Consider the following 51,800-nt stretch of genomic DNA (forward strand, 5'->3'; position numbering starts at 1 on the left):
TGGGAAGGGTGCGAAGCGCCCGGGCCTCGCCCGGATGGTTTGCAGTTGTAAGTACCGTTTCGACGAAGTCAGGCGCTTCGCGTGGAGCCGTTATCCGGAAGCCTTCGGATCGCGGATTTTTAACCCGCTCCGATGGAGGCCCCCGACGGGCGGGGTGTTGGCGCGCCCCGGACCGCTTGGGCGATTTCAGCCCAGGCCTGCTGGCTCGATCCGCCTATCCCGGCGCCGGAGTTTCGTCGCGACCAAGGCGAACCTGCTCCGAACCGACCTGGGACGTCTCCGCGGAGACATGACGGACAAGCCTTCCCGCTCGTCCACCCCCGAAGGCCGCATCGGTCGCCGTACGTGCGCCCTCCCCGTGCCTTCAGGTGCAAGCAGTATGCGGCCGGTCTGAACGCGGCGGCGCTCGTGACGCTACTTATTTTGTAGAATTTTGAAGTTGTTGCGGTTTGTCCCGCGGTCCACGGGGATAGACGCATGCCCATCCCCGCGGCCGGTGTCATTCCCCGCCGTCGGCCCAGACGGAGATCCGCCCCTCTTGACTTGATGGGAGCGTGAGCGGAAACGCTCGACCATGCTCCAGCGCTACATAAACTTCCGGCTGGTGGCGATCCTCGCCGTGGCGCTGCTGGTCAGTTGGATCGCTCAAGGGCTGACATACGCCGTCCTGCGCGAGATCTCACCGCCGGTCGGCGCTTGGGATTTGATCGACCGCGAAATAGCGGTCAGCCGCCATGACCGGATCATCGTGCATCTGGCCCAGGGCCAAAACCTGTTCCTGCTGGCCGTGCAAACCGCGCATGTCGTCATCGGCCTAGCGTTCGTCGTCGTGTTCCTCGCCGCCATATGGACCTACGAGGAGCCAAAATCGCGCGCCGAGAGAACCATCAGGCCGCTCAGCCTTGACTCCCCCGCCGGACCCGAGGAAACCCCGCGTCCATGATCACCCGCTATTCCCGCCCCGAAGCCGCCGCCATCTGGTCCAGCCAGACCAAGTACAAGATCTGGTTCGAGATCGAGGCCCACGCCGCCGACGCCATGGCCGAGCTGGGGGTGATCCCCAAGCTGGCGGCGCAGACGATCTGGGAGAAGGGCCGCGACGCGGTCTGGGACAGCGACCGGATCGACGAGATCGAACGCGTCACCAAGCACGACGTCATCGCCTTCCTGACCCACGTGTCGGAGATCGTCGGCCCCGAGGCCCGCTTCCTGCACCAGGGCATGACCAGCTCGGACGTGCTGGACACCTGCTTCGCCGTGCAGCTCAGCAAGGCCACGGACCTGCTGCTGGAGGACGTCGACCTGATCCTGGCCGCCCTGAAGCGCCGGGCCCTGGAACATAAGATGACGGTGTGCGTCGGCCGCAGCCACGGCATCCACGCCGAGCCGATCACCTTCGGCCTGAAGCTGGCCGGCTATTACGCCGAGTTCCAGCGCGCCAAGGAGCGCCTGGCGATGGCCAGGTTCGAGATCGCCACCTGCGCGATCTCGGGCGCGGTGGGCACCTTCGCCAACGTCGACCCGCGGGTCGAACAGCACGTGGCCGACAAGATGGGCTTGGCGGTCGAGCCGGTCTCGACCCAGGTGATCCCGCGCGACCGCCACGCGGCCTATTTCGCCGCCCTGGGCGTGGTCGCCTCATCGGTCGAGCGCCTGGCCACGGAAATCCGCCACCTGCAGCGCACCGAGGTGCTGGAGGCCGAGGAGCCGTTCGATCCGGGCCAAAAGGGCAGCTCGGCCATGCCCCACAAGCGCAACCCGATCCTGACCGAAAACCTGACCGGCCTGGCCCGCCTGGTCCGCTCGGCCGTGACCCCGGCCATGGAGAACGTCGCCCTCTGGCACGAGCGCGACATCAGCCACTCGTCGGTCGAGCGCGGCATCGGTCCGGACGCCACGATCCACCTCGACTTCGCCCTGCGCCGCCTGGCCGGGGTGATCGAACGCTTCAACATCTATCCCGACAACATGGCCAGGAACCTGGACAAGCTGGGCGGCCTGGTGTTCTCGCAGCGGGTGATGCTGGCCCTGACCCACAAGGACGTCAGCCGCGAGGACGCCTATGCGGCCGTGCAGGGCAACGCCATGAAGGTCTGGCGCGGCGAGGGCCGGTTCATCGACTTCCTGAAGGCCGACCCGGTCGTGTCGAAGGCCCTGACCGACGCCGAGCTGGAGGAGCTGTTCGACTACGGCTACCACACCAAGAACGTCGATGTGATCTTCAAGCGGGTGTTCGGCGAGCAGGGCTGAGGACTCATTCGTTTCCTACCCCTGTCACCCCGGACGCAGCCCGACGAACGTCGGGCGAAGATCCGGGGCCGCCGGAAACTCGGCGCTCAGGCGTCGGTCCCGGTTCGGCGCGCCGCGCGCTTGTCCGGGATGACACGCCGAGGAAGCGGTTCGTCATGATGCTGGAGCGCCCGGCATGACCCGAAAATCCGGCTTCCCGCCCGTCGTCGACGCGACCACCCGCGTGCTGGTCCTGGGCAGCCTGCCGGGCGGGGCCTCGCTGGCCGCGGGGCAGTACTACGGCAATCCCCGCAACGCCTTCTGGCGGCTGATGGAAGGCGTGCTCGACACGCCGCTGGTCACGCTGGCCTATGACGACCGGCTGGCCGCCCTGCTTGCGCGGGGCGTGGGCCTGTGGGACGTGATCGCGCAGGCCGAGCGGCCCGGCAGCCTGGACGCCGCCATCCGCGATCCCGCCGCCAACGACCTGCTCGCCCTGGTCGAGACCTTGCCCGACTTGCGCGCCGTGGCCTTCAACGGCGGCACGGCGGCCAAGCTCGGCGGCCGGCTGGTCGGCGGCCGCGTCGCCACCCTGGCCCTCCCCTCCTCCAGCCCCGCCCACGCGGCGCGGTCGTTCGCGCAGAAGGCCGACCTCTGGAACGGCCTGCGGGCTTTCCTGCCTACCAGAGTCAGCTGACGCCGTAGCCGTCGAAGACCGCCTTTTTCGAGACCAGCGAGGTGTTCTCGACGATCGCCTGGGCGATCGGCACGCGATCGAAAGGATCCTTGTGCGGAAGCGTCGACGAACCGGCGACGCGGGCGTGGGTCAGCCTAATCGGCAAGGACTGAAAGCCCAGCGCCTCGATCTCGCCCTCGAACCTCGCAGCCGGCACGGCGGCCTCGGAAAGCTTGCCGATGCAGTGCGGGCGAAAAGCAGATCGAGGATGGGTCGCCACATTACAGCATTTTCATCTGCGTCCGCCCCGCAACTAGGGCAGCATCCTGCGTTCCGAGGAGAGACCTTATCCTATGCGCATCTTCCTGCTGGCCGCCGTTTCGGCGGTCGCCCTGTCCACGACCGCCCTGGCGGCCGATCCGCCGGCCAAGGCGATGTACGGCGACTGGGGCGTCGACCTGACCGCCGGCGACCGGTCGATCTCGCCGGGGACCGACTTCGACAAATACGCCAACGGCGCCTGGGCGGCGCGCACCAAGATTCCCGACGACCAGGCCTCGGCCGGCGTCGGTTACGACGTCTACAACCGCGCGCAGGACCAGCTGCGCACCCTGATCGAGACGGCCGACGCCTCGACCCAGATCGGCGCGCTCTACAAGAGCTTCATCGACGAGGCCAAGGTCGAGGCGGTCGACGACAAGCCGCTGAAGGCGGACCTGGCCAGGATCGCCGCGATCAAGTCCAAGGCCGACTTCGCCGTCGCCATGGGCCAGGCCCAGGGCGGCTTCGGCGGCGGCGTCTTCTCGCTGGACATCTATCCGGACGCCAAGAACCCGGAGATCAACACCCTCTATATCGGCCAGGCCGGCCTGGGCCTGCCCGACCGCGACTACTACCTGACCGACGGTTTCAAGCCGCAGCTGGCCGCCTACACCGCCTTCATCGAGCGGGCCCTGAAGATGGCCGGCTATCCCGACCCGGCCAAGAGCGCCGCCGACGTCGTGGCCTTCGAGACCAAGATCGCCAAGGTCAGCTGGCCGGTCGCCGACCGCCGCGACATCGACAAGACCTACAACCCGACCACCGCCGCCGAACTGGCGACCTATGCGCCGTTCCCCTGGACGCCCTACCTGGCCGCGGCCGGCATGCCGGGCCTGACCAAGGTGGTGCTAGGCGAGAAGACCGCCGTGCGCGACATCGCCAAGGTCTATGACGAGACGCCGCTGGAGACGCTGAAGGCCTGGCAGACCTTCAACGTCGTGGCCGAGACCTCGCCGTACCTGTCCAAGCGCTTCGTCGACAGCCGCTTCGAGTACGTCAAGGTTCTGAGCGGCCAGTCGACCCTGCGGCCCCGCTGGAAGCGCGGCGTGCAGCTGGTCGACGGCAGCCTGGGCGAGGTGGTCGGCCAGGCCTATGTCGCCAAGTACTTCCCGCCCAGCTCCAAGGCCCAGATGATCGAGCTGATCGCCAACCTGAAGACGGCCATGGCCGCGCGGATCCAGAAGGCGCCGTGGATGAGCCCGGCGACCAAGGCCGAGGCCCTGACCAAGCTTAGCAAGATGCAGGTGATGGTCGGCTATCCCGACAAGTGGCGCGACTATTCGGGCCTGAAGCTGGACGCGAACGACCTCTACGGCAACGTCGCGGCCAGCCGGCGCTTCGAGTGGGCCTATACGCTGAGCGACCTGGGCAAGCCCGTCGACCACGGCAAGTGGGGCATGACCCCGCAGACCGTGAACGCCTACAACGGCGGGCTGGAGAACAAGATCGTCTTCCCGGCCGGCATCCTGCAGGCGCCCTATTTCGATCCGGCCGCCGATCCGGCGGTGAACTACGGCGCGATCGGCGCGGTGATCGGCCACGAGATCAGCCACGGCTTCGACGACCAGGGCCGCAAGATCGACGCCACCGGCAAGCTGCGCGACTGGTGGACCGCCGAGGACGCCAAGCGCTTCGACGCCCAGGCCGACGTGCTGGGCAAGCAATACGACGCCTACGAGCCCGTGCCCGGCGCCCACATCAACGGCAAGCTGACCATGGGCGAGAACATCGCCGACCTGGCCGGCCTGCAGGTGGCCCTGGACGCCTACCACGCCTCGCTGGGCGGCAAGCCGGCCCCGGTGATCGGCGGCCTGACCGGCGACCAGCGGCTGTTCCTGGCCTTCGCCCAGGCCTGGCAGGACAAGTCGCGCCCCGACTCGCTGAAGCAGCAGATGGCGTCCGACCCGCATTCGCCGTCGTCGTTCCGCGTGGTGGGCCCCACCCGCAATGTCGACGCCTGGTATGCGGCCTTCGGGGTCAAGCCGGGCGACACCTACTACCTGCCGCCCGAAGCCCGCTCGCGGGTCTGGTGATGTGAAAAGGCCCGCGCCGCATCGCGCGGCGCGGGCCTCCGATTCGAACCGTCCGGATCAGGCGATGTGCTTGACCGGCACGTGCTCGACATGGGTGTTCAGGTAGTTGAAGCCGCCCGAGCCGTTCCAGGCCTGGTCGACCGACAGCGCGGCCGTGAACTTGGCCAGGAACGAGCCGATGGCGGGCGGCGGCACGCTGTAGACGAATTCGCCGCTCAGCGAGACCAACTGGTGGTTGGGGCCGAAACCGGTCTGATAGATCTGGCCGGTGACCGGGAAGCGATGATTGCCGCCCAGCACCGCCTGGTTGACCTCGGCGATGCCGCTGACATGGCCCGAGGCCGCCTGGACGGTGAGGGCCAGGTTGACGATCGGGGCGCCGGGCGTGCCGACATTGCCGACCACCGCCTTGACGAAATAGAGCCCGATCTTGTCGCCGGCCTGCTGGGTGTGAAGCGTACCGATATCATCGGCCATGGTGCGTCCTCCTTGCGTTGGCGACCGTCCAGGTCGCCTTACGCGAGCGTGATACATCCGCGCGTTGAGGACACCCAACAAAACCTTTGGGCGTTTTCTTGTTTTCTATCAACCAAAGCGAGAAGACGATCCGTGCACGGCGCAGGGCGATCGCACGCCCGCCGCAAACGACAAGGCCCGGCGGCGACGGGCGTCGCGGCCGGGCCTCGCGGGCGGTGTTAGATTATTTCGCCGAAACGGCTCGGCCTATTCGCCGGCGGCGATCTGGCCGCGGGCCAGGGCCAGCAGTTCGTCCATCTTGCGACGAACCTCGCCCTCGCCGACATTGACGCCCGAGCCCTTCAGGTCGCCGGCGACCTTGCGCAGCACGTCCTCGTCGCCGGGCTGCTCGAAATCGGATTTCACCACGGCGCGGGCGTACTCCTCGACCGTCGCCAGGCCCATCAGCTCGGCCGCCCATTCGCCCAGCAGGCGGTTGCGGCGGGCGGTCGCCTTGAATTCCTGTTCCTGCTCCAGCGCGAACTTGCGTTCGAAACCCTGTTCGCGTTCGTCGAAGGTGGTCATGAAAGCCCCAATAGTCTCTGAGCCGGCTGCATATCCTCTGGCGAGCCGCCGGGCAATCGGAAGCAACGCCGCAGCATCACCGATCCGCTCACAATCGCGCCGTTCCGGCTAGGGTCGTTTGCGCCAGGGGCCGCGTTCGGCTAGTTTCGGGACGACATTTTTCGTGAGCGGCCTTGAGTCGGACGCCGCGCGCAGCTATCCGCCGCGCGCGCTTTTCGTTTCTCCGGAGATTTCCGGCCGGTTTTTCCGGGAGGGGCGCGCCCGCAACCAGAAGGGCCTCGACGAGAGCCATGACCACCCGCCGCAAGAAGATCTACGAAGGCAAGGCCAAGATCCTGTACGAGGGTCCCGAGCCCGGCACCCTCATCCAGTACTTCAAGGACGACGCCACGGCCTTCAACGCCCAGAAGAAGGCTGTCCTCGAAGGCAAGGGCGTGATCAACAACCGCATCAGCGAGTACATCATGACTCGCCTGAACGGCATCGGCGTGCAGAACCACTTCATCCGCCGTCTCAGCCTGCGCGAGCAGCTGATCAAGGAAGTCGAGATCATCCCCCTCGAGGTGGTGGTGCGCAACATCGCCGCCGGCTCGATCGCCACGCGCCTGGGCCTGACCGAAGGCACCCCGCTGCCGCGCTCGATCATCGAGTTCTACTACAAGGACGACAAGCTGGGCGACCCGATGGTCTCCGAGGAGCACATCACCGCGTTCAACTGGGCCGCCACCCAGGAGATCGACGACATGATGGCCATGGCCCTGCGGGTGAACGACTATCTGTCGGGCCTGTTCAGCGGCGTCGGCATCACCCTGGTCGACTTCAAGATCGAGTTCGGCCGCGTCTATGAAGGCGACTTCAGCCGCGTGATCCTGGCCGACGAGATCAGCCCCGACAGCTGCCGGCTGTGGGATTCGGCCACCAACGAGAAGATGGACAAGGACCGGTTCCGCCGCGACCTGGGCAATGTCATCGAAAGCTACACCGAGGTGGCCCGCCGCCTCGGCATCATGAAGGAAATGCCCACCGTCATCCAAGGCGGCGTGCACTAGTTGGGATCTCCTCCCTCGTGCAACGGGGGAGGTGGCGCGATGCGCGGCATCGTGACGGAGGGGGCGCACCGCCCGATCGCCGTGGACGGGACGCCCCCTCCACCGCTTCGCGATCCCCCTCCCCCGTTTGGCTTCGCCGCCCTGGCGGGTCACGGATGAGGAGAAGAAGTTGAAAGCCAAGGTTCAAGTGTTCCTCAAGCCCGGCGTGCTGGACGTCCAGGGCAAGGCCGTCGAAGCCGCCCTGCACGGCCTGGGCTGGGCCGACGTCTCGGGCGTGCGGGTGGGCCGCACCATCGAGTTCGACCTGACGGAGACCGACGCCGCCAAGGCCGAGGCCGAGGTCAAGGCCATGTGCGACAAGCTGCTGGCCAACACGGTCATCGAAAGCTACCGCGTCGAGATCGCCTGACACAGACTTGGGGACATGCGCCTGCGCATGTCCCCGCGGCATCCGAAGCGCCCTCCCCCGGGAGCGGCGCTTTTTCTTTGCGCCACGCCTTCCGCTCCCGCCTCGACGCCCCATGTTCGGGAAACACGGAGGGGACCCCATGAGCGCGAAGTACGAACTGGCCCAGGTCAATATCGGTCGCCTGCGCGCGCCGATCGATCACCCGATGATCAAGGACTTCTTCGACAACCTGGGTCCGATCAACGCCCTGGCCGAGGCCTCGCCCGGCTTCGTCTGGCGCCTGACCGGCGAAGGCGACAACGCCACCGACCTGCAGCCGTTCGACGACCCGATGATCGCGATCAACATGTCGGTCTGGACCGACATCCCGTCGCTGGGGGCCTATGTCTACCGCAGCGGCCACGTGCAGTTCATGCGCCGCCGCCGCGAGTGGTTCGAACACATGGACCTGTACATGGCCCTGTGGTGGGTCCCGGTCGGCCACCGCCCGACCATCGAGGAGGCCAAGCAAAAGCTGGCCCTGCTCGAGGCCCACGGGCCAACGCCGGAAGCCTTCACCTTCAAGATCCCCTTCCCCGCGCCGGACAAGGCGACGGTGGAGCCGGTGCTGGACGAGTGTGCTTAGCCAACTAAGACTGTCATCCCGGTAAGACTGTCATCCCGGACGAGCGCGCAGCGCGGAGATCCGGGACCGACGCGTGAACTCGGCGTTTCCGGCGGTCCCGGATCTTCGCCCGGCTTTCGTCGGGCTACGTCCGGGATGACAAATCTATTGGCGCGATCAGACCTCCCGCCCGCTGACAACCCCCGCGAACGGTGCTACAGGCCCGCGCCATGAAAGCCGCTGTCGTCGTCTTCCCCGGTTCCAATTGCGATCGTGACTGCAAGGTCGCCATCGAGCGCTCCGCAGGAGCCCGCGTCGAGATGGTCTGGCACCAGGAGACGGCCCTGCCGGACGACCTGGACCTGATCGTCCTGCCCGGCGGCTTCTCCTATGGCGACTATCTGCGCTGCGGGGCCATGGCCGCGCAGAGCCCGGTGATGCGCGAAGTCGTCAAGGCCGCCAACGACGGGGTCGCGGTGGTCGGAATCTGCAACGGCTTCCAAGTGCTGTGCGAGGCGGGCCTGCTGCCCGGCGCCCTGCTGCGCAACGAAAAGCTGAAATACATCTGCAAGCCGGTGGCCCTGGACGTGGTCAACAGCCAGACCCGCTTCACCGCCAGCTTCGGCGAGCAGCGCTCGGCCGTGATGACCGTCGGCAACGGCGAGGGCAACTTCTTCGCCGACGAAGCGACGCTGGACCGCATCGAGGGCGAGGGCCAGGTGGTGTTCCGCTACCAGGACAATCCCAACGGCTCGGCCCGCGACATCGCCGGCATCATGAACGCCAAGGGCAACGTGCTGGGCCTGATGCCCCACCCCGACCGCTCGTTCGACCCCGACCTGGGGTCGGAGGACGGGGCGATCCTGTTCCGCAGCATCTTCGCCAGCGCCTGACGAGGCCAAAGGGGGCTCCGATGCGTCGTTTCTCGATCACCGTGGCCCTCCTTCTCGCCGGACCGTCGATAGCGGTCGCCGGCCAGGTCCCCGATCGCTGCGGCTATGGCGATTTCGCCTATTTCGCCCAGGACGGCGTGGCCGCCTACAACGTCTCGCCCCCGACCGGCGGACGGACCTACTTCCACGACGATGACGACGGCGATGGCCTGGGCTGTCCCGGCGCGCCGAGCTGCCGGCGGAAAAGCTATCTGGTCGTCCAGGACGAGGTGCTGGTCAGCAAGGTCGAGAACGGCTGGGCCTGCGCCTGGTACGGACGCGGCGACCGCCACACCGTGGGCTGGCTGAAGATGGCGGACCTGATCAAGTCGGCCGTTGCCCCCTCCGGCGAGGGCGACTGGCTGGGTGCCTGGCGCTTCGGCGACAACCAGATCACGATCACCCGCGACAAGAAGGGCTTCCACGCCGAGGGCGAAGCCACTTGGAAAGGGCCGGCCTCGGTGCACGAGGGTTCCTTCAAGGGCCGCCTGGAGGTCAAGGGCGTCACGGCGAGCTACGCCGACCCCGCGGGCACGGAGCCCTTCTGCAGCGTCGATATGCGCCGTGTGAGCCGCTACATGGTCGTCGCCGACAGCGGAAGCTGCGGTGGCGCGTCGGTGAGCTTCGACGGCGTCTACACGCGCTAGCGGCCCCGAAACGCTGTTATATTATAGCGCCCCGCGAAAACCGCTCCTAAGGTGCCCGCATCCTATGGGAGCTTTTCGATGAGTCTCGCGTCGACCCTCCGCGCCGGCCTGCTGGCCGCCGCCGCCCTCACCACCTTCACCGGCGCGGTCCATGCCCAAACGCCGGCCCTGACGCCGGACGTCGACGGCAAGTACGTCGCGCCCAAGGCCGGCTACGACTACGACAAGCGCGTGGTCATGATCCCGATGCGCGACGGGACCAAGCTTTACACCGTGATCGTCGTGCCCAAGGGCGCGAAGAACGCCCCGATCCTGCTGACCCGCACGCCCTACAACGCCGCCAAGCGCACGGCGCGCAACGACAGCCCGTCCATGCTGGCCACACTGGCCCAAGGCGACGAGGTGTTCGTCAAGGACGGCTACATCCGCGTCATCCAGGACATCCGCGGCAAATACGGCTCGGAAGGCGACTACGTGATGACCCGCCCGCTGAAGGGGCCGCTGAACAACAGCGAGGTCGACCACGCCACCGACGCCTACGACACCATCGAGTGGCTGACCAAGAACGTGCCCGAGAGCAACGGCAAGGTCGGCATGCTGGGCTCGTCCTACGAGGGCTTCACCGTGGTGATGGCCCTGGTCAATCCGCACCCGGCCCTGAAGGTGGCCGCGCCGATGAGCCCGATGGTCGACGGCTGGATGGGCGACGACTGGTTCCATTTCGGGGCCTTCCGGCAGGTGAACTTCGACTATTTCGCTGGCCAGACCACCAAGCGCGGGGCCGGCGACAGCGTCGTGCGCCAGAGCGCCGACGACTACGAGAACTTCCGCCGCGCCGGTTCGGCCGGCGACTACGCCAAGGCCAATGGGCTGGACGTCCTGCCCTGGTGGAGGAAGCTGACCGAGAACGCCGCCTACACGCCGTTCTGGAGCCAGCAGGCGCTGGACAAGACCATGGCCGAGCAGCCGCTGAAGGTGCCGACCATGTGGATCCAGGGCCTGTGGGACCAGGAGGACATGTGGGGCGCGGTGCACGCCTACGCCGCCACCGAGCCCAAGGACACGGCCAACGACAAGAGCTACCTAGTGCTGGGCCCCTGGCGGCATAGCCAGGTGAACTATGACGGCGCCAGCCTGGGCCCCTTCAAGTGGGACGGCGACACCGCCCTGCAGTTCCGTCGCGACGTGCTGCTGCCGTTCTTCAACCAGTACCTGAAGGACGGCGCGCCCAAGGCCGACACTCCGCCGGTGTTGATCTACGACCCCGGCCAGAACCGCTGGGACCGCTACAAGAGCTGGCCCCAGGGCGGGAACAAGCCGCTGTACCTGACCGAGAAAGGCGGCCTGTCGTTCAGCGCCCCCGCCCCGGCCAAGGGCGCGGCGGCCTATGACGAATACGTCTCCGACCCGGCCAAGCCCGTGCCCTACGTCCCTCGCCCGCTGAAGTTCGGCGACGGCGACCGCTGGAAGCCCTGGCTGCTGACCGATCAGCGGGCCGTGGCCGACCGCACCGACGTGCTGAGCTACGTGTCCGAGCCCCTGACCGCGCCGCTGAAGATCGCCGGCGTGCCGAAGGTCAACCTGACGGCCTCGACCAGCGGGACCGACAGCGACTGGGTGGTCAAGCTGATCGACGTCTTCCCCGACGAGGTCCCCAGCCAGCCCGAACTGGGCGGCTACCAGTTGGCCGTGGGCATGGACATCTTCCGCGGCCGCTATCGTGAGAGCTTCAGCGAGCCCAAGGCGCTCAAGCCCAACACGCCGCTGAAGTACCAGTTCATCCTGCCGACCGCGAACTACACCTTCCAGCCGGGCCACCGGATCATGGTGCAGGTGCAGTCCAGCTGGTTCCCGCTCTACGACCGCAACCCGCAGACCTTCGTGTCCAACATCTTCTTCACCAAGCCGGGCGACTACGTGAAGGCGACGCAGCGGGTCTATCACGCGGGCGACACGGCCAGCTTCATCGAGCTGCCGGTAGTGGGGCCGTAAGCCCCACAATGAAAAAGGACCGAAGGCTTGCGCCTTCGGCCCCTCCTTCACAGTCACGGAGCGGAGTTCGTCAGCGGTCGCGGCGCTGCTGGTCCGCCGGCTTGGCCGGGCCGCCGGGAGTGCGGCCCTGCTCGTTCTGGCGGTCGCGTTCGCCTTGCTGATGCTGCTGGCCCGGGGACTGTCGCTGCGGTTCGTTCTGCTGCTGTTGCGGGCCTCGGGTCTTGTTGTCGCCCATGAGCTTTCTCCTTGCACAACGCGCCGATCGCGCACGGACAAGAAAACGGCTCGGGAGTCGCCCCGTTCCCAGCGCCAAGCTGCCTTAATTACGGCTTAGCTTTTGAATCCGCACCGGATTTTCGATGATCTGCCCCTTCATATAGGGATCGTCGGCCTTGGCGACGGTGGGGGCGTCGTGGATCCTGCGGACCACGTCCATGCCCTCGACCACCTTGCCGAAGGCCGCGAAGCCCTGGCCGTCCTTGTTGCGGGCCCCGCCGAAGTCCAGGGCCGGATTGTCGCCCAGGCAGATGAAGAACTCCGACCCCGCCGTGCCCGGCTGGTCGCGCGCCATCGAGATCACCCCGTCGGTGTGTAGGATCCCCGTGACCGTGGTGGTCTCATGGGCGATGGCCGGCAGCGGGCTGTCGTCGCGGTTCAGCCCGCCCTGGATGACGCTGATGACAGCCGGGTTGTTGTCGTTCCTGGGCGAGACGGTCCGGTAGAAGCTTCCCCCGTCCAGCAGATGCCGGTCGGCATAGGCCAGGAAATTGGCCACGGTGATCGGCGCCTTGTCCGGATAGAGCTCGATGATGATCGGCCCCAGGTCCGTGACCATCCGCACCCGGACGGGCGCGGCGCCGGCGGCGGTCAGCGGCAGGGCGACGGCGAGCGCCAGGAGGTGGCGGCGGGTGATCATGCAAGCGCGCTTTCGATGTCGGTTTGGGTGAAATCGTCGCCCTTAAAGAGCAGCGGCTCTCCCATGACCTTCGCCAGAGCGTAGGAGAAGCTGTCGCCATAGTTCAGGGCGGCCGGATGACGCCCCTTGCCATAGACCCGCCGAGCCTCGGCCGCGAGGAACGCCTGCTCGGCTGTCACGGCGACAATGGTGATGTTCAGATCGACGAGATCTTCATCAAGCATCTCCTGTCCGCGCTCTAGATCGATCTTACGGAAGTAGACCTCCGCACATTCGACATAGGAAGCAGCCGACATCTTCCGAACCCAAACGCTGTCGATCGCGGCATAGAGCGCGGCACGCTCAGGCTCATCCAGAGCGGTCGCCATGAGAGCAGAACTGTCGATGACCATCAGAACGGCTGGCCGAACTCGTCGTAAAGTTCTTCCTGCTCGATTTCCCGCCAGGTACGAGGATCCTGCGTCCTCGGCCGCGCGTCGAGCTTGGCGAAAAAGGCCCGCTTGCGGGCTTCCCGCTCTTCGGACGTGAGGTTCGCGCCGGAAAGGCGCTCCTTCCGTTCAAGCAAAGCCTGCCGATAGACTTCGGGCACGCTTTCGCCCGTGGCGTCGGAGATTTCGCGCGCCAGGGTCTCGATTTCCTCAGGGAGGAATTGGATGCCCATTTCAGACCTCGTCTTCGTCTTGGAAATCTAGCGGAATCCCCCGGGCCACGCTAGAAGGCCCGCCCATGAGCACCTCGACCGCCCCCGCGAAATCCATGGCCGACACGGCCGCCGAGTTTGGCCTCAAGCCGGAGGAGTACGCCGTCGTCCTCGACCGCCTGGGCCGCGAGCCCAACCTGGTCGAGCTGGGGGTGTTCTCGGTGATGTGGTCCGAGCACTGCTCGTACAAGTCGTCGAAGAACCAGCTGAAAAAGTTCCCGATCACCGGCCCGCGCGTGATCTGCGGCCCCGGCGAGAACGCCGGCGTGATCGACATCGACGACGGCGACGCCATCATCTTCAAGATGGAGAGCCACAACCACCCCTCCTACATCGAGCCCTACCAGGGCGCGGCGACGGGCGTGGGCGGCATCATGCGCGACGTGTTCACCATGGGCGCGCGGCCGATCGCTCTCCTCAACGCCCTACGGTTCGGCGAGCCGGACCATCCCAAGACCAAGCGCCTGGTCGACGGCGTGGTGGCCGGCATCGCCGGCTACGGCAACTGCGTGGGCGTGCCCACGGTCGCCGGCGAGACCAACTTCCACAAGGGCTACAACGGCAACATCCTGGTCAACGCCATGTGCGTGGGCCTGGCCGACGCCGACAAGATCTTCTACTCGGCCGCCCCGGGCGCGGGCCTGGCGGTGGTCTATTTCGGCTCCAAGACCGGCCGCGACGGCATCCACGGCGCGACCATGTCCTCGGCCGAGTTCAGCGAGGACTCCGAGGAGAAGCGCCCGACCGTGCAGGTCGGCGATCCCTTCGCCGAGAAGCTGCTGATCGAGGCCACCCTGGAGCTGATGGCCACCGGCGCGGTCGCCGCCATCCAGGACATGGGCGCGGCGGGCCTGACCTCCTCGTCGGTCGAGATGGCCGGCAAGGGCGGGGTCGGCATCGAGCTGAACATGGACATGGTGCCCCAGCGCGAAGAGGGCATGAGCGCCTACGAGATGATGCTCTCGGAGAGCCAGGAGCGCATGCTGGCGGTGCTGAAGCCCGGCCGCGAGCAGGACGGCCACGCCATCTTCGAGAAGTGGGGCCTGGACGCCGCCGTCATCGGCCACACCACCGACACCGGCCACCTGGTGCTCAAGCACCACGGCGAGGTCGTCTGCGACGTGCCGCTGGCCCCGCTGTTCGACGACGCGCCGCTGTACGACCGCCCGTGGGTCCAGCCGACGCTGCATCCGCGCCTCGACCCGGGCAAGATCGCCGGTCCGGCCGACTGGAACGCCGCGGTGCTGAAGGTGGTCGGCAGCCCCGACATGGCCTCCAAGCGCTGGCTGTGGGAGCAGTACGACCGCCACGTGATGGCCGACACCCTGGAAGACAGCGCCACCGGCTGCGACGCGGGCGTCGTGCGCATCCACGGCAAGGGCAAGGCCATAGCCGTGACCAGCGACGTCACCCCGCGCTACGTGCAGAACGACCCCTACGAGGGCGGCAAGCAGGCCGTGGCCGAGGCCTGGCGCAACCTGACGGCCGCCGGCGCAACCCCGATCGCCATCACCGACAACCTCAACTTCGGCAGCCCCGAAAAGCCCGAGACCATGGGCCAGATCGTTCGCGCCACCGACGGCATGGCCGAGGCCTGCCGGGCGCTGGACTTCCCGGTCGTGTCGGGCAACGTCAGCCTCTACAACGAGACTAACGGCGTCGCCATTCCGCCGACCCCGACGGTCGGCGCCGTGGGCCTGATCAATGACTACGACCTGCGCATGGGCTTCGGCAACGTGGCCGAGGGCGATGCGCTGGTGCTGATCGGCGAGACCCACGGCGAGCTGGGCGCCTCGATCTATCTGCGCGAGATCCTGGGCCGCGAGGACGGCGCCCCGCCGCCGGTCGACCTGGCCGTCGAGCGCAAGAACGGCGACTTCGTGCGCGGCCTGATCCCCACGGGCCTTGTCGCGGGCCTGCACGACCTGTCGGACGGCGGCCTGCTGATCGCCGCGGCCGACATCGCCCTGGCGTCCAAGGTCGGCGTCACCCTCAACGCCAACAGCCACGCTCACGCCCACCCCTATCTGTTCGGCGAGGACCAGGCCCGCTACCTGGTGGCCACGCCCGATCCGGAGGCGGTGCTGGCCGCGGCCAAGGAGGCCGGCGTCCACGCCAACCTGGCCGGGGCGGCCGGCGGCGACGTCTTCGCCTCGACCGACCTGTTCAGCATCCCGCTGGAAACCCTGCGCACGGCCCACGAGGCCTGGCTGCCGGGCTTCATGGGCGCCGTGGCCTAAAAGGACCATCAGCATGCGTACGATCCCTATGCTCGCCACGGCGAGCCTGGCCCTGTTGCTGCTGGCGGCCTGCGCCCCGGCCGCCCAGGCCCCCGCCCCGACCACCGCCCAAAGCGCCGACGCCTCGTGCGCCGCGCGCGGCGGAACGATGCAGCCGGTCGGCCGCCTGCAACGCCCGACCTGCGTCGTGCCCTATGCCGACGCCGGCAAGACCTGCTCGGACAAGGCCGACTGTCAGGGCGCCTGCATCGCCGAGGGCAACCTGGAAGCCCAGGGCGCCGTGACCGGCCAGTGCCAGAAGACCAACGTCCAGTTCGGCTGCTACGCCAAGATCGTGGGCGGCAAGGCGACGGCCGCGATCTGCGTCGACTGATCGGGCCTCCGTCGCCTCAGGCCACGGCGAACGCGGCCCGAGGCGCCGCCCGCAGCCGGGCGGCGTCCCGTCCCGGGGGCGCGCCGAACAGGCGGGCGTATTCGCGGCTGAACTGGCTGGCGCTGTCGTAGCCGACGGTGAAGCCCGCCCCCGCCACGTCGCCCGGCTGGCTCAGCAGCAGGGTCCGCGCCGCCTGCAGCCGCAGCTGCTTCTGATACTGCAGCGGGCTCATGGCGGTGACCGCCTTGAAATGGCGGTGGAACGAGGCCGGGCTCATGCCCGCCAGCCGGGCCAGGTCCTCCACCTGCATGGGCGCGGCGAAATTGGCCTGCAGCCACTGGATGGCGCGGTTGACCTGCGAGAGGCGGCTTTCGGCCAGGCCGATCTGCCGGACCGTCGCCCCGCTGGGTCCCTGCAGCAACCGCCACAGCACCTCGCGCTCGAGCATCGGCGCCAGCACCGGGATGTCGGCGGGCCGATCCAGCAGGCGCACCAGCCGCAGGATCGCATCCACTAGGTCCGGCCCCGCCTCGTTGACCTGCAGGCCGCCCGCCGAAGCCGCCGGAGACGCCTGCGCAGGCGCCTCGAGAACCAGCCGGGCGATCTTGACCGGATTCAGGGCGACGCTCAGCGCCGCGTAGGGTCCTTCGACGACCTGACCGCAGACCGGCAAGTCGACCGACACGGTCAGGAACTTGCCCGCGTCGTAACGGAACAGCCGGTCGCCCAGCGCCGCATGCTTGGCCCCGGCCACGATCAGGCACAGCAGGGGCTGGTAGACGATCGGCATGGGTTCGGTCGGCGCGCTGGCCCGATACAGCGTCAGACCCGGGACCGGCGTTTCCGAGGTTCCCTCCCGGGCGTGACGGTCGAGCAGCACGCGGATTTCAAGCAGCGAGTCCATGCCCGACATAGGCGTCCAAGCGACCGCGCGGATCAAGCACGAGCGCCTCGACTGATCGGATCGTGCAAGAGCTTGCGAGCAACGCCCTAACGCCTCGATGCGTCGGAAGCCTTCAATGTCCCTACAGACAAGGAGATTTCCCATGAGCAAGATCTGGTTCGTCACCGGCGCGGCCCGCGGCCTCGGCGCCGAAATTGCCAAGGCCGCCCTGGCCGCCGGCGATCGCGTCGTGGTCACCGGACGCCGCCGCGAGGCGCTGCAAGCCGCGTTCGGGCCCGACGGCGACGCCCTGTTGTCGCTGGCCCTCGACGTCACCCGCGACGCCGACGCCGAGGCCGCCGTCGAAGCGGCCCTGGCCCGCTTCGGCCGCATCGACGTGCTGGTCAACAACGCCGGCTACGGAAACCTGGGCCTGTTCGAGGAGACGACCGACGCCGAGGCCCGGGCGCAGTATGACACCAACGTCTTCGGCCTCTACAACGTCACCCGCGCCGTCCTGCCGGCCATGCGCCGCCAGCGGACCGGCCGGATCTTCAACATCTCGTCCGTCGGCGGCCTGCTGGGCGGCGAAGGCGGCTCGCTCTATTGCGCCACCAAGTTCGCGGTCGAGGGCTTTTCGGAGTCGGTCGCCAAGGAGGTGGCGCCGTTCGGGATCCACGTGACGATCGTCGAGCCCGGCTTCTTCCGCACCGACTTCCTTGATGACAGCTCGGTCCGCTACGGCTCGCGCCAGATCGACGACTACGCCGGAATCTCAGCCCAGATGAAGGCGTTCTGGGATGCGCGCAACCACGCCCAGGCCGGCGATCCGGCCAAGCTGGGCCGGGTGCTGGTCGAGCTGGCCGGCCGGACCGATCCACCCCTGCGCTTCGCCGCCGGCTCGGACGCCGTGGCGATGATCAGCGGCAAGATCGCCAGCCTGCAGGCCGAACTCGACGCCTGGCGCGACCTGTCGGTCACCACCGACGGCGACGACCTTCCGGCCCAGGCCGAGGCCTCGGCCGGGACCTGGCGCTGATCCGAGGACGGGCCCCCAGAGACCCCGCGGTTCACGCCGCGGGCTGGGGTCCGTCGCCTTCGAAGACGCCGACGCTGGACTTGTTCTGGTCGTCGGATCGGTTGCGGAAGTCGGACGCCGCCTCGCTTTCCGGGACCGGCGCCGGATGGGCGTCCCGCCACAGGTCGCGCAGCCACTTCCACAGCAGGGTCAAGATCATCGCTCCCTCCCAGGGCGGGTCTTCGCCTCTTTGGATCGCGCCGGATCGTCCCACGACCGCGCGGCCGAACCGAAACCCTACACCCGAAGGCTGAAAAACCGCCACCGCAATCGGAAATGGCGCAGCTAGGCTCGCCGCCGCGCCACCTGGGCCACGCGCTCCAGCACCACCGGGCCGGCCGCCGGACCGGCCGCATAGACGAAGTCCGGGCTGTCCATCGGCTTGCCGGTTCGGCGGTCCACCAGCACCGGTTCGGCCGGCAGGCCGGTGGCCGCCTCGACCATCTGGCTGGCCACGCCCTCGACCGCGTAGTGACGATTGCCGAAGGCCATCAGCGCCGTCATCACCGGCGCGAAATCGCGCGCCAGGTCGGTCGCCAGGTATTCGTGGCGCAAGGGGCGCTCCTGATAGGGCCGGCGCTGCAGGAAGCCCGCCTCGACCAGGGCGGCCAGCCGCTGGGCCAGGATGTTGGGCGCCACGCCCAGGCTCTTCTCGAACTGGTCGAACCGGGTCAGGCCCTGCAGGGCGTCGCGCAGGATCATCAGGCTCCAGGTGTCGCCCACCCGCTCCAGCGTGCGGCCCACGGGGCATTGTCCAGGATCGAAGGCGCGTCGGGTCATGACCTCAATATAGGCGCTCGCTAGCAAATCGAAAGTCAATCACTTGCATTTTGAAAGCTACCTACCACTTCAGCCTCACGGCCGGGCCATGGGGTCCTCGCCCAACCCTTTCGGGATGAAGACGATGAGCAAGCAAGACATTCGCGGCGCGGCCCTGGTCACCGGCGCCTCCACCGGCATCGGCGCGACCTATGCCGACCGCCTGGCCCGCGCCGGCCACGACCTGGTGCTGGTGGCCCGCGACACCGCGCGGCTGGAAGCCCTGGCCGCCAGGCTGAAGGCTGAGACGGGCGTCAAGGTCGACATCCTCACCGCCGACCTGACCGACAAAGCCGACCTGGCCCGGGTCGAGGCCCGGCTGGCCGACGACGCGACGATCGACATCCTGATCAACAACGCCGGCGTCGCCCTGGCCGGCCCGTTCGTCGAGCAGGACATCGAGCGGGTCGAAAGCATGATTCAGCTGAACATCGTCTCGGTGACCCGTCTGGCCCACGCCGCCGCCAAGGCCTTCGCGGCCCGCGACCGCGGCGCGATCGTCAACATCTCGTCGGTCGTGGGCCTGGCCCCCGAGCTGCAGATGGCCGTCTACGGCGCGACCAAGGCCTATGTGACCTACTTCACCCAGACCCTGCGCCTGCAGCTCAGCCCGAACATCCGGCTCCAGGCCGTGCTGCCGGGCGCGACCCGCACCGAGATCTGGGACCGCTCGGGCAGCGGCGGCGCCGAGGCGCTGGATCCCAACGGGCTGATGGAGGTCGACGACATGGTGGACGCGGCCCTGGCCGGTTTCCATCAGGGCGAGCTGATCACCATCCCGTCCCTGCCCGACCCGGCCGACTTCACGGCCTATGACGCGGCCCGGACCAGGCTGCTGCCGAACCTGTCGCGCAACCGCTCGGCCGCGCGCTACAAGGTGGGCGAGCCGGCCTGATCCGCCGCCCGCGGGCCGGGACCTTTCGCGGTCCCGGCCCGGGCCTCCCCACCGTCACGACATTGGCGCATCGCGACACTATCTATCGCGTGACGACGGGCGCCCCGGGAACGAACGCCGTTTCCAATCGCTAGCCCGCTGCCCAAGGAGCGCGACATGGCCGTCATTCCGAACCTGGACGAGTTCATTCTCGAGGAAACCGCCGAGGGGATCTTCCTGACCGTCACCGGCGACGACGAGCAGACCCTGAAGCTGAAGGTCACGCTCGATGACCTGGAAGAGATCGTCGAGGTCATCGACGAGGTGTTCGGGCTGGAGGAGGACGACGGCGAGGCCGAGGAGGTGGACGAGAGCGCGGGTTAGGTCGCCTCACTTGCCCCCGCCTGACCGCTACGCGATCTGTCCGCCCCCATAGGGGGCGGAGCCTCGCACTCCAGGCTCTTCCCCCTTTTGGCGGAAGACGGTCGCGAAGCGACCCGTGGGAGGCGATCCCCCTACCGCCCCGCCGCCCGGCTGATGCCGTCCAGGTCGTCGTCCAGCGCCCGGGTCGCCGTGACCACGGTGGCCACCGCGCGCCTGAAGAAGTCCTGCGGCACGGTGGCGAAGTCGTCGGTGGGCTGGTGGTATTCGGGGTGGTCCTCGACGCCGAAATAGACCCAGGGCACGCCTTTCTCGGCGAAGGCGCCCTGGTCCGACTGGGCGGTCCAGTTATCGTGCTTGCCTAAAGCGTCGGTGTCGTGGCCCAGCAGCAGCTTGACCGGCGCGGTCCTGGCCACGCCCTCCAGCACCGGCTTCAGCCAGGGCTGCGGGCCGGCGCCGCTGGCGTAGAGCTGGCCCTTGGCGTTCTTGCTGATCATGTCGAAATTGACGTTCAGCCCGATCTTGGCCAACGGCGCGGGCGGGTCGGCGACGAAGGCCTTGGCGCCCTTCAGACCGCTTTCCTCGGCGTCGAAGGCGACGATCAGCACGGTGTGGCGCGGCGGCCGGGCCTTGAACGCCTCGGCCACGGCCAGCAGGCCGGCGATGCCCGAGGCGTTGTCGTCGGCCCCGTTATAGACCTGCCCCTTGCGGACCCCCAGGTGGTCGTAATGGGCCGAGACCACCAGCACCTTGTCCGAACTGGAGGTGCCCTCGATCCGGGCCACCAGATTCACGCCGGTGACGTCCTTGCCGAACACCTTGGGCTTGAAGGTGAAGGGCCGCTCGAACGCCTTGCCCTGCGGCCGCAGCCCGATCTGGCCGAAGCGCTTGACGATATAGGCCCGCGCCTTGGCGCCGCCGGGCGTGCCGACGCCCCGCCCCTCCATGTCGTCGGCCGACAGGATGCGGACGTCGTCCAGCGCATGAGCGCCGGGCTTGGGGGCGGCGTGGGCCTGGCCGATCAGGACAATGAAAACGGCCGAGAAGGCGATGACGTGACGGAGGGTTCGAAGGGTCATGCCCCTTTCAATGCGTCCGGATTCCCTGAGCGGCAAGCCAGTCCGCCTCGCTTTGGTCGCCGGGACGCCAGTCGCGCAGCCATCGCAGCGTCGGCGCCTCGGTCGCCAACGCACGGCTAAGTTTGGCCGCCTTGCGCAGCGTACGGACATCGTCGGCCGTACAGCCGCCGTCACGCTGCACGTGCAGCCCCGGCCAGGGACGCCGCGTGACGGAAGTTGGGCGATCATGACGCGGCGGTCCGCAAAGGGTGGGCCAGTAGCGCAGGACTAGGGCTCGCCCTTCCGCATCGCGCTCAAGCGCCGCGGCGCCGAAGTATAGATAGGCGTTTTGGAAAGGCGCGGCGGCGTCCTTGGACGTCTGAAACTGGTATTGCGCGATCATCGGATCGCCGCCCACCAGCACATGCTCGGTTCCGTCGGCCGCCCACAGGACGCCCTTCCAATCCCCGGGCGCCAGCACGGTGTTCGCGCAGTCGGGCCAGGCTGTACTGGACGCTTCCAGGTCAACGTGACAGCCGGGCTCGTCTTCCATCCACCAGCCGGGCCGCACGGCTCCGACGCCCACCGCGTCCTCGGCGGAGAACCAGGGTTTCTCGGAGAACACCAGGTTCTCACAGCCGCCGAGGAACAGCGCCGCCGCCACGGCCAGCATCGAAGTTGGTCTCATCGCAGAGGCCCTCCGCACCTCACGGCGCATCACGGAACAATCACGTGTCCGTGATCTTTCCGTGAAATCCCGTTATCACGCAAGGCGAGAAAGCAACGTTTCAGCCCGAACGGGCATTTTCCCGTATGCCCGTTCTTAAGGTTTACGCCGCATACCGAGGCTGAGAGATTCGGAGTCAAACGCCGTGCCCATGTCCTTCCCCGACCTCGAAGCCCGCCTGCACGACGCCTTTCCGGACGCCGAGATCGTGCTGACCGACCTGGCCGGCGACGGTGACCACTACAAGGCGCGGATCGTCTCGCCGGCCTTCCGCGGCCTCAACCGTGTCAAGCAGCACCAGATGGTCAACCGCGCCCTGGCCGACGTGCTGGGCGGGACGCTGCACGCCCTGGCCCTCGAAACCGCGGCTCCGTCGGAGTAGAGGCCATGCGCTATCGCCCCTTCGGCAGCGCGGGCGTGGCGGTCTCGGCGATCACGCTGAGGCTGGAGGACCAGCCGCGCCTGCGCGGGTCCGACTGGCGCAAGTTGATCTTCGCGGCGCTGGAAAGCGGCATTAACAGCTTCGAGATCGACGGCGTCTCGCCGGCCCTGATCGAAGGCGCGGCCGAGGCCTTCTCGACGGTGGAACGCCGCCTGCTGTTCATCGGCTGGCGGCTGCGGGGCTCGCTGGACCGGGCCCTGAAGGCCCAGGCCGTCCACGACATGATCGACCAGGCCCTGGACCGCACGGGCCTGGGCCATCTGGACCTGGCCGTCCTGGACGACCCGGACGCCAACGCCTTTCCCGCCGAGACCCTGGAGCAACTGAAGGCTCTGCGCGGCGCGCGGCTGATCCGCCTGCTGGGCGTGGCCGGAGCGGGCGACAAGTTCGACGCCTATGTCGCCTCGGGCCAGTTCGAGGCCATGGCCACGCCGTTCAACCTGGCCTCGGGCTGGGTGGAGCGCAATCGCGTGCGGGCCGCCATGGGCCGCGAGATGGCGGTGATCGGCCAGGACTACTGGCCCGACGCGCTGCGCGAGGAGCACAAGATCAGCTTCCTGCCCAAGCCCTCGCTGTGGCGGCGGCGCACCGACCCGCTGGCCGACGTCGGCGGCTACGACTTCCTGCGCAACACCCCTGGCTGGACCACCCAGCAGATCTGCCTGGCCTACGCCCTGACAGAACCGTCGCTGGCCACGGTCCAGGTCACCGCCGGCTCGCCCGCCGAGATCGAAGCCCTGGCCGCCATCGTCGAGCGCGACCTGCCCACCGGCTGCGCCGCCCAGATCGAGATGGCCCGCTTCTCGGCCCAGGAAGCGGCGAAGGCGAAGCGTCGGGCTTGAGGCCGCGGACCTGACCCTCCAAGCGTTGTCATCCCGGAAGCCTCGCGGAGGCCGTCCGGGACCCAGGGGACCGGGCGCAGGCGGTGCGGCGGTCCTGGATCCCGGCTCTCCGCTTCGCTGCGGCCGGGATGACAACCGTGATGGGACGGCCCTCCTCCCATTTCGTCGCACTTGACCCGCCCCGCCTTGGCGCCTAGCTGAGAGGCTACGCCCAAGGATTTGTTCCATGACCGACGTCGCCTCCTCCCCCGCCCTCGACTTCATCGCCAAGACCGTGGCCGAAAACCCCGTGGTCCTGTTCATGAAGGGCGTGCCGGACCAGCCGCGCTGCGGCTTCTCGTCGATCACCGTCCAGATCCTCGACCACCTGGGCGTGTCGTTCGTCGGCGTCGACGTGCTGCAGGACGACGACCTGCGTCAGGGGATCAAGACCTTCACCGACTGGCCGACCATTCCCCAGCTCTACGTCAAGGGCGAGTTCATCGGCGGCAGCGACATCGTCCGCGAGATGTTCCAGTCGGGCGAGCTGAAGACCCTCTTCGCCGAACAGGGTCTCATCGAGGCTTGAGCAGGGTCTTCGTCCCGCCCGGCGACGCGTTCAAACTGACCTTCGAACCGAAGGCGTCGGAGATCGACGCCAACGGCCACGTCAACAACGTGGTCTATCTGGCCTGGGGCCAGGATCTGGCCATCGCCCATTGGGACGCCTGGGCTTCGCCCGAGGAGCGCGCGCCCTGGAGCTGGGTGGCCCGCCGCCACGAAATCGACTACCGCCGCGAACTGCTGCCGAACGAACTCGCCACCGGCTACACCTGGGTGGGCGAGCTGAAGGGGCCGCGCTTCGAGCGCTTCTTCCGCATCGACGGCCCCGACGGCGAGATGTGCGCCCAGAGCCGCACCGACTGGGTGCTGATCGACATCGCCGCCAAGCGCCCGGCGCGGGTGCTGCCCTGGATGGTCGAGCGGTTCACGCCGAAGGGGTGAGCGGCGTTTGGGGACGTCTAGTCGCGTGATAGGGGGTTCAGCAGACGAACCGTCCCGGCGCCATCAAGCCCCAGTTCCTGATAGCTGAAACTCAACTCCGCCAAGCTCGGCGCGGCCTTGCAGACATCCAGCCGCTTGCGGGCGAAGGCGATCGTCCGGTCTCGACCGTCCTGCCCCGCATAAAACGCGAAGTCGGCCTTGGTGGTGCAGCCATGCGACACGACCTTCAAGACGAGACCCGAGGGACCCGCTTGAGCCCCCCTGAGCGCCTCCAGCTCCCCCGCCTCCTGCCCCGGCCGCGCCACCAGCGTCACGCCCCCGCGCCCCGCGCAGCCGCCCAGGGCCAGCAACAGCCCGGCGGCCAGCAGTCGGCGTCGGTCGAAGGTCATGCACAACCTTGGCAAGCACGGGAAACTGAGCCCTAGTTTGCCCACGGCTTGGCCGCGCGCAACCGACGAGACCCCCGTGCTCCGCAAATTCGCTTCGATCGCTTCGCTGGCCTTGTGCCTGGCCGCCGCCTCTCCCGCCCTCTCGGCCGACTACAAGGCCCTGGACGCCGAAGCCGCCCGGCTGATGGCGGTCGGCAAGATCCCGGGCCTGGCCTATGCGGTGATCGAGCAAGGCAAGGTCGTGCACGTCAGCGCCCAGGGCTGGCGCAATGTCGAGCGGAAGGCGCCGCTGACGCCGGACACGGTGATGTACGCCGCCTCGATCACCAAGGCGGCCTTCGGCCAGTACGTGCTGATGCTGGTCGACGACGGCAAGCTGGACTTGGACACCCCGATCAAGGCCTACCTGCCCAAGCCCTTGCCCGACTACGACGCCTACAAGGATCTGGCCGGCGATCCGCGCTGGGCGACGATCACCCCCCGCATGCTGATGACCCACACGGCGGGCTTCCCGAACTTCCGCTGGCTGAACGCCGACGGGAAGCTGGACATCAAGACCGATCCCGGGACGCGCTACATCTATTCCGGCGAGGGCCTCAACCTGATGCAGTTCGTCATCGAACAGGGCCTGGGCCTGAAGGTCGGCGACGAGATGGATCGGCGGATCTTCCAGCCCCTGGGCATGACCCGCAGCGCCATGAGCTGGCGGCCCGACTTCCGACCCGACCTGGCCGACGGTTACCACGCCGACGGCAAGTTCGAGGAGCACGACGAGCGCAGCAGCGTGAAGGCCGCCGGCTCGTTGGACACCACGATCTCGGACCTGTCCAAGCTGGCGGCGGCCATGGTCTCGGGCCGGGGCTTGTCGCCCAAGGCGGCCGCGGAACGGACCAGGGCCAGTTTCCCGATCGTCAACGCCCACCAGTTCCCGCCCAGCCTGACCGGCGGCGATCCCGACAACGCCAGGATCGGCCTGGCCGCCGGCGTCGGCGTGGTGGTGTTCGACGGCCCGCAAGGCCACGCCTTCTTCAAGGGCGGCCACAACGACATCACCGACAACACGTTGGTCTGCGTCGAACGCGGCCGGCGCTGCATCGTGATCCTGACCAACAGCGGCGTCGGGCAGCGGATCTTCCCGCCCCTGGTCGAGGCGGCGCTGGGGAAGACCGGGATGCCGTGGGCGTGGGAATATAATCCGGTACGGCCGGTGGCGGCGCCGTAGCCCAGCGTGAGCGCGCCTAGGCCGCCTTCGCGTCCAGCGTCGCGCGCAGGCGCGCCGCCACGTCGCCCAGGGTGATGCGCGACAGGGCCCCGTCGACGTCGGGCTGGCCCTCGGCGGCCATCGAGCTGGCGAGGCCGGCGGTGAAGTCGGTGATGGCGGTGATGTGCTGGGCCAGCATGTCGACCATGTGCAGCTCCTGCATCACCTTCAGCCGGCTCTCCGGCGGCACGGCCTCGAGCAGCTGCCCCAAGGCGCTGTCCAGGTGGCCGCAGGACACGGCGGCGATCGACATCTCGGCCGACAAGGCCTCCAGCAGGCCGACGATTCCGGCGGTCTTCTGGACTTCGAGCGTCATGGTCATTGGCTTTCCCCCAAGCGTATCAACTCGATAGCGCTTGGGGCCTTGTCGCATGGTTAAGGCTGGGCGGAACTCGTCCTCGGGAAAACCAGGGCCAGGGCGGCGGATTGTCGCGCCGTCTCAGCCCCAGGGACCGATCCGCCGGTCGCCGGCCGGCACGGCCGTACCGGCCCGCCCGCGCGTGGCCTGACTGACGCCCAGCCGCAGCAGGGCCTCGACCCGGTTGTGGGTGGCGGGGTGGGTCGAGAACAGGTTGTCGGCGCCCTTCCCCGTCAGTGGGTTGACGATGAACAGGTGCGCCGTGGCCGGGTTGCGCTCGGCCTCGACATTGACCGCGCCGCCGCGGGCGTAGGCCTCGATCTTTTCCAGCGCCCGGGCCAGGGCCCGGCCGTCGCCGGCGATCTCGGCCCCGATCCGGTCGGCCTCGTATTCCCGCGAGCGGCTGACAGCCATCTGCACCAGCATGGCGGCGATCGGCGCCAGTATGGCCAGAGCGATGGTCCCGATCAGGCCGCCCGGCCGCTCGTCGTCGTCGCGCGAACCGCCGAAGAACAGGCCGAAGTTGGCCAGGGCCGAGATCGCGCCGGCGATGGTGGCCGTCACGGTCATGGTCAGGGTGTCGCGGTTCTTCACGTGCGCCAGTTCGTGGGCCATGACGCCGCGGATCTCGTCGCGGTCCAGCAGGCCCAACAGGCCGGTGCTGGCGGCCACCGCCGCGTGGGCCGGGTCGCGGCCGGTCGCGAAGGCGTTGGGCTGCTCGCTGTCGATCACCGTGATGCGCGGACGCGGCAGGCCGGCGCGGCGGGCCAGGTCCTCGATGTCGGCGACATAGGCGCGGACCAGCGGCTCGGGATGGCCGGCGTCAACCTCGACCGCGCCGTACATGCGCAGCACGATCTTGTCGGCGTTCCAGTACGAGAACAGGTTCATGCCGACGGCGAACACCAGGGCGACCAGCATGCCGGTCGGGCCGCCGATCATGTAGCCGGCCCCTACGAACAACGCCGTCAGGCCGGCCAGCAGGACGAAGGTCTTGATGTGGTTCATGGCTCTAACTCGGGATTCGCATCCTGGATCAGTCGAAGATGTCGAACAGGTCGAAGCGCTTCTTCTTGCCGTAGTGGCCCTGGCCGTGATGGCGGCGCTCGTCGTCGTGACGGTAGTCGTTGGGGCGGTAGTCGGGGCGATGGTCGGAACGCTCGCGGGGCCTGTCGTAATCGGGCAGGCGCGGCGTCGCGGCCTGGGGCTCGCCCCGCTCCATGGCCATCAGCTTCTCCAGCTCGCCGCGGTCCAGCCACACGCCCCGGCACTGGGGGCACATGTCGAACTCGACGCTGGCGCGCTGCACGGCCTGCATGGAGGCGTCGCAGTTGGGGCACATCAGAAGCGGCATTTCGGATCCCTGTCCTGTTAATGGACGGGTGTCCTCGAAGCTGGGCCGGCGGGGAGGGAGGGGACAACCGGACCCAGACATCGAGAACACCCGATGCGGTCCGACATCACGAGTGCTTGCATCACTCGCCAGAGGGGCCCGGCCCGCCCATGACATCTAGGAGGCCCCGAAAACGGTTCAAGGGCGGCAAAACGAAAAAGGCCCCGGATTTCTCCGGGGCCTTTCCGATCGTCTTCGAGGTCGACGCTTACGAAGCGTAGAATTCGACGACGAGGTTCGGTTCCATCTTCACCGGATACGGCACTTCGGCCAGTTCCGGAGCGCGGACGAAGGTGGCCTGCAGGCCCTTGGCGTCGACGGTGACGTAGTCGCAGAAATCACGCTCGGCCGAAGCGACGGCTTCCAGCACCAGGGCCATGTTGCGCGACTTTTCGCGGACGGTGATCACGTCGCCGGCCTTGCAGCGGTAGGACGCGATGTTCACGCGCTTGCCGTTCACCTGCACGTGGCCGTGGTTCACGAACTGACGGGCGGCGAACACGGTCGGCACGAACTTGGCGCGGTAGACGATGGCGTCCAGGCGCGATTCCAGCAGGCCGATCAGGTTTTCCGAGGTGTTGCCCTTGCGGCGAGCGGCTTCCTCGTAGGTGCGCGAGAACTGCTTCTCGGTCAGGTTGCCGTAGTAGCCCTTCAGCTTTTGCTTGGCGCGCAGCTGCAGGCCGAAGTCCGAGACTTTCTGCTTGCGGCGCTGGCCGTGCTGGCCGGGGCCGTAGGACCGCTGGTTCACCGGCGACTTCGGCCGGCCCCAGAGGTTTTCGCCCATGCGGCGGTCGATCTTGTACTTGGCGCTATGGCGCTTGGACATAAGTCACTCTTTTAGTTCGATCCGGGCCGGCTCCCCCGAAAGGGTGCGATCTCAACGGCGGCTTCGGGTCATTCCGTCATGCGTTTTTCGCGCCGTCCGGCAAGCCGGCGGCGAGAAGGGGCGGTTTATGCTGGTTCAGATCCGTTGAGTCAACGGACATATCCGGTGGCGGCCGCTCAAAGCCGCGCCGCGTGCCAGGCCACGTGATCGCCGATGAACGACGCGATGAAGAAGTAGCTATGGTCATAGCCCTCCTGCCGCCGCACCGTGACCTTCAGGCGCGCCTCGGCGCCGGCTTCCTCGAGCAGTTCGGGCTTCAGTTGGCTGTCCAGGAAGCTGTCGGCCAGGCCCTGGTCGACCAGGATCTCGTCGAAATCGGCCCCCGCCCCGTCCTCGATCAGGGCGACGGCGTCGTGGGCTCGCCAAGCGGCGCGGTCGGGACCCAGATAGGCGGTCATCGCCTTGTCGCCCCACGGGCAGTTCAACGGCGAGACGATCGGCGAGAAGGCGCTGACCGACTTGAACAGGTCGGGATGGCGCAGGGCGATCGTCAGCGCCCCGTGGCCGCCCATCGAATGGCCGAAGATCCCGCGCCGCGCCGGGTCCAGTGGGAAGGCGCCGTCGACGGCCCGCAGCAGGTCCTTGGTCACGTAGGAATACATCCGGAAGTGCGGCGTCCACGGCGCCTGGGTGGCGTCGACATAGAACCCCGCCCCCTGCCCCAGGTCGTAGGCCGGATCGTCGGCGACGCCCTCGCCGCGCGGACTGGTGTCGGGCGCGACGATGGCGATCCCGTGCCTTGCAGCGTGTTCGTAGACGCCCGACTTGGTGGTGAAGTTGTCCTCGGTGCAGGTCAGGCCCGACAGCCAGACGAGATAGGGGAACGGGCCTTCGCCGTCCGGCGTCCAGACCGTGAACCTCATCGGCGTGCCGGTGCTGGCGCTGTCGTGCCGGCAATAGCGCAGGGTTCCGCCATGGACACGGTGGGCGCTGAGGGTCTCTACCGTCATGACGGGCCTATTTGAAACGTACGGAGGCGGCGATGCGCGCGGCGGTCGCCTCGTCGCCCGGAGGGTCTTGGGTCCAGACGTGAAGCACGCCCCAACCGTCCTTCCTCTTGATCAAATACTCTTGTCTCGGGCCGTCCGCGCCAGAGCTGCGCGCGACTTGGATATTCGGATCGGAACCTGGACTCACCTTGGCGTCCTTGTTCATCGGGAAGCTAGCGAAACCCCCGACATAGACCCCGACGTAGCCGACATTGCCCTTCCTGACGTCGTAGACATCGAAATCCGGACCCCGTGGGCGAGCCTCGACAGTGAAGCCCGGTGGCAGATCGACGCGAAACGGCGGGTTACCGCCTGCTTGCGCGAAAGCTGCGCTCGAAGCGCCGGCGGCGACGCCGATCCCGATCAGGCCAAGGAGCCGGCGACGGTGGAAACTCATAGCGCTTGCTCCTAGAACGTCACCACCGTGCGGATGCTCTCGCCGGCATGCATCAGGTCGAACGCCTCGTTGATGCGCTCCAGCGGCAGGACGTGGGTGATCATCGGGTCGATCTGGATCCTCCCGTCCATGTACCAGTCGACGATCTTGGGCGTGTCGGTGCGACCGCGAGCGCCGCCGAAGGCGGTGCCGCGCCAGACGCGGCCGGTGACCAGCTGGAACGGCCGGGTGGCGATCTCCTTGCCGGCCTCGGCCACGCCGATGATGATGCTCTCGCCCCAGCCGCGGTGGCAGGCCTCCAGCGCCTGGCGCATGACCGTGGTGTTGCCCGTGGCGTCGAAGGTGTAGTCGGCCCCGCCGTCGGTCAGGGCCACCAGGTGGGCGACGATGTCGCCGTCGATGGTCTTGGGATTGACGAAGTGGGTCATGCCGAACTTGCGGCCCCATTCCTCGCGGTCCGGGTTGATGTCGACGCCGACGATCATGTTGGCGCCGACCAGCTTCAGCCCCTGGATGACGTTCAGGCCGATGCCGCCCAGGCCGAACACCACCGCGTTGGCGCCCGGCTCGACCTTGGCGGTGTTGGTCACCGCCCCGACGCCCGTGGTCACGCCGCAGCCGCAGTAGCAGGCGGTCTTGAAGGGCGCGTCCTTGCGGATGCGGGCCACGGCGATCTCGGGCAGCACGGTGAAGTTCGAGAAGGTCGAACAGCCCATGTAGTGGTGGATGGTCTGGCCCTTGTAGGAGAAGCGGCTCGTCCCGTCCGGCATCAGCCCCTTGCCCTGGGTGGCCCGGATGGCCGTGCAGAGGTTGGTCTTGCCCGACAGGCAGCTTTTGCACTGGCGGCATTCGGGCGTGTAGAGCGGGATCACGTGGTCGCCGACCGCCAGGCTGGTGACGCCGGGGCCGACCTCGACCACCACGCCCGCGCCCTCGTGGCCCAGGATCGAGGGGAACAGGCCCTCGCTGTCCAGGCCGTCCAGCGTATAGGCGTCGGTGTGGCAGACGCCGGTGGCCTTGATCTCGATCAGCACCTCGCCGGCCTTGGGGCCTTCCAGGTCGACCTCGACGATCTCCAGCGGCTTCTTGGCCTCGAAGGCGACGGCGGCGCGGGTTTTCATCGGTCAGGTCTCCGGATGTCGAGTCGGCGGCACCTTGCCAAGGCTTGGCCGCGCGAGCCAGTCCCGTCGGGCGGCGAGCGGCGCCGCTTTCGCTGCGATGTTAAATATTATTGACATCGCGCCACATATGGCGCACTCCATGTTAGAAATGTTTTACACCAAGGGAGCCGGTCATGGCCTTGCGCGAAAAGAGTGCGTGGATTTCGTTCTGGACGACCCTGGTCGTTTACGGGGCCTATTTCGCCTATGTCGGCCAGGCGGCGGCGGCCGGTCGCCCGGTGGGCTTCGCGGGGCCGCTGACCACCTGCATCTTCGTGCTGGTGGTGCTGCAGGTGGGCCTGCAGATCGCCATGGCCGCCCTGAACCGCGAGCCGCGCGGCCCGCAGGACGAGCGCGAGCGGCTGATCGACCTGACGGCCTCGACCCGCGCCTTCTACGTGCTGCAGGTGGCGGCGATGGGCGCGGCGGTGACGGTCTATTTCTTCGACAAGACCCTGATGGCCAACGCCGTGATCCTGGCCCTGGCGCTGTCGGAGCTGGCCCGGCACGGCGGCATTATCCTCGGCTACCGGCGGGCCTGCTGATGCCCGCCCCGCCCCCGATCAAGAACGACATCCGCCGCCTGCGCTTCGAGCACGGCGAGATGACCCAGGCCGACCTGGCGCAACGCATCGGCATGACCCGCCAGACCATCGCCGCCATCGAACAGGGCAAGTACTCGCCGTCGCTGGAGGCGGCGTTCAGGATCGCCCAGGTGTTCGGGGTGGGGCTGGAGCGCGTGTTCCAGTGGGAGGGGTGACTTAGGACGGGTCGCCCGGCGTCTCGCCCTTGGCCGCCTTCTGCGCGGCCAGCTTGGCCAGCACCCGGCCCCGGCCGCGCGACAGGGCGGTGACCACGCCGCGGAAGGTGCGCACCTCCTGCTCGGTCAGCCGGGCCCGGGCCAGCGGGGCGCGCAGGTTGCGGACCATCGACGGCTTCTTCTCGGGCGGATGGTAGAAGCCGGCCTTCTCCAGCTCGTCCTCCAGCTGGCCGTACAGGCCCAGCAGGCTGGACTGGTCGGCCGGCTCGGCGACGTTGTACTCGAACTTCGACCACGGCCGGTCGTCGACCGTCATCTTCCATTCATAGGCGTTGATCGACACCGCCTGGGCCAGGTTCAGCGACCGGAAGCGCTCGTCGATCGGGATCGAGACGATGGCCTGGCACAGGGCGATGTCGTCGGTCTCCAGCCCAGCCCGCTCGCCGCCGAACAGCAGCCCCACGGCGCGGCCCTGGGCGACGTCGGCCGACAGGTGGGCGGCGGCTTCGCGCGGGGTGTAGACCGGCAGCCGGGTCTCGCGCGGGCGGGCCGTGGTGGCGAACACCAGCTTCAGGTCGGCGATGGCCTCTTCCAGGGTGTCGAACACCTTGGCGTCGTCCAGCGGCCAGTTGGCGCCCGAGGCGCTGGCCCAGGCGCGCTCCTGGGGCCAGCCGTCGCGCGGCTTGACCAGGCGCAGGTCCGACAGGCCGAAATTGGCCATCACCCGGGCGACCGCGCCGATGTTCTCGGCCAGTTGCGGCTGGTTCAGGATCACGCAGGGCGGGAGAGGCTTCGAAGTCATCGCCTCCCTTTGCCGCCGGACCGCCGCGCGGCGCAAGCCCCGCGATGGCGGTTCGCGCGATTAGCGACGGTCCGGGGCGCGCCGAAGCTGACAGAGGCCTTCGATGTTCCGACCCACCGACATCGGGCGGGTGGTGATCAAGGCGGCGAGAGTCTGGGCGGTGGGTGGTGCTCCCCGCCGCCTGCTGGACTTCTAGATGTTGGAGGCCACGACCTTGTGCGTTCCCGCGGCGCTGTCCTGGATCACGGCGCCCGACACGGCGCCGCCGGCGGAATTGCCGGTGACTACGTACCAGTCGCTGGGTCCATCGACCTGCACCATGTGCGTCGCCACCGCGCCGCCCGAGGACCACAAGGTGTTGTTGACGCAGTTGACGTCCCGCATCGAGTGGAACTCGATTACCGGTCCGGCGTAGTTGAAATCGCTGAGTTGGTTGCCGGAGACGCTGACCGCCCGCGACCGGTAGGAGTCAACGAACGAGTGCGACACGCCGTTGGCCCAGTTGCCCTGGATGCTGATCGACCGCACCGCCCCGGCATAATTGACCGAATCCGGCGATTGGATGGAAATGCACGGGCCCGCCATCCCCTGGAAGTAGTTTCCATGGATGTGCACATCGGTCAAGAAGCCGGTCTTCGAAGGGCTTCCATTCGACTTCAGATACACGCCGTTGAACGCATTACCGTCGAACTGGCAGTCCACGACCCAGAAGTCGCTGACGTTGACGTTATAGTCCGACTGCAAGAACACCGAATAGTTCAGGTGGTAGAAGATGCACTTGTCGCAGCGGACGCCCGATATCCCGGCGTTCGAGGCCGATAGGATTTCGGTGATCAGGCCGGTGACGAAGCCGCTTTCGCTGTACGTGCCCACGAACTGGCAGTTCTCGAAGTCAAGATCGCCTACGAACGACTGGTCCGGAGCCGTCGCCGGCGAGGTGGCCAGGATTACGCCATGGGCGCCGTTCTTGCCCTCGTACCAGAACGAGCACCGCTCGAACTTGACCAGGCGGGTTCGCCGGATCTTCACTGCGGCGTCAAAGCCGACGATGCTCACATTCGAGATCAGGCTGTTCTGCAGACCCGAGATGTTGGTGAACGCGATGGCGTCACCGACAGTCAGGCCGATCAGGCCGCCTTGTCCATTTGTGTTCTCGATAGTGAAACCGCCGATGTCGAAGTCCATGACCTGGGCCGCACCGTCAGTCTGGCTGTGAATGGCCAGCGCCGCCTGGCCAGTGAAGTTCGCCAGCGGCCTGAGCCGCGAGCCGAACACCGTGCCCGCCCCCTTGATGCGGATGTTCACGGCGTTGGTGGGATAGACGTCCAGCGTCCGCGCCAAGCCGTAGGTCTTGTTGGACAATCGCACGATCTGCAGCGAGCCGTCGGATCCATACGAACCCTGCACGCAGTTGACCGCGCGCTGCAGGGCCGGCTGGTCATCGGTCGTCCCGTTGCCTACCGCGCCGAACCATTCCGGAACGACATCCCGCAGGCCCGTGAGCACGCCGGCGCCCGAGAAGATCTGGTGTTGGCCGGCGGCGACGACGCCGCGCATCGTCACCGTGACCCCGGCGTCGACGCTGAGCGCCGCCCCGGAATCGATGGTCATGATCAAGCCGTTCCAGAGCGTGAAGGCGCGTCCGATCCGGTAGACGCCGGCCGGCACGAACACGTTCCTGCCTTGGGCCAGGGCGTTGATGAAGGCGCCGCTGTCGTCGGTGACGCCATCGCCGAGAGCGCCGAAGTCCTTGACGCTGATCTGCTCCTTGAGCCGATCGGCAAGGACGCGCGCCACCGCGCCCGGACCGACGGGCGTGAAGATGACGTCTGTGGCGGGGGTAGTCATAGGGTTCTCCTGTTGAAATCCGCTCGTCTGAGCGTCTTCGACCCTAGGCCGTCCCTATGTCAGGGGCGGACGCATGTTCCCTTTTTGTTCTTGTTTGATCACAATCATTCAGCCGTCGAGAGAACCGCCGAGACGCCCGTGACCCGCGCTCGCGCCAAGGCCTCCAGCAACTGGGCCGGGCGCACCGGCTTGGCCAGGTGGAGGTCGGCGCCGACCGCCTTGGCGGCCGCGACGTGTTCCTCCATGGCGTTGGCGGTCAGCATGATCAGCAGCACCGGCGGGACGACGGCGGCGGCCTCGCGCTCGCGGATCAGGCGGGTGGCGGTCAGGCCGTCCATGACCGGCATCTGCATGTCCATCAGGACCACGTCGAAGGCCCCGGGGATGAAGGCGTCCAGCGCCGCCTGGCCGTCCTCGACCATGGTCAGGGCCACGTCGAACGGCTGGAGGATGATCTCGACCACCTTCTGGTTGGTGGGATGGTCTTCGGCGACCAGCACCCGCAGGCCTTCGAGCGAGATCTCCTCCTCGTCGTCCGGCGCCACATCCTCGACGGCCCGGATGCGGGCCAGGGGCAGGTCGACCTGGAAGATCGCCCCGCGCCCCAACACGGCGCGGGCGTCGATGCGGCCGCCCATCATCTCGACCAGGGCGGCGCAGATCGACAGGCCCAGGCCCGTGCCGCCGAACTGGCGGGTGATCGACTGGTCGGCCTGGACGAAGCGCTTGAACAGCCGGCGGCGGACGGTGTCGTCGAAGCCGACGCCGGTGTCGCTGACGATGAAGCTCAGGCCCTCGGCCGTGCTTTCGACGCTCAGCGCCACCTCGCCCATGACCGTGAACTTCACGGCGTTGGCCAGCAGGTTGTTGAGGATCTGGCTGATGCGCCCGGCGTCGCCCAGATAGCTGCCCGACGCGCCCGGCTGGATCGACCATCGGAAGTCCAGGGCCTTGGCCTGGGCCGAAGCCCGGTGCAGCTCGGCGACGCCGCCGACCAGGGTGGCCAGGTCGAACGGCGCGGGGGTCAGCTGGAACTGGCCGGCCTCGATCTTGGAGACGTCGAGGATGTCGCCCAGCACCTGCTCCAGCAGCCGGCCCGACGAGGTGACCAAGGCGGCCAGCTCGCGGCGACGCTCGGGATCAGACTCCTCGGCCAGGCGGTCGCCGATGGCGATCACGCCATTCAGCGGAGTGCGCAGCTCATGGGACATGTTGGCCAGGAACACGGACTTGGCCTGGTTGGCGCGCTCCAGTTCGGCGGTGCGTTCGGCGACCCGCTCCTCCAGCGAGCGCAGCAGCTCGATATTGCCGTCGCGCTGGTCGCGCAGGGTGCGGGCCAGGGCCCCGATCTCGTCGGTGCGGTCCTCGATGGCCTCGGCCTCGACGACGTCGCCGGTGCGGTGGGCCTCGGCCAGCAGTCGCAGCGGCCGCTCGACGGTCAGGCGCATCAACCGGTAGAGCAGCGCCACCTGGATGATCGCGCCCAGCACGCCGAACAGCAGCACCCACGAGGCCGTCTTGACCGCCGACCACACCAGGTCGCTCGACGGGAAGCTCATCAGGAAATACCAGTCGGGCTCCTTGAGCCGGCCGTAGGCGATCACCCGGTCGCCGTGACGGATGGCGCCCACGTCGGCGCCGAGGGCGCGGATCTGGCGGACGACGTCGGCGACGCCCTCCTCGGTCTGGGCCCGGACCAGGGTCTGGACATCGACGACGCCGTTCCGGGCCAGGCCGGGCGCGGCGATCAGCTCGCCGTCCGACGAGACGATCATGTTGCGCCCGCCCGGCAAGGCGTCCTCGACGGCCCGCAGCAGGTAGGAGTCCAGCGACAGGCTGGTGCCCCAGGCGCCCAGCTGCCGGCCGTGATAGTCGAAGGGCGTCATGCAGGCCGAGTTCAGCCCCCGGCCGCTGGGGTCCGACAGCAGCTTGCGCAGCTTGGTGCACTTCATCACCCGCTCGCTGTTCTGCTTGGGCAGGGTCAGCAAGGTCATCTCCTCGCCGCTGACGTCGAAGGTCGGCGGGGCCTTATGCCGGTAGTAGGTCAGCCGGTCGGGGCGTCGGGGCCCGAACATCACCAGCCGGGTGTCTGGCGTGAAGAAGTAGAAGTTGTCGTAGCGGTTCAGCTCGGCCTCGCCGGTGTGCGACACCACCTGGGTCACCGCCAGGAACAGGGCCTTCTGGTCAGGGGTCAGGATGTCGGCGTCGCGCAGATAGCCGCCGATCCCATAGGTATAGTCGCCGTCGATCACCTCGCCGTCGTACAGCGCGTCCGCCGTGCGGCGGGTGCCGTCGCCGTGCTTGGGGAACTGGGCGTCGAAATCACGCTCCACCGTGCGAGGATCCAGCGCCTGCAGCCGTCGCGCCAGGGAGTCGGACGCCGCCTCGTGCACCTTGACCAGGTCGGAGAACAACCGGTCCTCGGTCTTGACCCGCTCGGCGACATATTCGGTCAGGTGGCGCATCTGGGCGTCGGCGGCGGACCGCTGCACGAAGACGAAGGTCACGGCCGTGGCCACGCCGGTCACGGCGATGGACAGGATCGCGACGATCGCCAGCAGTCGCCGCGCGAGCGGCGAGGTGACGTCGGCAATGGCGGTCCGCTTCTCCACGCCCGGTTCGTACCCCAACAAGCCTCAACAAGGATTTACACGCGGATCAAGCACTTAGCGCGCGAAGACGGCTTCGTCGCGGGTTGGCGGCGACCTCGGCTTTCCCCCCGGCCCGCAACAGTCTATAGGCACGCCGTCCGCGCCGCTCCTTGGCCCTGTGCGCCAAAGAGTCACAGGCGCGCCACCGCGAGAGGAAAGACCCCGCAATGGCCAAGATCAAAGTCGCCAACCCCGTCGTCGACATGGACGGCGATGAAATGACCCGGATCATCTGGAAGCTCATCAAGGATAAGCTGATCTTCCCGTACCTGGACCTGGAGCTCGACTACTTCGACCTCAGCGTCGAGAACCGCGACGCCACCAACGACCAGGTCACGATCGACGCGGCCGAGGCGACCAAGAAGCACGGCGTGGCCGTCAAGTGCGCGACCATCACCCCGGATGAGCAACGCGTCGCCGAGTTCAATCTGAAGAAGATGTGGAAGTCGCCGAACGGCACCATCCGCAACATCCTGGGCGGCGTGATCTTCCGCGAGCCGATCATCTGCCAGAACGTGCCGCGCCTGGTGCCGGGCTGGACCCAGCCGATCATCGTCGGCCGCCACGCGTTCGGCGACCAGTACAAGGCCACCGACTTCCTGTTCCCGGGCAAGGGCACGCTGTCGATCAAGTTCGTCGGCGAAGACGGCCAGACCATCGAGCACGAAGTGTTCAAGAGCCCGTCGGCCGGCGTGGCCATGGGCATGTACAATCTCGACGAGTCGATCCGCGACTTCGCCCACGCCTCGTTCGCCTACGGCCTGGCCCGCGGCTATCCGGTCTACCTCTCCACGAAGAACACGATCCTCAAGGCCTATGACGGCCGCTTCAAGGACATCTTCCAGGAGATCTTCGACGCCGAATACGCCGAGCAGTTCAAGGCCAAGGGCATCCACTACGAGCATCGCCTGATCGACGACATGGTCGCCTCGGCGCTGAAGTGGTCGGGCGGCTATGTCTGGGCCTGCAAGAACTACGACGGCGACGTGCAGTCCGACATCGTCGCCCAGGGCTTCGGCTCGCTGGGCCTGATGACCTCGGTGCTGATGACCCCGGACGGCAAGACGGTGGAAGCCGAGGCCGCCCACGGCACCGTCACCCGCCACTATCGCCAGCACCAGAAGGGCGAGAGCACCTCGACCAACTCCATCGCCTCGATCTTCGCCTGGACCCGGGGCCTGGCCCACCGCGCCAAGCTGGACGACAACGCCGAACTGGCCGCCTTCGCCCACACCCTGGAAAAGGTCTGCGTCGACACCGTCGAAAGCGGCTTCATGACCAAGGACCTGGCCCTGCTGGTCGGCGACAAGCAGTCGTGGCTGACCACCGAGGGCTTCCTCGACAAGATCGACGAGAACCTGAAGAAGGCCATGGCCGCGGCCTGAACCTCCAAGGTCCTTTGAGCTTCGCGACGCCTTCCCCGCAAGGGGAAGGCGTTTTGCGTTTCGAGGCCTCGCCAATACAACTAAGGTCGGGTCTTCTGGCGCCGCGATCTCGCGTCGCGCGTTCCATGACCTTGAGATAGCCCGCCCGATCGAGAAGTTTGTCCTATGGTCCCCGCATGACCGCGATCGCTTGTTTGAAGATCTTCGTGGGCGAGGAACTGGTCTTCGCCGACACCGAGACCATGGCCGGCGTGGTCGCGAAGGTCGCTTCGGCGTACCTGGAAACCCATTGGACCTGGCCGCGCCGCTACGGCCTGGTGGCCCCGTTCTCCTTCGTTCTCGCCGACCCCAGGGCGACCAGCCTGGACGCCGAGGAGCTGTGCCGGATGTCGCGGGACCTGCAGTACAAGCTCTTCGGCGAGAACGGCGCGGGCGAGGTCGCGCTGCTGATGCTCGAGGGCGACCAGGCGGAAGTCATGCGGTTCGCCGGAACGCCCGCGACGGCGTTGAAGACCTTGATGGACGGCCTGGACGACGGAGCCTTCGCCGGCCGCGTCTGCAAGATCACGCCCGACGGCGCCGTCAGCCTCGCGCCGCCGGACGGGCCGACGGCCGGCGCCCCGCCGGCCGAAGACCTCGCGGCCCTGTCGCCGGAGGCGGGCGACATCGACGATCTCCTGCAGGTGGAATCCCCGCGGACCGGCTGGTGGGGCATCTATTATCTGCCCAAGGAACGGTTCGTCGGCGGCGGCGTGGGCTGGGGCGCCGAGATCAACGGCGGTCCGGTCACGGACCTGGTCGAGGCGGTGGAGCGCGACCAGGCCTGCCACGAAGCCGCCCTGGTCGCGGCGAACTCCGGCCCGTCGGGCTACCTGTTCCTGCCCTTCTGTTTTTCCGCCCTGATCAAGCCCAGCCTGCAGCGGAGCTACGAAACCGGTTTCCAGAAGCTGCCGCGCGCGCTGCGGCCCCGGCTGGCGGCCAACATCTACGACGTGCCCCGTGAGCCCAGCTACGGCGCGATCAGCAAGGTCCGCACGCTGCTGATGGACCGCTTCTCGCTGCTGGACCTGCACGTCGCCGACCCCGGTTTCCGGATCGAGAGCCTGCAGGCCGGCGCGGTGAACAGCGTGACCCTGGTGCTGAGCGGCGACGACGAGCGGCAGCGCGCGGCCGCGATCACCCGGTTCCTGCGCGACCCCGCCATCTATCGGACCAAGAAGGTCTGGCAGGGCATCGCCGGGGTCCAGAGCCTGCGTGAGCTCGATCTCTGCCGGCGGCTGAAGGCCCCTTTCCTCAGCGGCCCGATCGTCGCGCCGATCTCGGCGAAGTTCACCGGCGAGGCCGCCTGCCCCTCGCTAAACCTCCCCTACCGCCACACCGCCTAGAAAGGCCCCCGCTCGCCATAGAGGGCGGAAAGGCCGAGCAGGCCGCAGTCGGGCTCGAGCACCAGATAGAGCGGGATGTCCTTCATATAGACGTCCATCCGCCCCTTGGCCTCGAAGCGGGCCCGGCACAGGTCGCGGTCGAACAGGTCGGGCCAGCCCAGCATCATCGGGCTGAAGATGTAGACGCCGCTGCGGGCCCCCGCCACCAGCGCCAGGTCGCCCGAGACCGCTCCCAGCCAGCTGGAGAACAGCGCGAAGGCCTCCCGAGCGATCGGGTCCTGGGCGCGCGCCGCCGCGACCAGCTGCGCGAAATCCCCGGTCCGCGGCGCGTGGCCGTCCAGGTGGGCGACGGCGGCGGCGACCTCGAGCAGGCCGTCGTCCGAAAGCACCCGATCGGCCGAGACATAGGGGTTGGCCAGCCGCAGGTGCTCGATGATGGCGCATTCGCGGGGATTGGCCGCCGCCAGGGCGGCGTGCCCGCCTTCGCTGGCCGTGGCCACCCAACCCACGAAACCGTCCGGATTGAGGATCGACACGCCCAGGCCCGTGCTCGGCCCCAGGGCCGCCGCCGGCGCCTGGCCCTTCGGCGGGGCCCCGCCGATCTGCTCCAGGGCTTCCGGCCCCAGCAGCGGCATCGCCATGGCGCGGGCGGTGAAGTCGTTGACCAGGCGGACATCGGTGACGCCCAGCCTTTCGGAGAGCACCTCCTCGTCAAGCTTCAGCTCCGCATGGGTCACTTGCAGGGTCTTGCCGAAGATCGGTCCCGGCGCCGAAAAGGCCGCCCCGCGCAACCGCGGCGCGCCCAGCTTCGACAGCGCTTCGCCCAGGGTCTGGATCAGTTCGTCCAGGGATTTGGCCGGCGTCACCTCGATCGTCGCGGGCGGCTCGCCGGCCTCGACGACGGCGAAACGCGCATAGGCCCCGTCTGCGTCGACCAACAGGAACTTATCGGACACGGACACCTCACTCGTCACCGGGGTCTTGCGCGCTAAGAAACGCGCGTTTCCTCTGACTAGGCAAGGAAGTTCGCGCTCGAACGCCGGCCTGGGCGACGCGCGTAAGGTCGCACCTTTCCCCCGGAGCGCCGGGCGCCCCCTGGACGCGAGACGGCTTGCCCGCGGCAGGGGAATAGGGTGTCTTGCGGCCTTGAACCTTCGCGCGGGGGCGGCGATGACCTTTCAGAAGCGGCTTTGGGACCTGGTGGTCCTGGCGATCGTGATCTTCGCCGCCGCCTTCGCCACCGCCCCCTGGTTCGCCTTTCGCGCTCTCAAGGCCGCCGCCCAGTACGAGGATGTGCAGGCGATCGGCGAGCTGGTCGACTTTCCGGCGGTGCGCAGGAGCCTGACCGCCGAGTTGAACGAGACCCCGGCCGCCGCCGCCCCGGCCGAGCCGCCGTCGATCTGGCGCGACCCCTTAAGCGTCTTCAAGCAGGCCATCGCGCCGATCGCCCCGCCCGAACCCAAGGTCGACCGCTACCTGACCGTCCCGGGCCTGTCGGCCCTGACCCGAGGCTACGCGCCCGGCGCGGCGCCGGCCGCCCCGCCCAGGCCGGCCGGCGCCCTGGACCAGGCCAAGGCCGCCGTGGCCGGTCCGCACCCGACCATCGCCTATTGGGATCCCAACCGGGTGCGCATCTCGGTCAAGCGGCCGGGCCAGCCGTCCAAGGCGACGATCTTCACCTTCCGCCGCGACAAGCTGTTCACCTGGCGGCTGGTGCACATCCGCCTGCCCGTGGACGAGCGGTGAGCGTCGTCGAACTGGAGGTTCCGGAAAACGGCCGAACTTTGACCGCCGACCGCGACCGATGCTATCGACGGGCGGCCCCTTCGGGCGGAGACCGCCACGCTTGCGCCCTATGCCGGTGACCCTGTGATCGACCTGTTGCTCGACGTGCCGCAGCGGGTCGTGCCGTTCTTCCTGCTGGTGGCGGGCGGGGTGACACTGGCCCGGCTGCGGCTGTTCGACGCCCGGATGTCGGCGGGCTTGTCGACCTATGTCTACTGGATAGGCTTCCCGGCCCTGCTGGTGCATTCGCTGTCGCGCGTGGGCGTCCCCGACCGCGCCCTGACCCTGGGCCTGCTGACCTACGGGGCCTGCGCCCTGCTGGTGGTGGCCCTGATGGTGGCGATCGGCATCGCCCTGCGGTGGACGCGCGAGGAGCGGGCCGGCGGGGCCCTGTCGGCCAGCCTGGGCAACAGCGCCTTCCTCGGCCTGCCGATCGCCCTGGCCGTGCTCGGCCCGGAGGCCGCGCGGGTCTCGGCCGGCGTGGTGGCGGTGGACTTCGTGGTCGTGGCGGCCATCGGCGTGGGCCTTCTGGGCTGGGCGGGCGGCCGCTCGACCTGGCGCTCGCTGATGCAGGCCCTGCGCAATCCGATCGTGCTGGCGGCGATCACCGGCTCGGCCATGGCCCTGGCCGGCCTGTCCCTGCCCGGCGTGCTGGACCGGGCGGTGAGCGCGGCGGCCGCCTCGGGCAGCCCCGTCGCCCTGGTCGCCCTGGGCATCGCCCTGGGCCTGACCGGCCTGCCGGCCGCCGGCGTGCCGTGCGAGCCGACCGACGAGGAGCCCTCGCCCATCCCGCGCTGGGGGCCGATCATCGTCGCCGCCGTCGGCAAGCTGCTGCTGATGCCGACCCTGGCCTGGTTCGCCACCGGCCTGGTCGACGCGCCCCTGCCCTTCCGCCTGGGCGCGACCCTGCTGGCCGCCACCCCGACCGCGGTCAACGTCTTCATCCAGACCAAGGCCTACAGCGTGTTCGAACGCGGCGGGGCGCGGATCGTGGCCCTGACCACCGCCGTCTCCTGCGTCAGCCTGTCGGCGATCGCGATCCTGCTGGAACGCTACGCGGGGGCGTGACCGTCTGCAGAGCGGCCAGGTCGCTCTCGTCCTTCAGCCCCACCCCGGTCAAGCCCAGCCGCAGGGCCTCGCGCGCGTGCCAGGCCAGCTTGAACGCCGCCGCGTCGTAGCCCAGCCCCTCGGCGCGGATGTTGGAGACGCAATTGCGCTCGGCGTCGGTGCGGCCGACCTTGGGCGCGAAGGTGATGTAGGCCCCCAGGCTGTCGGGCGACGACAGGCCCGGCCGCTCGCCGACCAGCAGGATGACCAGTCGCGCCTCCAGAAGTTCGCCCACGGCGTCGCCCAGCGCCACGCGGGCCTGGCGGGCGACGACCACGGGCCCCAGCCGCCAGCCGGCCTCGCGGACCATCGGCAGCAGGGCCTCGACCAGAGGCGCGGCGTGGGCGTGGACGGCGGTGCTGGACAGGCCGTCGGCGACGACGATCGCCAGGTCGCATGAGCCGGGCGCCCGAGCGGCCTGGGCGGCCAGGGCGGCGCGGCCGGCCTCCGACAGGGCCCGCCCCAGGTCCGGCCGGCGCAGATAGGCGGCCCGGTCCGGCGCGGCGCTGTCGACGATCAGCGTCTCCAGGCCCAGGGCCCGCATCGCCGCCGCCGCCGCCTCGGCCTCGAACGGCGCATGGACCGCGTCGCGGGCCTGGGCGTGGGCCAGGGCGAAGCCCAGCACCTCGGAGGTCGGCAGGCTGGCCCCGGTCCGCCCCAGAGCGATCCGGGCCGGGGTGTGGCGGCGCAGGGCGGTCCAGGGATCGGGCGTGACCGGCGCGCTCATCCGCCGGCTCCGGCGGTCAACAGCGGATGGCCGGCGGCGCGCGGCGCCAAGCGGCCGTCCGCCCCGACGATCCGCGCCCGCTCCAGCCAGGCCTCGAACTCCGGCGCCCGCTTCAGGCCCAGCAGCTCGCGCACGTAAAGGGCGTCGTGGAACGAGGTGGACTGGTAGTTCAGCATCACGTCGTCGGCCCCCGGCACGCCCATCACGAAGGTGACGCCGGCCGTGGCCAGCAGGGTCAGCAGGCTGTCCATGTCGTCCTGGTCGGCCTCGGCGTGGTTGGTGTAGCAGACGTCCACCCCCAGCGGCGCGCCCAGCAGCTTGCCGCAGAAATGGTCCTCCAGCCCGGCGCGGATGATCTGCTTGCCGTCATAGAGGTATTCGGGGCCGATGAAGCCGACCACGCTGTTGACCAGCAGCGGCTCGAAGGCCCGGGCGACGCCGTAGGCCCGGGCCTCCAGCGTCTGCTGGTCCACCCCGTGATGCGCCCCGGCCGACAGGGCCGAACCCTGGCCGGTCTCGAAATACATGACGTTGTCGCCCACCGTCCCTCGGCCCAGCGAGCGGCCGGCGTCCAGTCCCTCGCGCAGCAGGTCCAGGGTGACGCCGAAGCTGGCGTTGGCGGCCTGCGTGCCCGCGATCGACTGGAACACCAGGTCGACCGGCGCGCCGCGCTCGATCAGTTGGATCGCCGTGGTCACATGGGTCAGGACGCAGGACTGGGTCGGGATCTCGAAGCGGCGGATCAGATCGTCCATCAGCCGGGTCAGGTCGCCCAGCACGTTCAGGCTGTCGCTGGCCGGGTTGATGCCGATCACCGCGTCGCCGCAGCCGTACAGCAGGCCGTCCAGGATCGAGGCGGTGATCCCGGCCGGATCGTCGGTCGGATGGTTGGGCTGCAGGCGCACGGCCATGGTCCCAGCCAGGCCGATGGTGTTGCGGAATCGGGTCGTGACCCTGCACTTCGAGGCGGCCAGGATCAGGTCCTGGTTGCGCATCAGCTTGCTGACCGCCGCGGCCATCTCCGGCGTCAGGCCGGGCGCCAGGCGCGCCAGGGCGGCTGGGGTGGCCAGCTCCGACAGCAGCCAGTCGCGGAACTCGCCCACCGTCAGCGAGGCCACGGGCGCGAAGGCCGCCGCGTCGTGGCCGTCGAGGATCAGGCGGGTCACCTCGTCGACTTCGTAGGGGACGAGCGCCTGCGTCAGGAAGGTCTTCAGCGGCACCTCGGCCAGAGCGGTCTTGGCGGCGACGTTGTGCTGGGCGCTGGCGGCGGCGATCCCGGCCAGGGCGTCGCCTGAACGCGGCGGCGAGGCCTTGGCCATCAGGTCGGCCAGGGTCTCGAAGGTCCAGGTGGTTCCGCCCAGGGTCGCGCGATAGGCCATGACGGCGAAGGTGGCGCCGATGGCGGCGACTGCAAAGCGCGGGACGCGACGGGCGGGGCGCGGGGCCGAGACTTGCCCGTTCGGCGTGCACCGCTGGGGACAGGCCCCTGGGCCTGTCCCCGGCCAGTCTACGACCATCCGAGCCTTGCACCGACAACGCTGTCGACTACCTTGCCGCGCGGCCCCGGCGTGGGCGCGGGAGTGACGCATGCTCAAGATCCTGGCCTTCACCCTGGCGCTGGCCGCCGCCGCGCCCGCCCTCGCCGCCCCGGCGCCGCCCCTGGCCCTGGCCGAGGTCCCCAAGCCCGCCGGCCCAGCGACCTCGCTGTTCAACGGCCGCGACCTGAAGGCCTGGGACGCCTGGCTCGGCTACGCCGACCCGTCCCTGACCTACAAGCGCCCCCCGATCGCGCCGATCGGAGCGGGCCCGCGGAGCGCCGAGATCTTCAAGGTGGTGGTCGAGGACGGCCGGCCGGCGATCCATGTCGACGGCCGGATCTGGGGCGGTCTGGTCCACCGGGGCGACTTCCGCGACTATCACCTGCGTCTGCAGTACAAGTGGGGCAAGGGCCGCTGGCGGCCGCGCGAGGCCCAGGCGCCCAACAACGGCCTGCTCTACCACTCGCACGGCGCGCCCGGCGCGGTCTGGGGCACGTGGAGCCAGGCGGTGGAGTTCGAGATCATGACCGGCTCGATCGGCATGGTCGTGCCGGTGGGCGAGGCGATCAGCGCCACGACGACCGCCGTCGACGATCCGGCCCTGATCGCCCCCAAGCTGCGGTTCTCGCCCGCCGGCCGCGCCACCACGGCCAGGGGCGGCACGGCGCTGTGGAACATCGAGGCCTACAGCGACGCCGAGAAGCCGGCCGGCGAATGGAACACCCTGGACCTCTACGTGCTGGGCGACCGCGCGATCCACGTGGTCAACGGCGTGCCGGTGATGGAGGTTCGCGACCTCAAGGCCGACGGCGCGCCCCTGACCCATGGCGCGATCCAGCTGCAGTCGGAAGGCGCCGAGACCTTCTTTCGCGACCTGGTTCTGGAGCCGATCAAGAGCCTGCCCCGGATCGTGGCGAAATAGGCGGCGGGGCTTCCTAGGGCGGCCGAACTATTGCCTATGACCAAAAGCGGTTGTCATCCCGGACGAAACGCGTAGCGCGAAGATCCGGGACCGACGCCTGAGCTCAGAGTTTCCGGCGGTCCCGGATCTGCGCCCGGCTTTCGCCGGGCTTGTCCGGGATGACAGCTCTTTTCTCAGCCCATATGCGATCGCCGCTATCGGGGGGACTTGATCGCCGTGCCTTTCGTCGCGCCGTGCGCGGCCAGATACCCCGCCACCGCCTGAGCCATGGCCCGCGAGGCCCTGGCGTCCGGGTGGCGGTTACGGGGGATCAGCCAGCGGGGATCGAGGCGCACGAGCACATAGGGCAGGCCCGCCTCGTCGAGGACGCGGCGGCGCAAGGCGGCTTCGGCGGGAGTCTCCGGGCGTAGTTGCGGCACGAGGATCAGCGGCGTGGCGCGGCGCCGGCGGGCCATGGCGACGGTGTCGGCCAGGGCGGCCCGCGCCGTGGCCACGCCCCGGTCGATCTCGTCCTCGGCGCGGTAAGGAACCGCCCGCCGCGCCACTTCGGCCAGCTTCAAGGACCGGACGGGAGGACGCCAGGCCAGGGCGCTGTCCAGATGCGGGCGATCGACGTCCAGCGTCCGCCGCAGCAAGGACGGCATGAACAGGGCGACCACCGCCACCGGCCGCCGGAAGCGGGGCCATTCGTCGCGCAGGCGCAGATAGGACTGGTCGGTGGCGTAGCCCTCGACGGCGAGGTTGGCGCCCTGCACCCCCGTCAGGGCCTCGACCTGGGCGGGAAGCGACTCGTCCCAAGTCAGGCCGTGCCCGACCATCACGGACTCGCCGGTGAACAGGATGGTCGGAGCCTCGGGATCCACGCGGTCGCCCAGGCGGCGCACCCGATGGCCGGCGGCGTCGAAGGCATAGGTGATGTCACGCCCGCCCAGCCGCCCGACGCCCTCGCGCGCCGGGATGAACACCCAGCCCAGCCGGGCGTCGCGCCGCCGCAGCGGTTCACGCGGCGCGGGGACCTCCTGGGTCCCCAGCCAGGGCAGGCGCGACAGCAGGACCTCGCTGGCGACCAGCGACAGCACGACCGCCAGGACGGTCGGCGCGGCGTCATGGACCAGCCGCCTCGGCGGGACGCGGGCGAACAGCCTGCCCGCCCTTGGCCGGACGATGAAGACCAGCGCCAAGCCGACACCCGCGACCAGGACCCGCAGGACCGTCAGGATCAGGATCTGCCGCTCGCGGGGGGTGTAGAAGTCCGGCAGGACGTGGCGGTCCAGCCAGCGGACGTCTGCCGCGCCGGCCCAGACCAGCAGCGCGACGCCGGCGGCGGCCACGACCAGTTCCGCGGCCAGGCCGCGCACCCGCGAGACCGAGGGTCCGGCCCGTTCAGCCAAGTCTTGATCCTCCCTCGCGGATGATATTGGATGGCTGTCAGAAGGGACCCTGCCCCATGCAATCCCCGCTGTCATCGGTTCACCGGTGGGTTTGGCGCAACGCCCGGCGGCGCGCCAAGAACCTGCTGCGGTTCGCCGAGGTCGAGGCGGACGGGGGCCGCGACCTGGTCCGGGCCGCCGAGCAGACCCAGGACCCGCTCCTGCGCCGCCTGTTCCTGCTGCATGCCCTGGACGAGCAGCGCCACGCCGACCTGTTCCGCAAGCGCGGCCTGGCCCTGATGTCGACCCTGCCCGCCGCCCCCGAGGCCGCCAGCCGGACCGACTGGCTGACGCCGGGCGAGCGCGGCCTGGACGACCTGAGGGTGGAACAGGAGCGCGACGGCGCCCTGCTGGCCTTCCTGCACCTGTCGGAAAAGGCCGCCGCCCGCGACTTCACCCACTATATCGCCGCGCTCGAAGGCGATCCCCCGACCCGCGAGGTCTTCGAGAAGGTCGTGCACGACGAGGCGTTCCACATGAACTACACCCGCGCCCAGCTGCTCCGCGTCGCGCCCAAGGACCACGGGCGCCTGCTCTGGATGGCCCGCCTGCGCCGCCTGTGGTCGCTGTACCTGCGGTTCGCGGGGGCCCTGGCCGCCGTGATCGGCGCGGTGGTGCTGACCCTGCAGTACTTCATCCTGCTGCCGCCCTTCGCCCTGCTGGCCCGCCGCGCCTGGGCCCGCGAGCCCGAGGGCTGGACGCCGATCGCGCCCGAACGCAACGGCCAGGGCGGGCCCAGCCCGCTGAAACGGCAATACTAATGAAGATCCTCGGCATCTCGGCCCACTATCACGACTCCGCCGCGGCCCTGGTCGTCGACGGCCTGCCGGTAGGGGCGGTGCAGCAGGAACGCCTGTCGCGGCGCAAGAACGACGCGGCCTTCCCGCTCGAGGCGATCGAATGGTGCCTGGACCACGCCGGGCTGCAGCCCGAGGACCTCGACGCCGTGGTCTTCTACGAGCGGCCGATGCTGAAGTTCGACCGCATCCTGATCAGCGCCCTGCGCGCCTTCCCCCACGGCCGCGCCGCCTTCGCCCACGCCATGAAGAACAGCCTGGGCGAAAAAGCCTGGGTGCGCGGCCTGATCACCGCCCAGCTGGGCGTGCCCCGCGACCGGATCCTGTTCACCGAGCACCACCAGTCGCACGCCGCCGCGGCCTTCCTGACCGCCCCCACCCGCCGCGCGGCGATCATGACCACCGACGGGGTCGGCGAATGGGCCACCCTGACCGTCGGGCGGGGCGAGCGGCCGGCCGGCGGCCCGATCCGCATCGTCCTGGACCGCGAGGTGCGGTTTCCCCACTCGCTGGGCATGCTCTACTCGACCTTCACCGCCTATCTCGGCTTTTCGGTCAACGAGGGCGAGTACAAGGTCATGGGCCTGGCCGCCTATGGCCGCCCGACGATGGCCGACCAGGTCCGCAAGGTCATCCGCCGCACCAGCGACGGCGCCTTCGCGCTGGAGCTGGACTATTTCGCGTTCCACACCACGGTCGCCCAGTCCTACTCCAGACGGTTCGTCGACCTGTTCGGACCGCCGCGCCAGGCCTATGAGCCCATCGACCTGGCGACGCCCGAAGGCCGCCGCTTCGCCGACATCGCCGCCAGCGTCCAGGCGGTGCTGGAGGAGATCCTGGTCGACATGACCCGCGGCCTGCACGCCGAGACCGGCCTGCCCGACCTGTGCCTGGGCGGCGGGGTGGCGCTGAACGGCGTGGCCAACGCCCGCATCCTGGCCGAGTCCGGCTTCGAGCGGGTGTTCGTGCCGCCCGCCCCGGGCGACGCCGGCTCGGCCCTGGGCGCGGCGCTGTACGCCGACCGCATCCATTTTTGCAATCCCGACCGCGACGTGCCCGACCATCCGTTCTGGGGTCCGTCGATCGACGACGACGAGCTGGCCCGCCTGGCCGGCGAGGACGGCCTGCCGGCCGCGACCCTGAACGACGCGGCCCTGGTCGAACAGACCGCCGACGACCTGGCCGCCGGCAAGGTGGTCGGCTGGATGGAGGGCGCGACCGAGTTCGGCCCCCGGGCCCTGGGCCACCGCAGCATCCTGACCGCCCCGCACGACGTGGCCCTGCGCGACCGGCTGAACCGCGACATCAAGTATCGCGAGGAGTTCCGCCCCTTCGCCCCGGTCGTGCCGATCGAGGCGGCCGACCGCTATTTCCAGCTGCCGCCCGGCGGGGCGCGGCTGGCGCGGTTCATGTCCGGCGTCTTCCCGGTGCGCCCCGAATGGCGCGAGCGGTTGGCGGCGGTCACCCATGTGGACGGCACCGCCCGGGTGCAGGCCCTGGAACGGTCGATGGCCCCGCGCCTGCACGACCTGCTCGAGGCCTACGGCCGCCGCTCGGGCCTGCCCGTGCTGCTGAACACCTCGTTCAACCTGGCCGGCGAGCCGATCGTCAACCGGGTGGTCGAGGGCTATTCGACCTTCCGGCGCTCGGGGATCGACGTCCTGGTCGCCGGCCGCTGCCGCATCGTCAAGCGCGCCCGGGCGCGCACCTCCCTGATCGAAGAACTGGCCTGATGGAAGACCTGGCCTGATGGAAGAACTGGGCTGAATGAGGAACTGGCATGATCCGCCGTCGTGGACGCTTTCACCGCCAGATGATCGTGCTGAGCAGCATGGCCGGCTCGACCCTGGACCTGGTCCAGGGCCTGTGGCGCGGCCCGTCCGGCCGTCGCTGGCTGGTCCCGCTGGCGGTCTTCCTGTGCCTGACCGGGGCGGTGCTGATCCTGGCCGTCACCGTCGAGGCCCTGGCGCCGTTCGTCTACGCGATCTTCTGAGCGTGGAGGACGCCGCCGCCGCCCTGCGCGCCCTGCTGGCCTGCCCGGCCTGCGGGGGCGCCCTGGCGGCGGACTGGAGCTGCCGGGGCTGCGGGGCGCGCCACGTCGAGAGGGACGGCGTCGTCGACCTGCGCCGGCCGGCCGACGCCAGCACCCAGGCCGTGCGCGACTTCTACGAAAAGGCGCCCTTCCCCGGCTATCCGCCGCGCGACAGCCTGGACGGCTTGCGGGCCCGGGCCGAGCGCAGCCCGTTCGCCCGCCTGCTGGACCGCGCCGTCCCCGGCGACGCCCGGATCGTCGAGGTCGGCTGCGGCACCGGCCAGATGAGCCTGTACCTGGCCCGCGCCGACCGGCTGGTGGTCGGCGCCGACCTGACCCGGGCGTCCCTGGACCTGGGCGCCGCCGCCGCCCGCCGATTCGGGTCGAGGAACGTGCTGTTCGTCGAGACCGACCTCCACGCGCCGGGCCTGGCCGAGGGGGCCTTCGACGTGGTGGTCTGCCTGGGCGTGCTGCACCACACCCCCGATCCCCGGGCGGCCTTCGCCCGGCTCGCGCGGCTGGCCCGGCCCGACGGCGGCCTGATCGTGCTGGGCCTCTACAACGCCGTCGCCCGCCTGCCCCTGCGCCTGCGGCGGACCATCGCCCGCCTGACCGGCTTTCGCTGGATCCCCTTCGACCCGGTGCTGCGCGCCCGCGCCGCCGAGCCCGACCGCCACGCCGCCTGGCTGCGCGACCAGTACCGCCACCCCGAGGAGCACCGCCACACCCATGGCGAGGTGTTGAAGTGGTTCGCCGAGAACGGCGTCGACTACGTCCGGGCCTATCCCAGCACGGTGATCGGCGACGAACCGGAGGACCTGTTCGAACCGGCCGCCGACAACTGGAGCCCCGAGGCCTGGCTCAGCCAGGTGGGCTGGATGAAGACCCTGGGGCCGGAGGGGGGCCTGTTCGTGATGGTGGGGCGCGTAAGCCCCGCGGAACACCCGCTTGCCCCCACCTGACCGCTTCGTGGTCACGGCTTAACGACGGGTGTTCGATGGGCGCACGGCCCCCTCCGGCCCTCCGGGCCACCTCCCCCAGAGGGGGAGGAGCTATGAACGCCTCGCCAGATGCTCCCCCTCTGGGGGAGCTGTCGCGAAGCGACAGAGGGGGTCGCGCGCACGGCTTGGCCGCCACGCGCTTTCGCTGCGATGGGATGGGGAGGGTTGCGAAGCGCCCGGGCCTCGCCCGGAGGATTTGCAGTTGATGTACCGTTTCGACGAAGTCAGGCGCTTCGCGTGGAGCCGTTATCCGCAAGGCCGGGGCGCGCGGGCCTTTTCCGCCCTTCACCCCACCCGGTTGTTCCCGCTGGATCTGTGCACCGCTTGATTTCAGAGGCGGGAGTGAGCCAACCAGGACCGGAGCGAACCCCACGACGGGCGGAGCCTTCCAGCGCGAAGACCCCGATGGGCGAGCTTACGTCCCTCGCCCTCTGATTAAGCTCGCCGACCGCAAACTCACGCGCCGCCGACAAGCCCCGCTCGTCCACCCCTGAAGACCGCATCGGTCGCTGGCCTCGCGCCCTCCCCGTGCCTTCAGGTGAGGTCA

Annotated in this window: 58 protein-coding genes; 31 read left to right on the plus strand and 27 right to left on the minus strand. The window is 68.9% G+C overall.

The window, feature by feature from the left end; all coding sequences use genetic code 11:
* Positions 1–574: 574 nt before the first annotated feature.
* The 3 genes from BM066_RS19760 to BM066_RS19770 all read left to right on the plus strand — a co-directional run bounded on the left by BM066_RS19760 (position 575) and on the right by BM066_RS19770 (position 2,926).
* Positions 575–943 carry a hypothetical protein gene (locus BM066_RS19760; RefSeq protein ID WP_089930050.1) on the plus strand — a complete coding sequence of 123 codons (369 nt, stop codon included), beginning with the start codon at positions 575–577 and terminating at the stop codon, positions 941–943.
* The gene (gene purB / locus BM066_RS19765) at positions 940–2,250 is read left to right on the plus strand and encodes an adenylosuccinate lyase (protein ID WP_089930051.1); all 1,311 of its coding nucleotides are present in this window, start codon (positions 940–942) and stop codon (positions 2,248–2,250) included. The genes BM066_RS19760 and purB overlap by 4 nt, the downstream gene beginning before the upstream one ends.
* A gap of 175 nt (positions 2,251–2,425) precedes the next feature.
* Positions 2,426–2,926 carry a DNA-deoxyinosine glycosylase gene (locus BM066_RS19770; protein WP_089930052.1) on the plus strand — a complete coding sequence of 167 codons (501 nt, stop codon included), beginning with the start codon at positions 2,426–2,428 and terminating at the stop codon, positions 2,924–2,926.
* Here the strand turns inward: BM066_RS19770 and BM066_RS19775 are convergent.
* Positions 2,919–3,185, minus strand: a complete 267-nt coding sequence (locus BM066_RS19775) for a type II toxin-antitoxin system VapC family toxin (protein WP_143093772.1) — start codon at positions 3,183–3,185, stop codon at positions 2,919–2,921. The two genes, BM066_RS19770 and BM066_RS19775, sit on opposite strands and share 8 nt — an antisense overlap.
* Before the next feature lie 73 nt (positions 3,186–3,258).
* Here BM066_RS19775 and BM066_RS19780 point away from each other — a divergent pair, with 73 nt between their 5' ends.
* Positions 3,259–5,259: a M13 family metallopeptidase gene (locus BM066_RS19780; protein ID WP_089930054.1), complete on the plus strand. Its 2,001-nt coding sequence runs from the start codon at positions 3,259–3,261 to the stop codon at positions 5,257–5,259.
* Positions 5,260–5,316: 57 nt separating this feature from the next.
* Here BM066_RS19780 and BM066_RS19785 read toward each other — a convergent pair whose 3' ends face one another.
* Together BM066_RS19785 and BM066_RS19790 are read right to left on the minus strand one after the other, a co-directional pair.
* Entirely contained in the window at positions 5,317–5,736 is a 420-nt protein-coding gene (locus BM066_RS19785) for a DUF1842 domain-containing protein (protein WP_089930055.1), read from the minus strand.
* 246 nt (positions 5,737–5,982) lie between these two features.
* Positions 5,983–6,300 carry a DUF1476 domain-containing protein gene (locus BM066_RS19790; protein WP_028040000.1) on the minus strand — a complete coding sequence of 106 codons (318 nt, stop codon included), beginning with the start codon at positions 6,298–6,300 and terminating at the stop codon, positions 5,983–5,985.
* A 290-nt stretch (positions 6,301–6,590) separates the two neighbouring features.
* Here BM066_RS19790 and purC point away from each other — a divergent pair, with 290 nt between their 5' ends.
* The 6 genes from purC (at position 6,591) to BM066_RS19820 (ending at position 11,933) form a co-directional block, all read left to right on the plus strand.
* Positions 6,591–7,349, plus strand: coding sequence for a phosphoribosylaminoimidazolesuccinocarboxamide synthase (gene purC / locus BM066_RS19795; RefSeq protein ID WP_035070989.1), 759 nt, complete (start codon positions 6,591–6,593; stop codon positions 7,347–7,349).
* Positions 7,350–7,518: 169 nt separating this feature from the next.
* A complete protein-coding gene (gene purS / locus BM066_RS19800; RefSeq protein WP_035070991.1) occupies positions 7,519–7,758 on the plus strand; it encodes a phosphoribosylformylglycinamidine synthase subunit PurS in 240 nt (79 codons plus the stop codon).
* A gap of 139 nt (positions 7,759–7,897) precedes the next feature.
* Positions 7,898–8,383, plus strand: coding sequence for a DUF3291 domain-containing protein (locus tag BM066_RS19805; protein WP_089930056.1), 486 nt, complete (start codon positions 7,898–7,900; stop codon positions 8,381–8,383).
* 209 nt (positions 8,384–8,592) lie between these two features.
* Positions 8,593–9,255, plus strand: coding sequence for a phosphoribosylformylglycinamidine synthase subunit PurQ (purQ, locus tag BM066_RS19810; protein WP_089930057.1), 663 nt, complete (start codon positions 8,593–8,595; stop codon positions 9,253–9,255).
* 20 nt (positions 9,256–9,275) lie between these two features.
* The gene (locus tag BM066_RS19815; protein ID WP_089930058.1) at positions 9,276–9,941 is read left to right on the plus strand and encodes a hypothetical protein; all 666 of its coding nucleotides are present in this window, start codon (positions 9,276–9,278) and stop codon (positions 9,939–9,941) included.
* A gap of 78 nt (positions 9,942–10,019) precedes the next feature.
* The gene (locus tag BM066_RS19820; protein ID WP_089930059.1) at positions 10,020–11,933 is read left to right on the plus strand and encodes a CocE/NonD family hydrolase; all 1,914 of its coding nucleotides are present in this window, start codon (positions 10,020–10,022) and stop codon (positions 11,931–11,933) included.
* Between the two features lie 70 nt (positions 11,934–12,003).
* On the opposite strand, the gene BM066_RS26560 is transcribed toward BM066_RS19820, so the two are convergent.
* The 4 genes from BM066_RS26560 to BM066_RS19835 form a co-directional block, all read right to left on the minus strand.
* Positions 12,004–12,168: a hypothetical protein gene (locus BM066_RS26560; RefSeq protein WP_177218512.1), complete on the minus strand. Its 165-nt coding sequence runs from the start codon at positions 12,166–12,168 to the stop codon at positions 12,004–12,006.
* Between the two features lie 84 nt (positions 12,169–12,252).
* Positions 12,253–12,849 (minus strand): peptidylprolyl isomerase, encoded by a 597-nt coding sequence (locus tag BM066_RS19825; RefSeq protein WP_089930060.1) that lies wholly within the window; start codon positions 12,847–12,849, stop codon positions 12,253–12,255.
* Entirely contained in the window at positions 12,846–13,241 is a 396-nt protein-coding gene (locus BM066_RS19830) for a type II toxin-antitoxin system VapC family toxin (RefSeq protein WP_089930061.1), read from the minus strand. The genes BM066_RS19825 and BM066_RS19830 overlap by 4 nt, the downstream gene beginning before the upstream one ends.
* Positions 13,241–13,510, minus strand: a complete 270-nt coding sequence (locus BM066_RS19835; RefSeq protein ID WP_089930062.1) for a type II toxin-antitoxin system VapB family antitoxin — start codon at positions 13,508–13,510, stop codon at positions 13,241–13,243. The genes BM066_RS19830 and BM066_RS19835 overlap by 1 nt, the downstream gene beginning before the upstream one ends.
* Positions 13,511–13,575: 65 nt before the next feature.
* On the opposite strand from BM066_RS19835, the gene purL reads away from it, so the two are divergent.
* Positions 13,576–15,789, plus strand: coding sequence for a phosphoribosylformylglycinamidine synthase subunit PurL (gene purL / locus BM066_RS19840; RefSeq protein WP_089930063.1), 2,214 nt, complete (start codon positions 13,576–13,578; stop codon positions 15,787–15,789).
* 13 nt (positions 15,790–15,802) lie between these two features.
* Positions 15,803–16,162: a hypothetical protein gene (locus BM066_RS19845; protein ID WP_089930064.1), complete on the plus strand. Its 360-nt coding sequence runs from the start codon at positions 15,803–15,805 to the stop codon at positions 16,160–16,162.
* 16 nt (positions 16,163–16,178) lie between these two features.
* Here the strand turns inward: BM066_RS19845 and BM066_RS19850 are convergent, their stop codons facing one another.
* A complete protein-coding gene (locus tag BM066_RS19850; RefSeq protein ID WP_089930101.1) occupies positions 16,179–17,066 on the minus strand; it encodes an AraC family transcriptional regulator in 888 nt (295 codons plus the stop codon).
* A 142-nt stretch (positions 17,067–17,208) separates the two neighbouring features.
* Here BM066_RS19850 and BM066_RS19855 point away from each other — a divergent pair, with 142 nt between their 5' ends.
* A complete protein-coding gene (locus BM066_RS19855) occupies positions 17,209–18,084 on the plus strand; it encodes an oxidoreductase (RefSeq protein ID WP_089930065.1) in 876 nt (291 codons plus the stop codon).
* 31 nt (positions 18,085–18,115) lie between these two features.
* On the opposite strand, the gene BM066_RS26565 is transcribed toward BM066_RS19855, so the two are convergent.
* Positions 18,116–18,283: a hypothetical protein gene (locus BM066_RS26565; RefSeq protein WP_177218513.1), complete on the minus strand. Its 168-nt coding sequence runs from the start codon at positions 18,281–18,283 to the stop codon at positions 18,116–18,118.
* A gap of 125 nt (positions 18,284–18,408) precedes the next feature.
* Positions 18,409–18,903, minus strand: a complete 495-nt coding sequence (locus BM066_RS19860; RefSeq protein WP_089930066.1) for a winged helix-turn-helix transcriptional regulator — start codon at positions 18,901–18,903, stop codon at positions 18,409–18,411.
* Positions 18,904–19,027: 124 nt separating this feature from the next.
* On the opposite strand from BM066_RS19860, the gene BM066_RS19865 reads away from it, so the two are divergent.
* Both BM066_RS19865 and BM066_RS19870 read left to right on the plus strand, forming a co-directional pair.
* Entirely contained in the window at positions 19,028–19,837 is an 810-nt protein-coding gene (locus BM066_RS19865; RefSeq protein WP_089930102.1) for an SDR family NAD(P)-dependent oxidoreductase, read from the plus strand.
* A 156-nt stretch (positions 19,838–19,993) separates the two neighbouring features.
* Positions 19,994–20,200 carry a hypothetical protein gene (locus BM066_RS19870; protein WP_089930067.1) on the plus strand — a complete coding sequence of 69 codons (207 nt, stop codon included), beginning with the start codon at positions 19,994–19,996 and terminating at the stop codon, positions 20,198–20,200.
* Between the two features lie 131 nt (positions 20,201–20,331).
* Here BM066_RS19870 and BM066_RS19875 read toward each other — a convergent pair whose 3' ends face one another.
* Both BM066_RS19875 and BM066_RS19880 read right to left on the minus strand, forming a co-directional pair.
* Complete coding sequence (locus BM066_RS19875) at positions 20,332–21,276, minus strand: M20/M25/M40 family metallo-hydrolase (protein ID WP_089930068.1); 945 nt, start codon at positions 21,274–21,276, stop codon at positions 20,332–20,334.
* Between the two features lie 7 nt (positions 21,277–21,283).
* Complete coding sequence (locus BM066_RS19880; RefSeq protein ID WP_089930069.1) at positions 21,284–21,928, minus strand: hypothetical protein; 645 nt, start codon at positions 21,926–21,928, stop codon at positions 21,284–21,286.
* A 199-nt stretch (positions 21,929–22,127) separates the two neighbouring features.
* On the opposite strand from BM066_RS19880, the gene BM066_RS19885 reads away from it, so the two are divergent.
* The 4 genes from BM066_RS19885 (at position 22,128) to BM066_RS19900 (ending at position 24,250) form a co-directional block, all read left to right on the plus strand.
* A complete protein-coding gene (locus tag BM066_RS19885) occupies positions 22,128–22,364 on the plus strand; it encodes a BolA/IbaG family iron-sulfur metabolism protein (protein WP_089930070.1) in 237 nt (78 codons plus the stop codon).
* A gap of 5 nt (positions 22,365–22,369) precedes the next feature.
* Entirely contained in the window at positions 22,370–23,266 is an 897-nt protein-coding gene (locus BM066_RS19890; protein WP_089930071.1) for an aldo-keto reductase family protein, read from the plus strand.
* A gap of 226 nt (positions 23,267–23,492) precedes the next feature.
* The gene (grxD, locus tag BM066_RS19895) at positions 23,493–23,834 is read left to right on the plus strand and encodes a Grx4 family monothiol glutaredoxin (RefSeq protein ID WP_089930072.1); all 342 of its coding nucleotides are present in this window, start codon (positions 23,493–23,495) and stop codon (positions 23,832–23,834) included.
* Positions 23,831–24,250: an acyl-CoA thioesterase gene (locus tag BM066_RS19900; protein WP_089930073.1), complete on the plus strand. Its 420-nt coding sequence runs from the start codon at positions 23,831–23,833 to the stop codon at positions 24,248–24,250. Before grxD ends, BM066_RS19900 begins: the two co-directional genes overlap by 4 nt.
* 17 nt (positions 24,251–24,267) lie before the next feature.
* On the opposite strand, the gene BM066_RS19905 is transcribed toward BM066_RS19900, so the two are convergent.
* Entirely contained in the window at positions 24,268–24,639 is a 372-nt protein-coding gene (locus BM066_RS19905) for a hypothetical protein (protein ID WP_089930074.1), read from the minus strand.
* Between the two features lie 76 nt (positions 24,640–24,715).
* On the opposite strand from BM066_RS19905, the gene BM066_RS19910 reads away from it, so the two are divergent.
* Complete coding sequence (locus BM066_RS19910; RefSeq protein ID WP_089930075.1) at positions 24,716–25,861, plus strand: serine hydrolase domain-containing protein; 1,146 nt, start codon at positions 24,716–24,718, stop codon at positions 25,859–25,861.
* A gap of 16 nt (positions 25,862–25,877) precedes the next feature.
* Here the strand turns inward: BM066_RS19910 and BM066_RS19915 are convergent, their stop codons facing one another.
* The 7 genes from BM066_RS19915 to BM066_RS19945 all read right to left on the minus strand — a co-directional run bounded on the left by BM066_RS19915 (position 25,878) and on the right by BM066_RS19945 (position 31,044).
* A complete protein-coding gene (locus tag BM066_RS19915; protein ID WP_089930076.1) occupies positions 25,878–26,222 on the minus strand; it encodes a hypothetical protein in 345 nt (114 codons plus the stop codon).
* Between the two features lie 117 nt (positions 26,223–26,339).
* Positions 26,340–27,266 carry a zinc metalloprotease HtpX gene (gene htpX, locus BM066_RS19920; RefSeq protein WP_089930077.1) on the minus strand — a complete coding sequence of 309 codons (927 nt, stop codon included), beginning with the start codon at positions 27,264–27,266 and terminating at the stop codon, positions 26,340–26,342.
* 28 nt (positions 27,267–27,294) lie between these two features.
* Positions 27,295–27,612: a TFIIB-type zinc ribbon-containing protein gene (locus BM066_RS19925; RefSeq protein WP_089930078.1), complete on the minus strand. Its 318-nt coding sequence runs from the start codon at positions 27,610–27,612 to the stop codon at positions 27,295–27,297.
* Positions 27,613–27,859: 247 nt separating this feature from the next.
* Positions 27,860–28,477, minus strand: a complete 618-nt coding sequence (rpsD, locus tag BM066_RS19930; RefSeq protein WP_089930079.1) for a 30S ribosomal protein S4 — start codon at positions 28,475–28,477, stop codon at positions 27,860–27,862.
* Between the two features lie 176 nt (positions 28,478–28,653).
* Positions 28,654–29,487 (minus strand): S-formylglutathione hydrolase, encoded by an 834-nt coding sequence (fghA, locus tag BM066_RS19935; protein WP_089930080.1) that lies wholly within the window; start codon positions 29,485–29,487, stop codon positions 28,654–28,656.
* 7 nt (positions 29,488–29,494) lie between these two features.
* Entirely contained in the window at positions 29,495–29,923 is a 429-nt protein-coding gene (locus BM066_RS19940; protein WP_089930081.1) for a hypothetical protein, read from the minus strand.
* Between the two features lie 11 nt (positions 29,924–29,934).
* Positions 29,935–31,044 (minus strand): S-(hydroxymethyl)glutathione dehydrogenase/class III alcohol dehydrogenase, encoded by a 1,110-nt coding sequence (locus tag BM066_RS19945; RefSeq protein WP_089930082.1) that lies wholly within the window; start codon positions 31,042–31,044, stop codon positions 29,935–29,937.
* Positions 31,045–31,217: 173 nt separating this feature from the next.
* Here BM066_RS19945 and BM066_RS19950 point away from each other — a divergent pair, with 173 nt between their 5' ends.
* Together BM066_RS19950 and BM066_RS19955 are read left to right on the plus strand one after the other, a co-directional pair.
* Positions 31,218–31,628 carry a hypothetical protein gene (locus BM066_RS19950; protein ID WP_089930083.1) on the plus strand — a complete coding sequence of 137 codons (411 nt, stop codon included), beginning with the start codon at positions 31,218–31,220 and terminating at the stop codon, positions 31,626–31,628.
* Positions 31,628–31,843: a helix-turn-helix transcriptional regulator gene (locus BM066_RS19955; RefSeq protein ID WP_089930084.1), complete on the plus strand. Its 216-nt coding sequence runs from the start codon at positions 31,628–31,630 to the stop codon at positions 31,841–31,843. The genes BM066_RS19950 and BM066_RS19955 overlap by 1 nt, the downstream gene beginning before the upstream one ends.
* A gap of 1 nt (position 31,844) precedes the next feature.
* Here the strand turns inward: BM066_RS19955 and BM066_RS19960 are convergent, their stop codons facing one another.
* The 3 genes from BM066_RS19960 to BM066_RS19970 all read right to left on the minus strand — a co-directional run bounded on the left by BM066_RS19960 (position 31,845) and on the right by BM066_RS19970 (position 37,105).
* Positions 31,845–32,645, minus strand: coding sequence for an RNA methyltransferase (locus BM066_RS19960; RefSeq protein WP_089930085.1), 801 nt, complete (start codon positions 32,643–32,645; stop codon positions 31,845–31,847).
* 192 nt (positions 32,646–32,837) lie between these two features.
* Positions 32,838–34,493 (minus strand): glycosyl hydrolase family 28-related protein, encoded by a 1,656-nt coding sequence (locus tag BM066_RS19965; RefSeq protein ID WP_089930086.1) that lies wholly within the window; start codon positions 34,491–34,493, stop codon positions 32,838–32,840.
* 104 nt (positions 34,494–34,597) lie between these two features.
* Complete coding sequence (locus tag BM066_RS19970) at positions 34,598–37,105, minus strand: ATP-binding protein (protein ID WP_089930087.1); 2,508 nt, start codon at positions 37,103–37,105, stop codon at positions 34,598–34,600.
* A gap of 206 nt (positions 37,106–37,311) precedes the next feature.
* On the opposite strand from BM066_RS19970, the gene BM066_RS19975 reads away from it, so the two are divergent.
* Entirely contained in the window at positions 37,312–38,529 is a 1,218-nt protein-coding gene (locus BM066_RS19975) for an NADP-dependent isocitrate dehydrogenase (protein ID WP_089930088.1), read from the plus strand.
* A gap of 176 nt (positions 38,530–38,705) precedes the next feature.
* On the plus strand, positions 38,706–39,914 hold the full coding sequence (locus tag BM066_RS19980; protein ID WP_089930089.1) for a hypothetical protein: 1,209 nt from the start codon (positions 38,706–38,708) through the stop codon (positions 39,912–39,914).
* On the opposite strand, the gene BM066_RS19985 is transcribed toward BM066_RS19980, so the two are convergent.
* On the minus strand, positions 39,911–40,870 hold the full coding sequence (locus BM066_RS19985; RefSeq protein ID WP_255367662.1) for a glucokinase: 960 nt from the start codon (positions 40,868–40,870) through the stop codon (positions 39,911–39,913). The genes BM066_RS19980 and BM066_RS19985 overlap by 4 nt on opposite strands.
* Before the next feature lie 214 nt (positions 40,871–41,084).
* Here BM066_RS19985 and BM066_RS19990 point away from each other — a divergent pair, with 214 nt between their 5' ends.
* Positions 41,085–41,660: a DUF2939 domain-containing protein gene (locus BM066_RS19990; RefSeq protein WP_089930091.1), complete on the plus strand. Its 576-nt coding sequence runs from the start codon at positions 41,085–41,087 to the stop codon at positions 41,658–41,660.
* 123 nt (positions 41,661–41,783) lie between these two features.
* A complete protein-coding gene (locus BM066_RS19995; RefSeq protein ID WP_089930092.1) occupies positions 41,784–42,767 on the plus strand; it encodes an AEC family transporter in 984 nt (327 codons plus the stop codon).
* On the opposite strand, the gene eutC is transcribed toward BM066_RS19995, so the two are convergent.
* Positions 42,718–43,533 (minus strand): ethanolamine ammonia-lyase subunit EutC, encoded by an 816-nt coding sequence (gene eutC, locus BM066_RS20000; protein ID WP_089930093.1) that lies wholly within the window; start codon positions 43,531–43,533, stop codon positions 42,718–42,720. The two genes, BM066_RS19995 and eutC, sit on opposite strands and share 50 nt — an antisense overlap.
* Complete coding sequence (locus BM066_RS20005; protein ID WP_089930094.1) at positions 43,530–44,912, minus strand: ethanolamine ammonia-lyase subunit EutB; 1,383 nt, start codon at positions 44,910–44,912, stop codon at positions 43,530–43,532. The genes eutC and BM066_RS20005 overlap by 4 nt, the downstream gene beginning before the upstream one ends.
* Before the next feature lie 208 nt (positions 44,913–45,120).
* On the opposite strand from BM066_RS20005, the gene BM066_RS20010 reads away from it, so the two are divergent.
* On the plus strand, positions 45,121–45,993 hold the full coding sequence (locus BM066_RS20010; protein ID WP_089930095.1) for a 3-keto-disaccharide hydrolase: 873 nt from the start codon (positions 45,121–45,123) through the stop codon (positions 45,991–45,993).
* A gap of 194 nt (positions 45,994–46,187) precedes the next feature.
* Here BM066_RS20010 and BM066_RS20015 read toward each other — a convergent pair whose 3' ends face one another.
* Positions 46,188–47,384 carry a hypothetical protein gene (locus tag BM066_RS20015; protein ID WP_143093773.1) on the minus strand — a complete coding sequence of 399 codons (1,197 nt, stop codon included), beginning with the start codon at positions 47,382–47,384 and terminating at the stop codon, positions 46,188–46,190.
* 56 nt (positions 47,385–47,440) lie between these two features.
* Between BM066_RS20015 and BM066_RS20020 the strand changes: the two genes are divergently transcribed.
* From BM066_RS20020 to BM066_RS20035, 4 genes are read left to right on the plus strand one after another with little or no spacing between them, the layout of a single operon-like run.
* Positions 47,441–48,184: a ferritin-like domain-containing protein gene (locus BM066_RS20020; RefSeq protein ID WP_089930097.1), complete on the plus strand. Its 744-nt coding sequence runs from the start codon at positions 47,441–47,443 to the stop codon at positions 48,182–48,184.
* On the plus strand, positions 48,184–49,953 hold the full coding sequence (locus BM066_RS20025) for a carbamoyltransferase family protein (RefSeq protein WP_089930098.1): 1,770 nt from the start codon (positions 48,184–48,186) through the stop codon (positions 49,951–49,953). Before BM066_RS20020 ends, BM066_RS20025 begins: the two co-directional genes overlap by 1 nt.
* A gap of 47 nt (positions 49,954–50,000) precedes the next feature.
* The gene (locus BM066_RS20030; protein WP_089930099.1) at positions 50,001–50,213 is read left to right on the plus strand and encodes a DUF5989 family protein; all 213 of its coding nucleotides are present in this window, start codon (positions 50,001–50,003) and stop codon (positions 50,211–50,213) included.
* A gap of 2 nt (positions 50,214–50,215) precedes the next feature.
* The gene (locus BM066_RS20035; RefSeq protein WP_089930100.1) at positions 50,216–51,214 is read left to right on the plus strand and encodes a class I SAM-dependent methyltransferase; all 999 of its coding nucleotides are present in this window, start codon (positions 50,216–50,218) and stop codon (positions 51,212–51,214) included.
* The last annotated feature ends 586 nt before the right edge of the window (positions 51,215–51,800 follow it).

Origin of the sequence: Caulobacter sp. UNC279MFTsu5.1 (genome assembly GCF_900114015.1) — a bacterium.
Taxonomy (GTDB): domain Bacteria; phylum Pseudomonadota; class Alphaproteobacteria; order Caulobacterales; family Caulobacteraceae; genus Caulobacter.

Bases quoted from the DNA above. Each gene is read 5' to 3' on its own strand.
- BM066_RS19965 (WP_089930086.1), bottom strand. From the start codon at position 34,493: ATGACTACCCCCGCCACAGACGTCATCTTCACGCCCGTCGGTCCGGGC.
- BM066_RS19855 (WP_089930065.1), top strand. From the start codon at position 17,209: ATGAGCAAGATCTGGTTCGTCACCGGCGCGGCCCGCGGCCTCGGCGCC.
- BM066_RS19805 (WP_089930056.1), top strand. From the start codon at position 7,898: ATGAGCGCGAAGTACGAACTGGCCCAGGTCAATATCGGTCGCCTGCGC.
- BM066_RS20020 (WP_089930097.1), top strand. From the start codon at position 47,441: ATGCAATCCCCGCTGTCATCGGTTCACCGGTGGGTTTGGCGCAACGCC.
- BM066_RS19845 (WP_089930064.1), top strand. From the start codon at position 15,803: ATGCGTACGATCCCTATGCTCGCCACGGCGAGCCTGGCCCTGTTGCTG.
- BM066_RS19950 (WP_089930083.1), top strand. From the start codon at position 31,218: ATGGCCTTGCGCGAAAAGAGTGCGTGGATTTCGTTCTGGACGACCCTG.
- BM066_RS19850 (WP_089930101.1), bottom strand. From the start codon at position 17,066: ATGGACTCGCTGCTTGAAATCCGCGTGCTGCTCGACCGTCACGCCCGG.
- BM066_RS19990 (WP_089930091.1), top strand. From the start codon at position 41,085: ATGACCTTTCAGAAGCGGCTTTGGGACCTGGTGGTCCTGGCGATCGTG.
- eutC (WP_089930093.1), bottom strand. From the start codon at position 43,533: ATGAGCGCGCCGGTCACGCCCGATCCCTGGACCGCCCTGCGCCGCCAC.
- BM066_RS19925 (WP_089930078.1), bottom strand. From the start codon at position 27,612: ATGCCGCTTCTGATGTGCCCCAACTGCGACGCCTCCATGCAGGCCGTG.
- BM066_RS19955 (WP_089930084.1), top strand. From the start codon at position 31,628: ATGCCCGCCCCGCCCCCGATCAAGAACGACATCCGCCGCCTGCGCTTC.
- BM066_RS19865 (WP_089930102.1), top strand. From the start codon at position 19,028: ATGAGCAAGCAAGACATTCGCGGCGCGGCCCTGGTCACCGGCGCCTCC.
- BM066_RS19975 (WP_089930088.1), top strand. From the start codon at position 37,312: ATGGCCAAGATCAAAGTCGCCAACCCCGTCGTCGACATGGACGGCGAT.
- BM066_RS19780 (WP_089930054.1), top strand. From the start codon at position 3,259: ATGCGCATCTTCCTGCTGGCCGCCGTTTCGGCGGTCGCCCTGTCCACG.
- BM066_RS19870 (WP_089930067.1), top strand. From the start codon at position 19,994: ATGGCCGTCATTCCGAACCTGGACGAGTTCATTCTCGAGGAAACCGCC.
- BM066_RS19820 (WP_089930059.1), top strand. From the start codon at position 10,020: ATGAGTCTCGCGTCGACCCTCCGCGCCGGCCTGCTGGCCGCCGCCGCC.
- BM066_RS19980 (WP_089930089.1), top strand. From the start codon at position 38,706: ATGACCGCGATCGCTTGTTTGAAGATCTTCGTGGGCGAGGAACTGGTC.
- purL (WP_089930063.1), top strand. From the start codon at position 13,576: ATGAGCACCTCGACCGCCCCCGCGAAATCCATGGCCGACACGGCCGCC.
- BM066_RS19830 (WP_089930061.1), bottom strand. From the start codon at position 13,241: ATGGTCATCGACAGTTCTGCTCTCATGGCGACCGCTCTGGATGAGCCT.
- BM066_RS19770 (WP_089930052.1), top strand. From the start codon at position 2,426: ATGACCCGAAAATCCGGCTTCCCGCCCGTCGTCGACGCGACCACCCGC.
- BM066_RS19760 (WP_089930050.1), top strand. From the start codon at position 575: ATGCTCCAGCGCTACATAAACTTCCGGCTGGTGGCGATCCTCGCCGTG.
- purC (WP_035070989.1), top strand. From the start codon at position 6,591: ATGACCACCCGCCGCAAGAAGATCTACGAAGGCAAGGCCAAGATCCTG.
- BM066_RS19890 (WP_089930071.1), top strand. From the start codon at position 22,370: ATGCGCTATCGCCCCTTCGGCAGCGCGGGCGTGGCGGTCTCGGCGATC.
- BM066_RS20005 (WP_089930094.1), bottom strand. From the start codon at position 44,912: ATGGCCTATCGCGCGACCCTGGGCGGAACCACCTGGACCTTCGAGACC.
- fghA (WP_089930080.1), bottom strand. From the start codon at position 29,487: ATGACGGTAGAGACCCTCAGCGCCCACCGTGTCCATGGCGGAACCCTG.
- BM066_RS19960 (WP_089930085.1), bottom strand. From the start codon at position 32,645: ATGACTTCGAAGCCTCTCCCGCCCTGCGTGATCCTGAACCAGCCGCAA.
- BM066_RS19880 (WP_089930069.1), bottom strand. From the start codon at position 21,928: ATGCTGGCCGTGGCGGCGGCGCTGTTCCTCGGCGGCTGTGAGAACCTG.
- BM066_RS19905 (WP_089930074.1), bottom strand. From the start codon at position 24,639: ATGACCTTCGACCGACGCCGACTGCTGGCCGCCGGGCTGTTGCTGGCC.
- BM066_RS20010 (WP_089930095.1), top strand. From the start codon at position 45,121: ATGCTCAAGATCCTGGCCTTCACCCTGGCGCTGGCCGCCGCCGCGCCC.
- BM066_RS19940 (WP_089930081.1), bottom strand. From the start codon at position 29,923: ATGAGTTTCCACCGTCGCCGGCTCCTTGGCCTGATCGGGATCGGCGTC.
- BM066_RS26560 (WP_177218512.1), bottom strand. From the start codon at position 12,168: ATGGGCGACAACAAGACCCGAGGCCCGCAACAGCAGCAGAACGAACCG.
- BM066_RS19875 (WP_089930068.1), bottom strand. From the start codon at position 21,276: ATGACCCTTCGAACCCTCCGTCACGTCATCGCCTTCTCGGCCGTTTTC.
- rpsD (WP_089930079.1), bottom strand. From the start codon at position 28,477: ATGTCCAAGCGCCATAGCGCCAAGTACAAGATCGACCGCCGCATGGGC.
- htpX (WP_089930077.1), bottom strand. From the start codon at position 27,266: ATGAACCACATCAAGACCTTCGTCCTGCTGGCCGGCCTGACGGCGTTG.
- purQ (WP_089930057.1), top strand. From the start codon at position 8,593: ATGAAAGCCGCTGTCGTCGTCTTCCCCGGTTCCAATTGCGATCGTGAC.
- BM066_RS20030 (WP_089930099.1), top strand. From the start codon at position 50,001: ATGATCCGCCGTCGTGGACGCTTTCACCGCCAGATGATCGTGCTGAGC.
- BM066_RS19825 (WP_089930060.1), bottom strand. From the start codon at position 12,849: ATGATCACCCGCCGCCACCTCCTGGCGCTCGCCGTCGCCCTGCCGCTG.
- BM066_RS20025 (WP_089930098.1), top strand. From the start codon at position 48,184: ATGAAGATCCTCGGCATCTCGGCCCACTATCACGACTCCGCCGCGGCC.
- BM066_RS19815 (WP_089930058.1), top strand. From the start codon at position 9,276: ATGCGTCGTTTCTCGATCACCGTGGCCCTCCTTCTCGCCGGACCGTCG.
- BM066_RS19790 (WP_028040000.1), bottom strand. From the start codon at position 6,300: ATGACCACCTTCGACGAACGCGAACAGGGTTTCGAACGCAAGTTCGCG.
- BM066_RS19835 (WP_089930062.1), bottom strand. From the start codon at position 13,510: ATGGGCATCCAATTCCTCCCTGAGGAAATCGAGACCCTGGCGCGCGAA.
- purB (WP_089930051.1), top strand. From the start codon at position 940: ATGATCACCCGCTATTCCCGCCCCGAAGCCGCCGCCATCTGGTCCAGC.
- BM066_RS19785 (WP_089930055.1), bottom strand. From the start codon at position 5,736: ATGGCCGATGATATCGGTACGCTTCACACCCAGCAGGCCGGCGACAAG.
- BM066_RS26565 (WP_177218513.1), bottom strand. From the start codon at position 18,283: ATGATCTTGACCCTGCTGTGGAAGTGGCTGCGCGACCTGTGGCGGGAC.
- BM066_RS19860 (WP_089930066.1), bottom strand. From the start codon at position 18,903: ATGACCCGACGCGCCTTCGATCCTGGACAATGCCCCGTGGGCCGCACG.
- BM066_RS19915 (WP_089930076.1), bottom strand. From the start codon at position 26,222: ATGACCATGACGCTCGAAGTCCAGAAGACCGCCGGAATCGTCGGCCTG.
- grxD (WP_089930072.1), top strand. From the start codon at position 23,493: ATGACCGACGTCGCCTCCTCCCCCGCCCTCGACTTCATCGCCAAGACC.
- BM066_RS19945 (WP_089930082.1), bottom strand. From the start codon at position 31,044: ATGAAAACCCGCGCCGCCGTCGCCTTCGAGGCCAAGAAGCCGCTGGAG.